Here is a 56,294-nt window from a genome sequence, read left to right on the forward strand (position 1 = left end):
CGTACGACGCGACGGACCAGATCTCCTTCAACGCCCCGGTAGGCGACGGCAAGAAGGCCGATCCGGACAAGCCCCTGGAGATCACCGCCGAGGACTCCGACGGACGCATCACCGACGTGACGGCCACGGACGCCGCCGGGCGGTACGTGGCGGGCGAACTCTCCGCGGACGGCTCCCGCTGGCACAGCACCTCACCGCTCGCCGCGGGCGCCCGCTACACGGTGCGGGTGAGCACGGAGGACGAGGACGGGGCGCCCGGCCGCAAGGTCCTCGCCTTCGACACCGGCAGGCCCACCACGAAGAAGCGCCTGGGTGTCACGTTCGGCCCCAAAGCGGGTACGTACGGGGTCGGCCAGCCCGTCACGGCGGAACTCAGCATCCCCCTCAAGGACAAGGCTGCCCGCAAGGTCGTCGAGCGCGCCCTCAAGGTCGTCTCAGAGCCCGCCGTGCAGGGCGCCTGGCACTGGGTGGACAACAAGACCCTGCACTACCGCCCAAGGGAGTACTGGCCCGCCCACGCCACCATCCGCGCGTCCAGCAACCTCGCGGGCATAAAGGTCGCCGAACGGCTCTGGGGCGGCAAGGCCAAGCCCCTGAAGCTCACCACGGGCGACCGCGTCGAGGCCGTCACGGACGCCGCCGCGCACTCGATGGCGGTCTACCGGAACGGCAAGGAGATCAAGCAGATCCCCGTCACCACCGGCAAGCCCGGCTTCGAGACCCGTAACGGTGTCAAGGTCGTGCTCGGCAAGGAGTACTTCGTACGGATGCGCGGCACCAGCATCGGCATTGCCGAGGGCAGCGCGGAGAATTACGACCTGCCCGTGTACTACGCCACGCGCGTCACCTGGAGCGGCGAGTACGTCCACGCCGCCCCCTGGTCCACCGGCTCCCAGGGCTCCGCCAACGTCAGCCACGGATGCACCGGCATGAGCACCGAGAACGCCGCCTGGTTCTTCAAGACCGTCCGCCCCGGCGACCTGGTCAAGGTCGTCAACTCGGACGGCGACATGATGGCCCCCTTCGGCAACGGCTTCGGCGAGTGGAATCTCACCTGGCAGGACTGGCAGAAGGGCAGCGCACTGGTAGAGGGCCCAAGCCCCCAGGACAGGGCACGCCTGAGCCCGGTATCGGCGTGACCACTGGACCGAGCTCTCAGGCGCTCAAAGCCTTCTGCCGCAACAGAGAGGCCAACGCCGACGCGAAGTCAACAGGCTCCACCGGCAGGATTGCCGTGGCGTCCGCCCGGGACCACGTGGCCAGCCACGCATCCTGAGGCCGCCCGATCAGCAACAGCACCGGCGGGCAGTTGAACACCTCGTCCTTGATCTGGCGGCACATCCCCATGCCGCCCATGGGCACGGCCTCACCGTCCAGCACACAGACATCGATCCCACCCCGGTCCAGCTCTTTCAGAACCGCCGCAGGAGTCGCACATTCGATGAACTCGACCTGAGGAACATCACTCGCCGGCCGGCGCCCCGTGGCGAGCCGCACCTGCTCCCGCGTATTGGAGTCGTCGCTGTAGACCAGCACCGTGGCGGTCGCCTGCATTGTTCCTCCGTGACTTCGGGACTCGCGTCGTAAGGACGTCGTACGGACATGGGTCTACGGTCATGGACCGATGCGCGGATGCTACTCCCTTGGGCACCTGCTACACACCGGTCCGTAGCCCCTTCCCTGACCCATCCGAGCAGCGCACACCGGGCAGACACTCCGAACGGCACCCCCCGGGGTGAGGGCGGGATAAGCGACCGACATAATGTCGGTCGTGGCGACAGCAACGACAGTAGAAACCGGGCACGCGCACCCGTCGGTCAATCGGCCGAACCTCACCAGCGTCGGAACCATCATCTGGCTGAGTTCCGAGCTGATGTTCTTCGCGGCCCTCTTCGCGATGTACTTCACCCTGCGATCGGTGACCGGTCCGGATCACTGGAAGGAGATGGCGGACACCCTCAACTTCCCGTTCTCGGCGGCCAACACCACGATCCTGGTGCTCTCCTCCCTCACCTGCCAGCTCGGCGTTTTCGCCGCCGAGCGCGGGGATGTGAAGAAGCTCCGGATGTGGTTCATCGTCACCTTCATCATGGGTGCGATCTTCATCGGCGGTCAGGTCTTCGAGTACACGGAGCTGGTCAAGCACGAGGGCCTCTCGCTCTCGTCGGACCCGTACGGCTCGGTGTTCTACCTGACGACCGGCTTCCATGGCCTGCACGTGACGGGTGGTCTCATCGCCTTCCTGCTGGTCCTGGGGCGTACGTACGCGGCCCACAGGTTCACGCACGAGCAGGCGACCGCCGCCATCGTCGTGTCCTACTACTGGCACTTCGTCGATGTCGTCTGGATCGGCCTCTTCGCCACGATCTACATGATCAAGTAGCCGGGCCCGCTCCCGAGCGCCCCACAGGCGCACATCCCAGAAGCATCGACGCAGAAGATCCTGACACCGGGGTAATCCGTGAAAAAGCTCTCCGCACGACGACGCCATCCGCTGGCGGCGGTCGTCGTCCTACTCATCGCGCTGGCGGCCACCGGGGGGATCTACACCCTGGTCGCGCCCCCGGACAAGGCCGTGGCCGATGAGACCGCCCAGACCCTCACCATCGAGGAGGGCCAGAAGCTCTACGCCGTCGGCTGCGCCAGTTGCCACGGCACCGGCGGTAAGGGCACCACCGACGGTCCGAGCCTGGTGGGTGTGGGCGCCGCTGCCGTGGACTTCCAGGTCGCGACCGGCCGTATGCCGGCGCAGCAGCCCGGCGCTCAGGTGCCGCAGAAGAAGAACATCTACTCGCAGGCCGAGATCGACCAGCTCGCGGCGTACATCGCCTCGCTGGGTGCCGGTCCCTCCGTGCCGACCGAGAACCAGTACAACCCGGAGGGCGCGGACATCGCCAAGGGCGGTGAGCTCTTCCGTACCAACTGCGCGCAGTGCCACAACTTCACCGGCAAGGGCGGCGCGTTGACTAACGGCAAGTACGCCCCGACGCTGGAAGACGTCGATCCGAAGCACATCTACGAGGCCATGCAGACCGGCCCGCAGAACATGCCGTCCTTCCCCGACACCACGCTGACGGAGAAGAACAAGAAGGACATCATCGCGTACCTGGACGAGGTCAACAGCGACAAGTCGGAGAGCCCCGGCGGACTGGAGCTGGGCGGCCTCGGGCCGGTCAGCGAGGGCCTGTTCGGCTGGGTCTTCGGTCTCGGTGGACTGATCGCCGTCGCCGTGTGGGTCGCCGCCCGGACCGCAAAGGCCAAGAAGTCATGAGTAGCCAAGAAACTCCAGAAGAGAACCTGCCCGCTGAGCAGGCCGCCGACAACGGCGGGGTAGCCGTCGCCGACGAGAAGCACCCGTTTGCGGATCCGGGGCTGCCGCCCCACGAGCACCGCATCCAGGACATCGACGAGCGGGCCGCCAAGCGGTCCGAGCGTACGGTCGCCCTCCTGTTCACGCTGTCGATGCTGTCCACCGTCGCCTTCATCGCCGCGTTCGTGGCGATCCCGGTGGACAAGTCGATCTACGTCTGGCCGCTCGGCCACATCAGCGCGCTGAACTTCGCGCTGGGCATGACCCTCGGCAGCGCGCTGTTCTGCATCGGTGCGGGCGCGGTCCACTGGGCCCGCACGCTGATGTCCGACGTGGAACTCGTCGACGAGCGGCACGCGATCGAGGCCACGCCCGAGGTCAAGGCCAAGGTCATGGAGGACTTCCGGCAGGGTGCCAAGGACTCCGGGCTCGGCCGCCGCAAGCTGATCCGCAACACGATGCTCGGCGCGCTGACCCTGTTCCCGCTGTCCGCCATCGTCCTGCTGCGCGACCTCGGTCCGCTGCCGGAGGACAAGCTGCGGCACACGCTGTGGGCCAAGGGCAAGCTGCTCGTCAACATGAACACGAACGAGCCGCTGCGTCCCTCCGACGTCGCGGTCGGTTCACTGACCTTCGCCAAGCCCGAGGGCCTGGAGGAGCACGACCACGATTTCCAGACCGAGATCGCCAAGGCGGCCCTGATGATCGTCCGGCTGCAGCCGGACGACATCAAGGACAAGCGCGAGCTCGAGTGGTCCCACGAGGGCATCGTGGCGTACTCGAAGATCTGCACCCACGTCGGCTGCCCGATCTCCCTGTACGAGCAGCAGACGCACCACGTCCTCTGCCCCTGTCACCAGTCCACCTTCGACCTCTCCGACGGTGCCCGAGTGATCTTCGGCCCCGCTGGTCACGCCCTTCCGCAGCTGCGGATCGCCGTGAACGACGAGGGCTACCTCGAGGCGCTCGGCGACTTCGAAGAGCCCGTCGGTCCTGCTTTCTGGGAGCGCGGATGAGCACTTCAAATGACGAGCGCCGCAAGGCACCCGCGGGCGAGCGGGTCGCCGACTGGGCTGATGGCCGCCTCGGCATCTACGGCCTGGCCAAGGCCAACATGCGCAAGATCTTCCCGGACCACTGGTCCTTCATGCTGGGTGAGATCTGCCTCTACAGCTTCATCATCATCATCCTCACGGGTGTGTATCTGACGCTGTTCTTCCACCCGTCGATGAACGAGATCGAGTACCACGGCAGTTATGTGCCGATGCAGGGCCAGCTGATGTCGGAGGCGTACGCCTCCACGCTGGACATCAGCTTCGACGTCCGCGGCGGTCTGCTGATCCGGCAGATCCACCACTGGGCGGCGATCGTCTTCCTGGCCGGCATGTTCGTGCACATGATGCGCGTCTTCTTCACCGGCGCCTTCCGCAAGCCGCGTGAGATCAACTGGATGTTCGGCTTCCTGCTGTTCGTACTGGGCATGTTCACCGGTTTCACCGGCTACTCGCTCCCGGACGACCTGCTCTCCGGCACCGGTGTCCGCTTCACGCAGGGCGCGATCCTGGCCACGCCGATCGTGGGCACGTACATCTCGATGTTCCTGTTCGGCGGGGAGTTCCCGGGCGGCGACTTCGTCGCGCGGTTCTACTCGATCCACATCCTGCTGTTGCCCGGCATCATGCTCGGGCTCGTGGTCGGCCACCTGATCCTGGTCTTCTACCACAAGCACACGCAGTTCGCGGGCGCCGGCCGCTCCGACAAGAACGTCGTCGGCATGCCGCTGCTGCCGGTCTACATGGCCAAGGCCGGAGGCTTCTTCTTCCTGGTCTTCGGGTTCATCTCCGCCCTCGCCGCGGTCGCGACCATCAACCCGATCTGGGTGCTGGGGCCGTATCGCGCGGACCAGGTGTCCACGGGCGCCCAGCCCGACTGGTACATGGGCTTCGCCGAGGGACTGATCCGCGCCATGCCCGGCTGGGAGATCAATTTCGCCGGCCATACGCTCGTCCTGGGCGTGTTCATCCCGCTGGTGATCTTCGGTCTCTTCCTCGGGATCATCGCGCTCTATCCGTTCATCGAGTCCTGGGTCACCGGGGACAAACGCGAGCACCACATCCTGGACCGGCCGCGCAACGCGCCGACCCGGACGGCCTTCGGTGTCGCGTGGATCACCGCGTACATGGTCATGCTGATCGGTGGTGGCAACGACATCGTCGCCACGCACTTCCATCTGTCGATCAACGCGGTCACCTGGTTCGTCCGCATCGGGTTCTTCGCCGGGCCGGTCATCGCGTTCATCGTCACCAAGCGGATCTGTCTCGGCCTCCAGCGCCGCGACAAGGACAAGGTGCTGCACGGCCGCGAGTCGGGCATCATCAAGCGCCTGCCGCACGGTGAGTTCATCGAGGTCCACGAGCCCCTCAGCCAGGAGCAGCTGCATGTGCTCACCGCGCACGAGCAGTACAAGCCGGCCGAGATCGGCCCGACGGTCGACGAGAACGGCGTCGAGCGCAAGGTGAAGGCTCCGCAGAAGCTGCGGTCCAAGCTGAGCAACGCGTACTACGGCGAGGACAGCCAGATTCCCAAGCCGACCGCCGACGAGTACCGGGAGATCACGAGCGGCCACGGCCACCACTGATCTCCGGTCGTTCGCCACGGTAAGAGCCCCGTCCATTGCCTGGACGGGGCTCTTTGCCGTCCCCGGGGCTGGATAGGGTGGGTGCCAACCTTTCGGGACGTACGACGACCAGGAGCGGCTGATGAACGCTGTGACCCCCGCTGGAGGCGACACCGCGGCGGGCCGTTCCTGGCCCGCGCTGCTGAACGGACTGCTGGACGGGCGTGATCTGAGCGCGGACGACACTGCCTGGGCGATGGACCTGATCATGCGCGGCGAGGCGACCGACGCCCAGATCGCCGGGTTCGCGGTGGCGCTGCGGGCCAAGGGGGAGACCGTCGGCGAGATCACCGGGTGCGTCCGGGCGATGTACGAGCACGCGAACGTGATCCAGGTGCCGGGGGAGACCGTCGACATCGTCGGTACCGGTGGGGACGGGGCCCGTACGGTCAACATCTCCACCATGTCCGCGATCGTCATCGCCGGGACCGGCGCGAAGGTCGTCAAGCACGGCAACCGAGCGGCGTCGTCGGCCTCCGGGGCCTCGGACGTACTGGAGAAGCTGGGCGTCAATCTGGAGCTGACGCCGAAGCGGGTCGCGGAGGTGGCCGAGGAAGCCGGGATCACTTTTTGTTTCGCCGCGAAGTTCCATCCGGCGATGCGGCACGTGGGCGCCGCGCGGGGGCAGCTGGGTATCCGGACGATCTTCAACTTCCTCGGGCCGCTGACGAATCCCGCCCGGGTGAAGGCGCAGGCCGTCGGAGTCGCCGACGCGCGGATGGCACCCATCATGGCCGGCGTGTTCGCCGAGCGTGGCAACTCGTCCCTGGTCTTCCGCGGCGACGACGGTCTCGACGAGCTGACGACCACGTCCACGTCGCGCGTCTGGGTGGTACAGGACGGAAAGGTCCACGAGGAGACGTTCGATCCGCGGGATGTGGGCATCGAGTTGGTGCCGGTGGAGGCGTTGCGAGGTGCTGACGCTTCGTACAACGCCGACGTGGCGCTGCGCTTGCTGAACGGGGAGACCGGGCCTGTGCGGGACGCTGTGCTGCTGAACTCGGCGGCGGCGCTGGTGGCGCTGACGCCGGGTTCCGGTCCGCTCGCGGACCAGCTTCGGGAGGGGATGGCCAAGGCGGGGGAGGCCATTGACTCCGGGGCGGCGAAGACGACGTTGGATCGGTGGGTGGCGGTCAGCAACGGGTAGCGCGCCTGGAGGGGTGGTGCGTTGGGGTTCGCGGGCGGCTGCGGGTTGAGTGTGGCTGGTCGCGCCCCGCGGCGGAGCCGCTGATGTCACAGCCCCGCGCCCCTGGGTTCGTTGGGGGTCGGGGCCGTGGGCCGGTGCGTCAGCCCGTCGCAGGGTGGGCATACGGCCCTTCGGCTTCCACAGGGTGCGGGTTTCCTGAGACAGAACCTACGCGACGGGCATACGACGCACCGGCCCACGTCCCCTCCCGCCGGTGGGCAAGTGCGGGCACGTCGGGGGCTGGTGAGCATGATGGCTGACGGCTCCGGGCGCGCCCCTTTTAGGGGCGCGGGGAACTGCGCGACCAGCCCCGAGGCACCCGCAGCCGCGACACAACTGTCACCCCCACCCCCTGGCGGGGGCCCGGGGCGCAGCCCCAGGGATGGGACGGGTAGGGGCGGCGGGGGCGAGAAACCCCGGTCCGGGCCCCCGGTCCGGGATCCGGACCCGAGTTGCGGGCGGACGATCAGACTGCGTATGTTCGTTGGCAGGTCATGAGTGACAGCCAAAAGGCCCCGGCCGGCTGTCCGGCAACCCTCCGTCCGTGGCGGGGTGCCCCGGGTGAAGACCAGGTCGTGGGCAGCAAGGCCTGCGACAAGCGCGGACCCCTCGCACAGACCAGGGGTCCTGGTCTTGAGGGAGTGTCATGTCTGTCTCCACCGCTGTCGCCGAGCAGTCCGTCGCCGAGCCGTTGCCCGTTCTGGGACGGGACGTCACCGTCCCGCTCGTCACCGGCGGCGAGGTCACGTACGCCGCACTCGACTACGCCGCCAGCGCCCCGGCCCTCCAGCGGGTCTGGGACGACGTGGCCGCGTACGCGCCGTACTACGGGAGCGTGCACCGCGGGGCCGGGTACCTGTCCCAGCTGTCCACCGACCTGTTCGAGAACGCCCGGAAGACCGTCGCCGAGTTCCTCGACTGCCGGGACGAGGACCAGGTCGTGTTCACCCGGTCCACCACCGACTCGCTGAACCTGCTCGCCGCCGCCCTCCCCGCCGACTGCCAGGTCTACGTCTTCGAGACCGAGCACCACGCCTCGCTGCTGCCATGGCGGGAGGCCCGCGTCACGTACCTCGACGCGCCCCGCACGCCCGCCCAGGCCGTCGCCACCCTGGAGCGCGCCCTCGCCGAACGCGACCCCGCAGGGCCGGCCCTCGTCTGCGTCACCGGTGCCTCGAACGTCACCGGCGAGCTGTGGCCCGTACGCGAACTGGCCGCCGCCGCGCATGCGCACGGTGCGCGGATCGTGCTCGACGCCGCGCAGTTGGCGCCCCATCACCCCGTCTCCGTACGGGAGTCGGACGTCGACTGGGTCGCCTTCTCGGGGCACAAGCTGTACGCGCCGTTCGGGGCGGGCGTGCTCGCCGGGCGTTCCGACTGGCTGCGCACGGCCGAGCCGTACCTCGCGGGTGGCGGTGCGAGCCGGAAGGTGTCGCGGCGCAGCGACGGGGGCGTGGACGTCGAGTGGCACGACAGCGCCGCGCGGCACGAGGCCGGGTCGCCCAACGTCATCGGCGCCTACGCCGTCGCCTCCGCCTGCAAGGCTCTCACCGAGGCGGGGTTCGACGCGCTTGTGGCCCGGGAGCAGTACCTGATCGACACTGTCCGGGCCGGGCTCGCCGAGGTTCCGGAGGTCCGCGTCCTGTCCCTCTTCGGGGACGACGCGGCCCGCGTCGGCGTCATCTCCTTCGTCGTCGAGGGGTGGAACAGCTCCCACTTCGCCGCCGCGCTCTCCGCCGAGTACGGCATCGGCGTGCGCGACGGGCTCTTCTGCGCCCACCCCCTCCTCCGTACCCTCCTCGGCAGCGATCCGCAGAGCCAGGGCGAGTGCGGCGCCCCCGAGGCCGCGCCCGGCGAGAAGTCCCTCAACGCCATTCGGGTCAGCTTTGGGGCGGGCACGCCCGACGAGCACGTGGAGCGGTTCGTCCGCGCCGTGAAGGAGCTCGTGAGCGAGGGCGCGCGCTGGAACTACCGCACGGTGGACGGGCGTTGCGTCCCGGCGGTGTGACCCCGCAGCGGGTGTCCCGCGCGTCCGTCCGGCCACTGCCCTGACGCGTATCCGGCGTATACGCTCCTTTTGGACGGCCGTTCGGATCGCACGACCGGACAGGGGGAGCACAGGGTGCTGCAGGTGTTGCGCGAGACGGATCCACGGCGGATCGGGCCGTACGAGGTCCTTGGCAGACTCGGTGCGGGTGGCATGGGCGAGGTCTATCTCGCCGAGTCGCCCGCCGGTCCGCGGCTGGCCGTGAAGGTGGTGCGCGGCGAGCACGCCGAGGACCGCATCTTCCGCGCCCGGTTCCGCCATGAGGTGCGGGCCGCGCAGACCGTCGGCGGGGCAGGGACGTACACCGCCCGGGTCGTCGACGCCGACACCGAGGGCGAACGGCCCTGGATGGCAACGGAGTTCGTCGACGGGCCGAACCTGCGCGACGCCGTCCTCGACCACGGTCCGCTGCCCGAGGAGGCGGTGCGGGTGCTGGCGGCGGCCCTTGGCGAGGCGCTCGTGGCGATCCATGCGCAGGGCATGGTCCACCGGGACCTCAAGCCGTCCAACATCCTTTTGGCGGCGGACGGTCCGCGGGTCATCGACTTCGGGATCGTACGAGCGCTGGAGGCGACCGCGCTGACCCGGACCGGAGTCGTCGTCGGCTCGGTCGGGTACGTCTCGCCCGAGCAGATCCGCACCGGTGGGCAAGTGGGGCCGCCGAGCGACGTGTTCTCGCTGGGCGCGGTCCTCGCGCACGCGTCGGCGGGGCGTGAGCCCTTCGGCGAGGGCAAGGACGCGGTGATCCTGATGCGCATCCTGAACCGGGACATCGACCTGTCCGGGGTGCCGGAGGGGATCCGGACGCTGATCGAGGCCTGTCTCTCAGAGACCCCGGAGGACCGGCCGACTCCGGCCGAGGTGGTCGCGGCCACGGGGTACACGGCACAGTCCCTGCGCGAGAGGTTACGGCCGGGCTGGTTCACCGCCGCCGGCCCGGTCGGGGGAGACGAGCGGTGGCTTCCGGAGAGGGGATCGGGTGAGGGTGAGAGCCGGGTCGAGTACGTGGCTCCCCTGACGGTCCAGGACGTTCCGGTCGCCGCGCCGGCGGCGCCGTCACGGCGACGCCTGCTGCAGGGGCTCGCGGCCGGAGGGCTGGTCGCCGCCGGGGCCGGCACCGGCGGATGGCTGTTGCTGCAGGACCGGGATGCCGGGGGCGACGCCGTGCGGGGCAAGAGCACCGCCAGCGCCTCGCCGTCGAAGCGGTCTGTGGCCACGCCGCAGCCCGCGCTCATTGCTTGGGCCTTCGGCAGCATCGAGACCCACAGAGACGGCGGCCCCGCCGTCGCGTTGTCGCCCGACGGCGACCTGGTGTACTTCGGAGGTATGGACGGCAGACTGCGCGCGGTCTCTCCGGACGGTGAGGGCCAATGGGAGACGAGGCTGGGAGAACCGCCCCTGTGGGCAGGGTTGGTGGGATCGTCCGTCGTCACGACCGACGGTGCCTACTGTCTGCATAACGACGGCCCTGTGAAGCTGTGCGCGGTGGACCCGAAAGGGGATGTGCGCTGGCAGCGTGGGCTCGACGAGGCGAGGTTCGTGAGGTTCCCTGTGAAGGTCGGCGATCTGGTGCTCGTGACCACTGACTTGACCGAGGACAAGGGCATGGTGCGCGCGTTCCGGCCCGACGGAAGTGTGGCCTGGAACGCACGGACGCAGGATCCGATCGTCACCACGCCCATGGTGGCGGACGGCGTGGTCTATGTGAGCACCTACAAGTCGCTGATCGCCGTGGACGGCCAGGACGGGAGAACGCTGTGGACGTCCGACGTGGGCACCCAGGCCGGACGTCCCGCACTCGTCGGCAGCACCCTCGTGTTGGGATCCGAGGGCTCGGATTCCGTGCTGGGACTGAGCGTGACGCGCGGCAAGGCGCTGTGGAATGCCAGTAACGACGACGTCGTCGGGGACACGTTGCGCGAGAGCGTGTACATCCCCTTCGGGGACCTGGCCGTCACCACGACCCCGGATCTGCTCGTGGCTGTCGACCCCGCCGACGGATCCACGGTATGGACGGTGCGGGGCAAGCGTCACGCGGAGTACTCGCATTACTACAGCGACCCGACCGTCCACGAGGACCACGTCTACGCCCTACTCGGCCAGACGCTGTACGTCGTGAACCGCAAGGGCGAGCAGAGGTGGGCGCTGACCTTCTCCGACCCGTCGGTCCCGGCCTTCCAGCCGGTGGTCAGTGCCCACCCCGAGCGCGGGATGCGCGTGTACGTGGGCACCCGCAACGGCATCGCCGCCGTCGACGTGCCGGGCTAGGCGTCACACCCTCACCCCCCTCGGCAACCCCGCCCCCAGCAGGATCATCCGCAGGGCCCGCTCGGTCGCGTCCGTGAGGAGTTCGCTGCCGCGGACCAGTGCCTCGGCGAGGGCCATCGGGGCGGGCAGGATGCCGGTGAAGGCGTCCACGCCCGGCACGGTGTGCGCGCCTTCGCCGAGCGTGCCCGCCAGGGCGAGGACCGGGCGGCCGTGCAGTTTGGCGCGGCGGGCCACCTCCGCGGGTACCTTGCCGCGCGGTGTCTGGCGGTCCAGGGCGCCCTCGGCGGTGAGGACCAGGTCGGCGCGGGCGAGGCGGGCGTCCAGGTCGAGGTGGTCGAGGAGCACCTCGAAGCGGGGCAGGAGGCGGGCGCCGAGGGAGGCCAGGCCCGCGCCCAGGCCTCCTGAGGCGCCGGTTCCAGGGCCGCCGCACAGGTCGGAGGTGACCGCGAGGTCCCGCTTGAGGACGTACGCCCAGTTCTCCAGGGCCGCCGACAGCTCCTCGACCTGCGCGGGGGTCGCGCCCTTCTGCGGGCCGAATACCCGCGCGACGCCGCGCTCGCCGCACAGCACGTTGTACGGGTTGCAGGCGACGAGCAGCTCCACCTGGGAGAGCCGGGGGTCGAGTCCGGAAGGGTCGATCCGGTGCAGGCGGTTCAACTCCCGCCCACCATGCGGCAGTTCGAAGCCGTCCGCGTCGAGCAGCCGGGCGCCGAGTGCCTGGAGCACACCGGCGCCCCCGTCCGACGTGCCCGAATCGCCGCAGCCCACCAGGATCCGTCGTACGCCTGTGTCGAGGGCGGCGCGGATCAGTTCGCCGACGCCGTACGTGGTCGTGGCGCCCGGGTCGCGCAGGCCGTGCGGGACGAGGGAGAGGCCCGCGACCGCCGCCATCTCCACCACCGCCGTGTCCCGCGAACCGAGAAGCGCGAAGTGGGTGCCGACGAGTTCCCCTACCGGCCCTGTGGCGGGCAGCGCGACCAGCCGGCCCCCGGTCGAGGCGGCAAGGGCGGCGGCCGTGCCCTCGCCGCCGTCGACCAGGGGGATGAGGTCGACCTCGGCGTCCGGGACGACACGGCGTACACCGGCCGCGATGGCGTCGGCGGCGGCCCGGGCGGACAAGGACTCTTTGAAGCCGCTGGGGGCCACGGCGAAACGGGTCAGCATGGGGGTACTCCTTCAGGGGTGGGGGCGGGCTGTTCAGGGCTTGAGCACCGGTACGCCCAGCAGCGGCCACACCGCGAGCGCGAAGAGCAGGACGAGTGCGACGGTCAGCGGGGCCAGTACGCCGGACAGGCGCAGCAGGTCGCGTGGGGTGTAGGTCGGCGTGCCGGGGATCTCAGCGAAGAGCGTGACCGGTTTCGCGGAGGCCGGGAGCGTGTGGCAGAAGCCCGCCGCCGCGGTGGACGCCAGCGCGGCGGCCACGGGGTTGACCCCGGCGCCCACGGCCGCCGCGACGACCAGCGGGACGAGGACGGACGAGCGGGCCGAGCGGGACTGGAGTATGAGGTGTGCCGCCGTGCTGACCGCGACGACGAGCGCGAGGAAGAGCCATGGCTCCACGTCGACCGGAAGGCCGGCGACCAGCCACTTCGCCGCCCCCGAGTTCGCGAGCGCGACCCCCATCGCCATCGTCGCGGCCATGAAGAGGAGCAGCGACCAGGGCACGGTCTTGAGGGCGTCCTTGAGATGGACGGTCCCGAGCGCGGGCGAGGACGCGACGACCGCGCCGATCAGGGCGACTACCGCGGGGGGTACCTGGTGGAGCGGTTCGCTGCACCACAGGGCCACCACGGTGGCGAGCAGCAGCAGACAGCGCGACTCGGCGGACGACCAGGGGCCGGTGACCGGCTGCTCGCTGTGCCGCTGGATGTCATCGGCCGTGATCCGTACGGGACCTCGGCGGTCCGCGCGCCTGGTGGTCGTCAACAGCACTACTTCCGCGGCCAGATGGGAGGAGGCCACTGCCAACGGCAGGCCGAGCAGCAGCCATTGTGTGAAGCCGACCCGGTTGCCGGTCGCCTCCCACAGCACCGACACCGTGATCAGATGCGCTCCCGCGCCGATCAGGGTCGCCACCGCGGACAGAAGGATCACGGTCGGGAACAGCAGCGCCAGCATCACGACCAGTCGCTTCCGGTCGGCCAGCACCTTGGCGAGCGCGAGGAACACCGGCAGCGCGAGCGCCGCCCGGCCGGAGGTGGCGGGCACTGCGAAGGCCGTCACGACCAGCGCCGCCGTGGTCAGATGGGCCAACTGACGAACGCTGCGCGCCCCGCTCACCAGGAACGCCGCCGCCCGCCCCGCGAGTCCGGTCCGGGCCACCGCGGCGGCGAGTACGAAGGCGCAGATCAGCAGCCACACGGTCGGGTCTCCGAGGGTGCCGAAGAGCGTGTTGCTGCTGATCACCCCGGTCACCGTGAGGGCGAGTCCGGCGCCCAGGGCGATGTACGTGTCGTCGATGGGCGTACCGATCCAGGCGCAGGTCGCCAGGACGAAGACGGCGAGCGTCAGTCTGGCGTCACCGCCGAGCCCGGGGAAGTTGCCGGGCACGACCAGCAGGGCGCAGATGCTGAGGGCCACGCAGAGGGCGGCGGCTTGGCGTATTTGTGGGGAAGTCAGGCTCACGACATCCAGAGTTCACGCGCGCGGTGAGCCCTCAATGAGCCGTAGATGAAAGGAAGTTCACGCGGACGGGTCCGGCGTCACCCCGGCAGCCGGTACCCCATCCCGCGTACCGTCTCCACGCTTTGCGCCCCCAGCTTCTTGCGCAGCGCACGGACGTAGACGTCCACGATGTTGGACCCGGGGTCGAAGTCGTACCCCCACACATGGGACAGGATCTGCTCGCGCGAGAGCACCTGCCCGGGGTGCCGCAGGAACAGCTCGAGCAGCACGAACTCCCGTGCCGTCAGATCGACCGTCCGCTCTCCCGCGCGGGCCCTGCGGGTGCGCAGGTCCAGCGTGAGATCCCCGCCGCGCAGCATGGTCACCTCGGGCGCCCTGACCGCCGTACGCAGCCGCAGCCGCACCCGGGCGAGGAGTTCCTCGAAGCGGAACGGCTTGGTCATCCAGTCGTCGGCGCCGCCCTCCAGGCCGGCCACCGTGTCACGTACGGAGTCCCGGGCGGTCAGCACGATCACCGGGACCGTCACCCGGGCCTCGCGCAGTTCCCGCAGCACCGTGAAGCCGTCCCGTCCGGGCAGCCCGATGTCGAGGATCACCAGGTCGAATCCGCCGGTCAGCGCATACTCGTAGGCCGCGTCTCCGTCGCCGACGACGGTCGTGGTGAAACCGCCCGCGCGCAGGCCTTTCTCGACGAAGGAGGCGATGCGCTCCTCGTCCTCGACGATCAGGATGCGGTTCATCCGCGACACCCCGTCATGTGCGTTCCTCTTCCAGTACGAGTACGAAGGTGGCCCCGCCGCCCTCGGTGTCCCGGAGCTCCACCTGCCCGCGATGCCCCTCCGCGATGGCCCGGACGATCGACAGGCCGAGGCCGGCGCCGGAGCCGCGGGCGCCGCGCCGTGCGGTGCCACGGCGGAACCGTTCGAAGATCAGCTCGGTGTCCTGCGGCTGAACCCCGGGCCCCGAGTCGGCGACGTACAGCTCGATACGGGAGCCGTCGAGGCGCGAGCCGATGCGGACGGACTGGCCGGGAGCCGTGTGCTGTACGGCGTTCTGCGCGAGCTGGACCATCGCCTGGGTGATGCGCTGCGGGTCGAGGCGGACCTCCCCGTCGGCGACTTCGGCCAGCTCCCAGCGGCGCTCGCCGAGCGTGCGGGCCTTGACGAAGACGTCGGCGGTGAGTTCGCCGAGCTGCACGGGCTCGGGCGTGACGAAGTCGGGGCGCTCGGCCTTGGCGAGCAGCAGCAGGTCCTCGACGATGCGGCTCATCCGGTCCAGCTCGTCGGTGACCAGGCGTATGGTCTCCTCGCGCTCGGCCGGATCGTCGCCCATCAGCTCCAGGTGGCCGCGCACGATCGTGATCGGGGTGCGCAGCTCGTGGCCCGCGTCGTCGACGAACTCCCGCTGGGCGGCGAAGGCCCGCTCAAGCCGGTCCAGCATCGCGTTGAACGTCTCGGCGAGCGCCGCCACGTCGTCCCGGCCATGGACCGGAATACGCCGGGTGAGGTCCTGCTCGGTGAGTTGCGCGGCGGCGGTACGGACCAGGCGTACGGGCTTGAGGATACGCCCGGCCACCACCCAGCCGATGCCCGTCGTCATCACCAGCGCGACCCCGGAGATGGCCAGCAGGATACGGAAGACCTCGTTGGCGCGGGCCTGCTCGCGCCCGGGGTGGAAGGCGACGACGAAGGCGGCCTCGGGCTCGCCGCCGGGTCGGGCGACGGCGACCTTGGCCCAGCGGATCTCTCCGGAGGCGCGGTGCAGCGTACCGGTGGAGTCCGGGGAGTCGAAGATGCGGCGGCGGGCTTCCCGGTCGTCATGCAGGGGCCGGGGGACGTCGATCTCACGTGGCTGGGTGCGCTGTGCGGGGCCCTGGTCCGGCCGTCCGATCAGGCCGATCAGCTCCTCGTCGGGATCGGCGTACTGCCGCTCCAGGAAGACCTCCAGCAGCCGCTCGGGGTCGGTGAAGGGGCGACCGGTCTCCGGGTCCTTGCCCCGGGTCTCGAAGTTGGCGAACTCGCCGGTCTCCTGCGCGAGCAGTCGGCTGACCCGGTTGTCGACGTCGCGCAGCAGGATCGAGCGGGTGGTCATGGCCACCGCCGCGAAGGCGACCGCCGTCACGAGCAGCAGCCAGAGCAGGATGCGGACCCGGGCCGTGATCCACCGGCGTACGGGAACGGGCTCAGCCGTCGTCGCCGGCGCCGCCGTCGTCGTCGACGGGCCCGTCGTCGACGGGCCCGTCGTCATCTGCCGCGCCACCTGATCCGCCGCCACTCGTCCTGCTACCCGCTCCGTCGTCCGTCCTGCCCCCTGCTCCGCCGTCGTCGCTGTTGTCGTCGTCGGTCACCGGAGGCCGGGAGACGACCTCGTCACTGGGTGCCGGTTTCTTGGAGGGAGTCCGAGACGGCGAATCGCCCTTGTCGAGCTCCACCTTGGCGGGCACCTTGGGGGACTCCGGGCTGTCGGTCAGGGCGTAACTGGTCGCGGCGATCCCGAGCGGAATGGCCACGACGGCCGTGAGGGCTGCGATGCGATGAGAGAAGCTCATGGCTCAGATCCTGCGGGCGGAACCCGTCACCGAGGATGAGTCCAAGATGAGGAACTCTTCATCCAGCGGCCGGCAGACCCTCAGCTGTCCAGGCCGATGGCGAACGCGGCCTCCAGGTCATGCTGGGAGTACGTACGGAACGCCACATGCGTGTCCGTGGCCTCCACGCCCGGAATCTTGCTGATCTGCCCGGGGATGATGTCCGCCAGATCGTCATGGGCCTTCACCCGGACCATGGCGATCAGATCGTACGTACCGGTCACGGAGAAGACCTCACTGACGGAGTCCAGCGCCGCGATGGACTCGGCGATCTCAGGAATCCGGTCCACGCTGGTCTTGATGAGCACGATCGCGGTGATCACGGCTGGTTTTCTCCCTCGGTGGCCGTCGCTGGGGATTTCACTGTAGCCGTCCAGCGGTAGCGCACCCACGCGTAGCCGAAGCCGAACGAGAAGCCCAGGAGGTGGGCCAGATAGGCGACCCCCGGACCCCGTGTCTCACGGGTCGCCGCCAGCCACTGGAGGGACACCCAGAACGGCAGGACCACCCAGGCCGGGAACCGCAGCGGCAGGAAGAACAAGAACGGGAAGAGACTGGTCACCCGGGCTTTGGGGAACAGGTAAAGGAACGCGCCGAGGACCGCGGAGATCGCCCCGGAGGCGCCGACCAGGGTCTGTCCGGAGTCGGCGTGGGCGGCCGCGTAGCCGAGCAGGGCAAGGCAGCCGCAGCCCAGGTAGAAGAGGGCGTACGCAAGGTGGCCCATCCGCTCCTCGGCCATCGCACCGAAGACGAAGAGGAAGAGCATGTTGCCGAGGAGATGCAGCCAGCTGCCGTGCACGAAGAGCGCCGTGGCCGGGGTGAGGGCCGCGCGCGGTGCCCCGCTGAACAGCTCTACGGGCACTACACCCCAGCGCTCGAAATAGGCCCGCTGTGCGGAGAGGAGCTCGTCACCGGTGCCGTACACCGGGTTGAGCCCCGAGGCCGGGCCGACCAGGAAGATCAGACAGCACAGGGTGATCAGTGAGTGAGTCACCGGTGCGGACTGATTCCGGGCCGCCCGGACGAGGGTCGCACCCCAGTTGCCGATCATGACCAGATCATGACGTAACCGGACCAGACGGCACAGAGTGCCTCGCCGTTGCCCGGTGACGGGCGTCGACTACACGCCAGGCCGTAGGGTTACGAGCCAACAAGCTCCGGGGCTGCCCGGCGCGGCACGAAAACTTGAGGAAAGCGAGCGACTGCGACGATGACGGTTCCCCTGCCGACCGCCGAGACCCGGTGGCGCTGCACGCTCTGCGGCAATCTCACGCGCTTCGACGTGACCCGTTCGTCGAAGGTCGTGGAGTACGTGCACCTCGATCTGGCCGGTGAGCCGAAGGTCGAGGAGCGGGAGGTGGTCAGTGAGACCATCGAGTCGGTGCGCTGCCGCTGGTGCAATGCGGTGGATCAGGTGGAACTGGTGGACAGGCCGGGCGCCGGCTCCTGAGGGAGCGGGCCCCGTCGACGTATTGGGGTGACCGATGGTGGAGACCACAGGCGGGGAGCCGGTCGACGGCGCCGCTGAGGTGCTCGACCGTCCGATGCCCGACGGAGTGCGCCGCAGGGTTGTACAGATCGTCTCCGACGGCTTCGGCGGGCTGACGGTCGCCGAGCTGCCCGCTCAGCTGCGGCAGTACGCCCGCTTCACCCCGACCCGCCGCGCCAAGTTCGCGGGGAACGCCATGGCGGCGGCCCTGGAGACAGATCCGCTCTTCAGGCAGCGGATCAGCGAGCGGCTCAGAGAGGCCCAGCCGGAGCTCGCCGGCGCCCTCGACTCGGGCTCGCCGCCCCCGGCCGCGGATCCGCTCGATGTGGCGGCCGCGGCCTATGTGCTCCGGCCCACGGGCTGGGTGAAGCTGGTGACCGCCGCGGGTGAGGAGGCCCAGCGGGCGGACGCCGAGCGCGCCGACGAGGAGAACCGTGCCGAGCTGGAGCGGCTGCGCCAGGAACTCGCCGAGGCCCGCGGCCAGACCCGGGCCGAGACCGAACGGCTGCGCACGGAGCTGGAGTCGGCGAAGAAAGAGGCCGAATCGCTGCATCGCAAGCTGCGCTCGGCCCTCAGCGACGTCAAGCGTGGCGAGGCCGCCCTGCGGAAGGTGCGGGGCGAGATCGAGTCCGTACGGACCGAGGGGCAGGCCCAGGTGTCGGCCGCCGAGAGCGAGAGCCGGCGGCTCAAGGCGCGGCTCGGGGAGACCGAGGCCGCCCTGGAGGCCGCCCGCAGAGCGGCGCGGGAGGGCCGCAGCGTCGAGGACATGCGCGTACGGCTGCTGCTCGACACCGTGCTCGACGCGGCACAGGGGCTGAGGCGCGAGCTGGCTCTGCCGCCCGTGTCGGTGCGGCCCGCGGAGACGGTGGACGCCGTCGAACCGGGACGGATGACCCCGAAGGACATCGCGGCCCGCGCACTGTCCGAAAACGATCCCGCCATCCTCGACCAGCTGCTCGCGCTGCCGCAGGCGCATCTGGTCGTCGACGGCTACAACGTCACCAAGACCGGCTATCCCCAAATGCCCCTGGAGAAGCAGCGGTTGCGCCTCCTCGGCCAGCTCTCGCAGCTCGCCGCACAGACCGGCGCCGAGGTCACCTGCGTCTTCGACGGGGCCGAACTGGCCGCGCCGGTGCTGCTCGCGCCGCCGCGCGGTGTGCGGGTGCTGTTCTCCAAAGCGGGCGTCACCGCCGATGAGTTGATCCGCCAGCTGGTGCGTGCAGAGCCTCCCGGGCGGCCCGTCATCGTCGCCTCGACCGACCGCGAAGTGGCCGACGGAGTGGCCAAGGCGGGCGCGCGGCCGGTGGCTTCCGCGGTGCTCCTCAAGCGATTTTCGCGGGGTTGAGCCGGGCCCGTTCGGGGAAGGCGACCCGGCCGTCTCCAGCGCGGCAGAGCTTCTGGGGCGTACGCCCCATGAGGACCATAGATCCCAACCGCAACCTCTGTGCTGCTTGCCCGAATTGGCATGGTCTTCACGCAACGTAGTGTCAAGCGCGCATTACCGCATGTGAGTTCGGAGTAAAGAAAACGCTCGGTAGCCGAGATTTTTCCTGCAAGGATTTGATCTGATCACAGGAGGATCACTAGGGTCTGGCCTCGAACCCCCACTCGGGCGATCACTCATTGGGAGTGACGGTGGAGGGGCACCGCCAACCGGTGTTCTCGGTGGCGGCTGAGGTAATGAAGGAGCTCGCCCACGTGGCGTCCCACCGTCGACCTAAGCAGCCGAGCCGCACCCGCGTGACCGTGCTCACCACCGCTGCCGCTGCTGCCGTGGCCCTCACTTCGCAGGCGGCCAACGCCGCGCCCGGCGAGAAGCCGAGCAAGGACGAAGTCAAGTCCAAGGTCGACAAGCTCTACCACGACTCGGAGCTGGCCACCGACAAGTACAACGGGGCCAAGGAGAAGCAGGACAAGCTCGAGAAGGAGATCAGCGATCTCCAGGACCAGGTCGCACGCGGCCAGGGCGATCTCAACGAACTCCGGGACGGCCTCGGCCTGATGGCCAGCTCCCAGTACCGCTCGGGCGGCATCGACCCCTCCGTGCAGCTGTTCCTCTCCTCCGACCCGGACGACTACCTCGACAAGGCGTCCACGATGGACCAGCTGAGCTCTCAGCAGGTCGAGACGCTGAAGAAGGTCCAGGAGAAGCAGCGCACGCTCGCCCAGCAGCGCAAGGAAGCCGCCGAGAAGCTCAAGGACCTCGCCGACACCCGCAAGACCCTGGGCGAGAAGAAGAAGGAAATCCAGGGCAAGCTCGCCGACGCCCAGAAGCTCCTCAACACCCTGACCGCCCAGGAAAAGGCGGCTCTGGCCGCCGAGGAGCAGCGCGCCAGCCGCTCCGCCGGGGACCGCGTCGACCTCGGCAACGAGAAGCCGGCCTCCGGCCGCGGTGCCGCCGCCCTCGCCGCCGCCGAGACCCAGCTCGGCAAGCCGTACGTCTCCGGTGGCAGCGGCCCCAACTCCTACGACTGCTCCGGGCTGACCCAGTGGGCCTACGCCCAGGCGGGGGTGTCGATCACCCGGACCACGTACACGCAGGAGAACGACGGCACAAAGATCGGTCGCGGCGAGCTTGCGCCCGGCGACCTGGTCTTCTTCAACAACCTCGGGCACGTCGGCCTGTACGCGGGCAACGGCACGATCATTCACGCCCCGAAGCCGGGCGCCGTCGTCCGCTTCGAGTCGATGAGCACCATCGGCACCTTCCAGTTCGGCGTACGCGTCTGATTCTCTCGGGCGATACTGGGCCGCATGCGGATACTGGGCGCGGCCCGTATCGCCGCAGGGCTGGCACTGGCCCTGGTGGCGGCGGTCGGCTGCACCGGAAGCGATGACGGCGACGACGCCGGGCGTACGAATCCACCGGCGTCGTCCAGCGCGGCGAGCAAGGCCCCCAGCGCGACGCCCAGTCCGAGCCCTTCGCCGGCGAACCCCGTGTCGATCCCGGGGCTGATCGCGCGCAAGCACTCGGGCTCGGACCTGCGACTCGGCGCTGTGCGTGCACGGACCGATGCCTACACCAGCTACACGGTCACATACGAGGCGAACGGGCTCACCATCTCGGGCCTGATGAACATCCCCCGAGGCAAGGGACCGTTCCCGGCGCTGGTACTGGCCCACGGCTACATCGACCCGGCCGTCTACACCACTGGGCGCGGCCTCGCGCGGGAACAGGACCTGCTGGCCCGTAACGGCTACGTGGTCCTGCACACCGACTACCGCAACCACGCGGGCTCCGACAAGGACGCCGACAACGACGTGAACCTCCGCCTCGGCTACACCGAGGACGTCATCGGTGCCGTCATGGCGCTGCGCTCGTCCGGCCGGGCGGAGATCGACCCGGAGCGGATCGGCCTGCTCGGACGGTCGATGGGCGGCGGCGTCGTCTACAACACGCTGGTGGTGGCACCCGGCCTGGTCGACGCCGCGGTGGTCTTCGCGCCCGTGAGCTCACGTCCGGCCGAGAACCTCGACCACTTCCAGCGCCGTAACGGCGATCCGATCGTCGCCGAGATCGAGACGAAGCACGGCACCCCCAAGGAGAACCCGGAATTCTGGGAGCAGGTCTCGCCGCTCACCTACGTCGACCGGGTGACCGAGCCGCTGCTGCTGCACCACGGCACCGCCGACGACACCTGCCCGATCGCCTGGTCGGAGCGGACGGTGGCCGACTTCGAGGCGGCGGGCAAGAGCGTCGAGTTCGTGAAGTACGCCGGTGAAGGGCACACGTTCGCGCCCCGGTGGCCGGACTCGATGGACCGGACGATGGCGTTCTTCGAGCGGCACCTGCGCTGAGCGAGCGGCTCCTGAGCTGGGGCGCCACCCGTCCGAACGGGGGAATTCCGCTGCCTCCCACCGACCGCACGTCCCGCCGATGACCTGCGTCTGAGGCGGGCCGTCACGGTGCGTGCACGCCGAGGGCTTTGTTCGTTGTGTAGTCGCGCGGCTACTGTCTGGCGCGCTTCCCCCAACTCAGGGGGTTCCGTCAGCGGAAGGGAGAGCGGCTTCCCGTGGGGTCACATCGCCGTCCCGCACCATCCGGTCTCGACCGGGGCGCCCGCAGCGCCACCCTTTGCGTACTGTCCGCCGCGGCAGCGGCCGTCGGCCTCGTTCCCGCCGGCGCCGCACCGTCCGCACCGTCCGCGCCACAGGACGACGCACGCGCCGAGGTGGACCGGCTGTACGCGGAGGCCGAGCGGGCCACCGAAGCGCACAACAAGGCCGGCGAGCGCGCGGAGACCCTGCGCGAGAAGGTGACCACGGCCCAGGACCGCCTGGCCCGCCAGCAGGACCGCATCAACACCATGCGGGACGCGCTCGGCTCGCTCGCCGGGGCCCAGTACCGCTCGGGCGGCCTCGACCCCACCCTGGCGCTGATGTTCTCCGGCGACCCCGACGACTACCTCGACAAGGCAGCCGTACTCGACCGCATCGGCGCCCGCCAGGCCGGAGCGCTCAGGGACCTCCGCGGCGCCATGAGGCAGCTCTCCCAGGAACGCCAGGAAGCCACCCACGACCTCGCCGAGCTGGAGAAGAGCCGCGCGGCCGTGGCCCGCCACAAACGCACCGTCGAGCAGAAGCTCGCCAAAGCGCGGCGGCTCCTCAACGCGCTGCCGGACGAGGAGCGCGCCGCCTACGACCGGGCCTCCCGCTCCGGCCGCGTCCCCGACCTCGGCGGCGTCGTCCCGCCTTCCGCACGCGCGGCAGCCGCCGTCGCCGCGGCCAGCTCGGCCGTCGGCCGCCCGTACGTCTGGGGCGCCAACGGGCCCACCGGCTTCGACTGTTCGGGCCTCATGCAGTGGTCGTACGCGCAGGCCGGCGTCGGTCTGCCGCGCACCTCACAGGCCCAGGCGAACGCCGGACGCCAGGTGCCGCTCTCGCAGGCGCAGCCCGGCGACCTGGTCGCGTACCGCAGCGACGCCAGCCATATCGGGATGTACATGGGCAACGGACAGGTGGTCCACGCGCCCTACCCGGGCGCTCCCGTGCGCTACGACCCCGTCGGCATGATGCCGATCTCGTCCGTGACGCGCCCCTGACCACGCGCCGCCGGGCCCGTACGATCAGGACTTGTGGCTGGTCGTGGGCGTGCGCCGTGGTGGATGATCGGGCTGTTGCTGGCCGGTCTGGTGGCCTGCGGCTCCACGGACTCCGACCCCGCTGCCCCGGACGTCCAGCGGCTGCTCGACCGGCGGGCGAGGGCGGTGCTCGACGGCAACGGGAGCGCGTACGTCACGACGTGGGCGCCGAGCGGTCAACGGGCCGCCGCCCGCACCGAGTTCGAGCGGCTGCGAGCCCTGCCGCTGGAGTCCTGGTCCTACCGCGTGACCGGCTTCCACCGCTCCGGCGACCGCGCCACGGCCGAAGCGGACCTCCGCTACCGCATAGCCGGCTACGACAGGGCGCCCCTGGTGGCCGCCCGCACCCTGAGCCTGAGACGCGCCGACGGCCACTGGTACGTCGCCTCCGACCGACCCGCCGAGGACGCCAGCGAGCAGCTGTGGGAGCAGGGGGCCGTCGAGGTCGTACGCGGGACACACAGCCTCGTCCTCGGCGTGGGGCAGACGGCCGAAGCCCTGCGCGGTTACACCGAACTGGCCGACCGCGCGGTGCCCGCGGTGCGCGAGGCGTGGGGCGAGGAATGGTCGGGGCGGGTCGTCGTCCTCGTACCGAAGTCGCTGGAGGAGATGGCGGAGCTGCTCGGGGCGCCCGCGTCCGGATACCGGGGGATAGCGGCGGTCACCACCGGCGAGGCGGGCGGGGCGGAGAAGGCGCCCGCGGACCGGATCGTGGTCAACCCCGACGCGTACGCCGTCCTCGGCGCCTTCGGCCGGCAGGTCGTCCTCACCCATGAGACCACCCATGTCGCGACCCGCGCACAGACCACGGCGGCCACCCCCCTGTGGCTCTCGGAGGGCTACGCGGACTGGGTCGGCTACCGCGGTACCGGCCGCACCCCGGCACAGGTCGCCCCCGAACTGCGCAGCGCGGTGCACGAGGGGCGGATCCCCGGCGGGCTCCCGGCCGACAGGGACTTCGAGTTCGGCGGGGAGGCGGGCGAGCTGGCGCAGGCGTACGAGGCCGGCTGGATGGCCTGCCGGCTGATCGCCGAACGGTGGGGCGAGGTCCGCCTCGGCGAGTTCTACCGTGCGGTGGGCGCGCACGGGACGCGCGAGGGTGCGGTGGAGGCCGCGATGCGGGACGCGCTGGATACGACCCCGGAGAAGTTCACCGAGCAGTGGCGGGCGTACCTCAACTCTCAACTCGGCTGAATCAGCTGCCCGGTACGGGGCGGGGGCGCCTGGCCGGGCTCCGGAGCCGGCGGCGGGTACGAGACCGTATCGCGCCAGAGGCGTACCGCCGCGACGGCCGTCGCGGCGAGCAGCAGGCCGTTGCGTGCGAAGAGGAGGGTGATGCCGAGGGCGTCGCTGGCCACGACGTTGCCGAACCAGAGGGGGAACTCCAGCACCGTCGCGAAGGCCGCCGCAAGGAGCAGGACGGTCGGCAGCGTCATCCGGCTGTCGCGGAAGACCAGGCAGACGGCGGCGAGGCCGATCAGCCACACCAGGTACTGGGGACTGATCACCCGGCTGGTGACCGTGAACAGGAGCACGGCCACGAACGCGGCGTCCGCGAGAGTGTGCGGTGCGAATCGCCTGGCGCGAAGCCGCCACAGCAGGAGCCAGCCGAAGGCGAGCACGGTCAGCATGAGAGCCGCGGTGCTCACGACGCCGACGTACGGGCCGACGAACTCCACGGAGCCGTAGTTGAGCAGCACCTCGCCCTCCCAGCCGAAGTGCCGGGCGACGTGGAAGACGAGGGCACCGAGGGACTCGACCTCGGTGCCCCGGTCGCGCTGTGCGGTCAGGAACGCGAACGCGCCGGGCATCGTCACGGTGAACACCAGCACGATCGCCACGGCCGTCACCGCCGCGGCGGCCCAGGGCTTGCGCTTCGTGGTGCCCACCAGCAGCAGCACCGGCCACACCTTCAGGAGCGCGCCAAAGGCCGCGAGCGCCCCCAACAGCCGCGGCCGCCGCAGCCCGGCGACCAACGCCGCCACGGCGACGGCCGTCACCATCACGTCATAGCGGGCGTACACCGTCGGACCGAGCAGCGGGACACCCAGCGTCCACACCCAGGCGCCGCGCGGGCTCTGGCCGGGACGCCGGCCCGCGTATTGGAGCAGAGCGAGGACGCACAGGTCGGCGAGGCAGACGAGGACGAAGAACGCCGAGGGGTAGTCGAGGAAGGGCAGCAACGCGGGGGAGAGGATCGGGAGCGCGGCGGCGGGTGGATACTGCCAGGCCACGTCGCTCAGCGGGAAGGTGCCGTCGCGCAGGGTGTGATACCAGCCCTGGTAGATCCCCGAAACGTCGCTGGTGACGTCCGGACCCGGGAACACGACCACCTTGAAGACGAAGAGGAGCAGCAGGATTCTGGTCAGGGCCCAGACTGCGAGCAGCCCGTACGTCCCCGTCGCCCTCGCGCGCGCCATGGCCACCCAGTTCTCTTCGTGCGGATCCCGTGCATGGCCATGATGACGCGTTTTCGGCGGCGGGTACGCGGGGGCTGGGTGGGAGGGGTCCTTTCCCCAGGCCCGCCCCTTCCCGAAACTGGGGCTGCGCCCCAGGCCCCCGCCAGGGGGTGGGGGTGACGGTCGTGTCGCGGCTGCGGGTTCGTTGTGGCTTGTCGCGCAGTTCCCCGCGCCCCTGAAGGGGCGCTCCTGGAGCCGTCAGTCATCATGCTCACCAGCCCCGACGTGCCCGCGCTTGCCCACCGGCGGGAGGGGACGTGGGCCGGTGCGTCGTATGCCCGTCGCGTAGGTTCTGTCTCAGGAAACCCGCGCCCTGTGTGAGCCGGAGGGCCGTATGCCCACCCTGCGACGGGCTGACGCACCGGCCCGCGGCCCCGACCCACAGACCACCCAGGGGCGCGGGGCTGTGACATCAGCGGCTCCGCCGCGGGGCGCGAGCAACCACAACGCACCGGCAGTCGCCCATGAACCGAACCCACCACCCCCGCAGGCGCCCCGCCCAACCGCCGGAGGCAACCCGCTACTGTCGGTCCCGATGCACAAGACCCTCATCGTGACCAACGACTTCCCGCCCAGACCCGGCGGCATCCAGGCCTTCCTGCACAACATGGCCCTGCGCCTGGACCCCGACCAGCTCGTCGTCTACGCGTCCACGTGGAAACGCGGACGCGACGGCATCGAGGCAACCGCCGCCTTCGACGCCGAGCAGCCCTTCACCGTCGTACGCGACCGCACGACGATGCTGCTGCCGACGCCGGCCGTCACCCGGCGGGCCGCAGGGCTGCTGCGGGGACACGGCTGCACGTCGGTGTGGTTCGGCGCAGCGGCTCCGCTCGGCCTGATGGCGCCCGCACTCCGCAAGGCCGGTGCCGAGCGCCTTGTGGCCACCACGCACGGCCACGAGGCCGGCTGGGCACAGCTGCCCGCCTCGCGCCAACTCCTGCGCCGTATAGGCGAGTCCACGGACACGATCACCTATCTCGGCGAGTACACCCGTTCACGGATCGCCACCGCGCTGACGCCCGAGGCAGCAGGCCGTATGGTCCAACTGCCGCCCGGCGTCGACGAGAAGACCTTCCACCCGGATTCGGGCGGAGACGCCGTACGGGCCAGCCTCGGCCTCACCGACCGCCCGGTCGTCGTCTGCGTCTCGCGACTCGTCCCGCGCAAGGGCCAGGACACGCTCATCCTCGCGATGCCGCGCATCCTCGCGAGCGAGCCCGAGGCGGTCCTGCTGATCGTCGGCGGCGGACCGTACGAGAGGGAGCTGCGCAAGCTCGCGTACGAGACCGGGGTCGCCGACGCCGTGCACTTCACCGGCGCCGTGCCCTGGTCCGAACTCCCCGCCCACTACGGCGCGGGCGACGTCTTCGCCATGCCCTGCCGGACCCGCCGGGGCGGGCTCGACGTGGAGGGCCTGGGCATCGTCTACCTGGAGGCCTCCGCGACGGGCCTGCCGGTCGTCGCCGGCGACTCCGGCGGCGCGCCGGACGCGGTGCTGGACGGCGAAACGGGCTGGGTGGTCCGGGGCGGCTCCCCCGAGGCGGCAGCCGACCGCATCGTGACGCTCCTCGGCGACGCGGAACTCCGTCGCCGGATGGGGGAGCGGGGGCGGCAGTGGATCGAGGAGACGTGGCGCTGGGATCTGCTGGCGGAGAAATTGAGGACGTTGCTGTAGCGAGAGCCCTAGGCGGAACCGGAAAATCCGCACATGCTGCGCACATGACAGTAAAACTGATGCAGCATCAGCTGACAAGACGTCAGATCTTAGGGATGGTGGCCCTCCAGACCGCCGCCGCGTCCGGTCTCACCCGCATCGGTCTGCAGGCGGCGTCGGCCGCCGAACCGGCCGCCGTCGACCACGCTCCCGCCATCGTGATCGGCTCGGGCTACGGCGGTGCCGTCGCCGCCCTCCGCCTCGGTCAGGCAGGCATCCGCACGATCGTCCTCGAGATGGGCCGGCTGTGGAACACGCCGGGCTCCGACGGCAAGGTCTTCTGCTCCACGGCCGCCCCCGACCAGCGTTCCATGTGGTTCCGCACGCGCACCGAGGCGCCGCTCGCCACCTTCCTGTGGCTGGACCTCGTCAACAGGGACATCAGCCGGTACCCCGGGGTCCTGGACCGGGTGCGCTTCGCCAACATGTCCGTGTTCGCAGGCCGGGGCGTCGGGGGCGGTTCGCTCGTCAACGGCGGCATGGCGGTCACCCCGCTCCAGTCGTACTTCGCCGAGCAGTTCCCCACCGTGGACGTGAACGAGATGTACGGCACGTACTTCCCGCGCGCCCGGTCCGTGCTCGGCGTCAACAACGTCGACCCCGCCTGGTTCGAGTCGACCGAGTGGTACCAGTTCACGCGTGTGTCCCGCAAGCACGCTCAGAACACCGGCCTGCGGACCAGGTTCGTGCCGAACGTCTACGACTTCGGCTACATGCAGCGCGAGGCGGCCGGTACGGCGACCAGGTCGGCGCTCGCCCAGGAGGTGATCTACGGCAACAACCACGGCAAGCGCAGCCTGGACAAGACGTATCTGGCATCGGCGCTGGGGACGGGGAACGTGACCATCCACACGCTGGAGAAGGTGCGCCGGATCGACCGGGCCGCCGACGGCTCGTACGTCCTGACCGCCGACCGCATCGACGCCACCGGCACGGTCGTCGAGACCAAGCAGTACAGCTGCACGTACCTCTTCCTCGGCGGCGGCAGCCTCGGCACCACCGAACTCCTCGTCCGTGCACGGGAGACAGGGACGCTTCCCGCCCTGGACGCGAGCGTCGGCAGCGGCTGGGGGACCAACGGGAACGTGATGCTCGGGCGGGCCAACCATCTGTGGGACACCGTCGGGGCCAAACAGTCCACCATGCCCGTCATGGGCATCGACGACTGGGCCAACACCGCAAACCCCGTCTTCGCCGAGATCGCCCCGCTGCCCACCGGCCTCGAGCACTGGGTCAGCCTCTATCTGGCGATCACCAAGAACCCGCAGCGGGCGTCGTTCTCGTACGACAGCGGCACAGGCGGGGTGAGGCTGGGCTGGACGGCCGCCCAGAGCGCGGTCTCCGTCTCCATGGCCAAGAAGCTGTTCGACCGGATCAACTCCGCGAACTCGACGATCTACCGGTACGACCTGTTCGGCTCGTCCAACAAGGTCTTCGCCGACGACTTCACGTACCACCCGCTCGGCGGCTGTGTGCTGGGCAGGGCGACCGACAACTACGGCCGGGTGAAGGGGTACTCGAAGCTGTACGTCACCGACGGCTCGCTCGTTCCCGGGTCGATCGGAGTGAACCCGTTCGTGACGATCACCGCGCTCGCCGAACGGACCATGGCGCGGGTCCTCGCCGAGGACACCGCGCCATGAGTCCGGACACCGGGTGCTACTTCTGGTAGATCGCCTCGATCTCGTCCGCGTAGTCCTTCGCCACCACGTTCCGCTTGAGCTTCAGGGACGGCGTCAGGTGGCCCGAATCCTCCGTGAACTGGGAGGACAGAATGCGGAACTTCCGCACCGATTCCGCCTTCGACACCGCGGCGTTGCCGTCGTCGACCGCCGACTGGATGGTGGCCAGCAGGTCCGCGTCCTCGTGCAGTGACGCCGCGGTGGAACCCGCCGGCTTGCCGTGCTCGTCGGCCCAGCGGCCCAGGAACTCCTCGTCCAGGGTGATCAGCGCGCCCACGAACGGCCGCCCGTCGCCCACCACCATGCACTCCGCGACCAGCGCATGCGCACGGATACGGTCCTCGATCACGGCCGGAGCGACGTTCTTGCCGCCCGCGGTGACGATGATCTCCTTCTTGCGGCCGGTGATCCTCAGGTACCCGTCCTCGTCGAGCGTGCCTATGTCACCGGTGTGGAACCAGCCGTCGGTCAGCGCCTCTTCACTCGCGCCCGGGTTGTTCCAGTACTCCTTGAACAGGTGCTCGCCGTGCAGCAGCACCTCACCGTCGTCCGCGATGCGGATCACGGAGCCGGGCAGCGGCTGACCGACCGTACCGATCTTCTGCCGGTCCCAGGGGTTGAAGGCCGTGGCCGCGCAGGACTCGGTCAGTCCGTACCCCTCCAGGACCGTGAAGCCGATGCCGCGGAAGAAGTGTCCTAGCCGTTCGCCCAGCGGGGCGCCGCCGGAGATCGCGTACTCGCCCTTGCCGCCGAGCACCGCGCGCAGCTTGCTGTAGACGAGCTTGTCGAACGTCCTGTGCTTGATCTTCAGACCGAGCGACGGGCCCGACGGGGTGTCCAGGGCTTTGCTGTACGCGATCGCGGTGTCAGCCGCCTTGTCGAAGATCTTGCCCTTGCCGTCCGCCTGCGCCTTGGCCCGCGCCGAGTTGTAGACCTTCTCGAAGACCCGCGGCACACCGAGGATCAGCGTCGGCCGGAACGAGGCCAGTTCGTCCGTGAGGTTCTTGATGTCCGGGACGGTGCCCAGCTTGATCGGCGCCATCATCGGCGCGACCTGCACGAGCCGCCCGAAGACATGGGCGAGCGGCAGGAAGAGGAGGACCGAGCACTCGCCCGTACGGAACAGGGGCCGCAGCCGCTCCACGATGTTGCCGCACTCCGCGAAGAAACTGCGGTGGGTGAGCACACAGCCCTTGGGGCGGCCGGTGGTTCCGGAGGTGTAGACAATCGTCGCAGGGTCGTCCGCCTTGGCGCGCGAACTGCGCTCCTCGACCGTCTCGTCGGCGACGGCCTTGCCCGCGCGGCCCAACTCCTCGATGCCGCCCGCCTCGATCTGCCAGACGTGCTTCAGTTCGGGCAGCCGGTCGCGCACCGACTCGACGGACGCGGCGTGGGTGTCCAGCTCCACGATGCAGGCGGTCGCGCCCGAGTCACCGAGGATCCACTGCACCTGCTCCGGCGAACTCGTCTCGTACACCGGCACGGTGACCGCGCCCGCGCTCCAGATCGCGAAGTCCAGCAGCGTCCACTCGTAGCGCGTACGGGACATCAGGCCGACCCGGTCGCCGGGCTGCACCCCCGACGCGATCAGGCCCTTGGCGGCGGCCTGCACCTCGGCGAGGAACACGGTCGCGGTGACATCCGTCCAACTGCCGCCCACCTTGCGGGCGATGACCGCGACATCCGGATGCTGCGCGGCGTTTCTGCGGACGATGTCGGTCAGATTGCCGTCCGCAGGGACCTCGTACAAAGCCGGAAGGCTGAACTCGCGCAAGACTGCTGCTCCTCATAGGGCGCCGACGCCACGACCTCGTGTGTTGCGACGGAGCGGTCCAAGGCTCGGGCGGGTACTCGGGGAATCAGTTGTTGAAACCCTGAGCACACTGGACTGCCCGGACGTTACCCGCCAGTACCACTTCTACGACAGGGGGGTCCGGGGAGATGTTCCCTGCATCACAACGGCGTCACGCGTTCGGACGTTCTTCGACGAGCGTAGTCCAGTCTGCGGCCGATCCACGAAGTCACCGCAGGTCCGACCACGTCTACACACGTTTGCTCCACACGCTTACGCTTGATCGCCATGGCAGGCACACAGGGCGGCACCCCCAGGACGCGGATCCACGTCGTCAGCGACGTCCATGGAAACGCCCGTGACCTGGCAAGAGCCGGCACGGGCGCGGACGCCCTGATCTGTCTCGGGGACCTCGTGCTGTTCCTCGACTACGCCGACCACTCGCGCGGCATCTTCCCCGACCTGTTCGGCGCCGAGAACGCGGACCGCATCGTCGAGTTGCGCACCGCCCGCCGCTACGAGGAGGCGCGGGAGTTCGGAAACCGGCTCTGGGCCGGCGTCGACCGCGGCTCGGCCATCGAGAAGGCCGTACGCAAGCAGTACGCCGAGTTGTTCGCCGCGTTCCCCACGCCGACGTACGCCACGTACGGCAATGTCGACATGCCGGCCCTGTGGCCCGAGTACGCCGGACCCGGCACGACCGTGCTCGACGGCCAGCGCATCGAGATCGGCGGCTGGACCTTCGGCTTCGTCGGCGGCGGCCTTCGCTCGCCGATGCGGACGCCGTACGAGATCAGCGACGAGGAGTACGCGGCCAAGATCGAGGCCCTCGGCGAGGTCGACGTCCTCTGCACGCACATCCCGCCGGAGGTCCCCGAGCTCGTCTACGACACGGTGGCGCGGCGCTTCGAACGGGGCAGCCGGGCGCTGCTGGACGCGATCCGGCGGACCCGGCCGCGGTACTCCCTCTTCGGGCACGTTCACCAGCCGCTGGTGCGGCGGATGCGGCTCGGGGCGACCGAGTGCGTCAACGTCGGGCACTTCGCGGGATCGGGGAAGCCGTGGGTTCTGGAGTGGTGAGGGCTCCCGGCGACGGGTGGCCTGCTGTCACGCGGTAGCCTTCACGCTGCATACGCAGGTAAGCACCTAAAAAGCACCAAGAAGCACCCCTCTTGTCCGGACCGCAACTGGAGGAGCCACAGCGATGGCGGAACACACCAGCTCGAGTATCACGATCGAGGCGGCACCGGCCGACGTCATGGGGGTGATCGCCGACTTCGCACGCTATCCGGACTGGACCGGTGAGGTGAAGGAGGCGGAGGTGCTCGCCAGCGACGAGCAGGGCCGTGCCGAGCAGGTACGCCTCGTCATGGACGCCGGCGCCATCAAGGACGACCAGGTCCTGGCCTACACCTGGGCCGGTCCCCACGAGGTCTCCTGGACCCTCGTCAAGTCCCAGATGCTGAGGTCCCTCGACGGCTCGTACATCCTGAAGCCGGCCGGCTCGGGCGCCACCGAGGTCACGTACAAACTGACGGTGGACGTCAAGATCCCCATGCTCGGCATGATCAAGCGCAAGGCAGAAAAGGTCATCATCGACAGGGCACTGGCGGGCCTGAAGAAGAGGGTGGAAACGGGTAAGTAGGCCGACTGTGGGCAATCGTTCCGCAGGGCGGAACGGGTGGGCACAGCCCACAAGTACCGGGTGCGGCCATAAGCAAGGCCGTACACCAAGCACCCCCGAGCGGAGCGCATGCGCACAGTCCTGATCACCGGCCCCGGCGGCTCCGGCCGCACAACGGTCGCCGCAGCCACGGCACTGCAAGCCGCCCGCCAGGGCACAAGAACCGTTCTCCTGAGCGCAGACCGCACAGACACCCCCGGCGCCGCCCTGGGCAAACCCACCGGCCCAACCCCCGCGGACGCGGAACCGTCCCTGACTACCTGGCGCCCCGACGCCGGCGAGGACTTCCGCGACGACCTCCTCGCCTTCCAGGAACGGGCCGCCTCCGCCCTGGACCTGCTGGGCGCCACCCGCCTGGAAGCGGAGGAACTCACCCCGCTCCCCGGCGCCGAGGAACTCGCCCTCCTGCGCGCCCTGCGCGACGCGGCGACGGCAGACACGTACGACCTGCTGATCGTCGACATGCCGCCCACCCCGAACGCACTCGCCCTCCTCGCGCTCCCGGAGCAACTGCGCCGCTACCTCAGCCGCCTGCTCCCCGCGGAGCGTCAGGCGGCGCGCGCCCTGCGCCCCGTACTCGGCCGTCTCGCCGGCGTCCCGATGCCCACGGACCGGCTGTACGACACGGCCGCCCGCTGGGACATCGAACTCGCGGCCGTGGAGGCGGTGTTGGCGGACCGGGCGACGACCGTACGCCTGGTCGCCGAGCCCGGCCCGGCCGGCACCGACGCCGTACGCACCGCCACCACCGGCCTCGCCCTGCGCGGACTGCGCCCCGACGCCCTGATCGCGAACCGCGTCCTGCCCGACGCGTCCCCCGATACCTGGCTGGCGGCCCTCGGAGCCCAGCAGCGCAAGGCGCTGGACGAGTGGCGGGGCACGTACGAGGTGTGTGAGGTGCCGCACCTCGGCCGTGATCCGCGCGGCACCGACGACCTCACGGCGCTGACCGTGCCCGCCGCGGGCCAGGCCCCGCGCCCGGTCGAGTGGACGATGACCGACAGCATCGCCGCCGACGGCGTGATCGTCTGGCACATCCCGCTGCCCGGTGCGGTACGGGACGACCTCGAGCTCATCCGGCGCGGCGACGAACTCGTCGTCACCGTCGGCCCGTTCCACCGCATCGTCCCGCTCCCGTCGGTCCTGCGCCGTTGCACCGTGCACGGTGCGGCCCTGCGCGCCGGCGAGCTGCGCATCCGTTTCGCACCGGACCCGGAGCTGTGGCCGCGGGGAACGTGACCGTGACCCCGGCACGTTGCTGAGTTGGCCGAGTACTTGCCCGTCCGGGATTCTGTGGCGCCGGACACGGTGAACGGCACATCCCCGTTCGGGTAACGTCGAGAGACACAGAGCCAATGCTTGGAGTCCGCCATGAGCGATGAGCGCCCCACGTCCGAGTCCGCGGAGGACGCGCTCGAAAAGCCGCACGGCAACGAGGTGCGAGCGACCGACGCCGACGCCTGGGCGACGGCGTGCGCGGAGGACCTGGCCGCGGAGAAGGCCCGCCGTCGCGCCCAGTACGGTTCGCCTCCGGGCTCGGCCGGCGAGGAGCTGCGCAAGTTCTTCGACACCGTCACCGACCGGCTGTCCGGACTGCAGTCGCCGCTGCTCGGTGCCGTGGCCGGCGGTGCCGCCCAGCAGATGGTGAACCAGGTCGTGCAGCAGGCCAAGGCCGCCGTCGAGCCGGTGATCGAGCGCAACCCCGACCTCTTCGACCACCTGGCAGCGGCCGGCAACGAGCTGCTCGCCGCGTACCGCTCCGCCGTCGAGTCGCAGGAGCGCCGCTGGACCCAGGACCGGCCCCCGAACCGGCCCGACGAGGACTCCGGTCCCGGGGAACACATCGACCTGGACTGAAGGCCCTCGGGTACGGTTGGCCGTAGCGGGGCTCGACCGAAACTGAGGGATTCATGGGACTCACCATCGGCGTCGACATCGGCGGCACGAAGATCGCGGCCGGCGTGGTCGACGAGGAAGGCAACATCCTCTCGACCCACAAGGTGCCGACTCCGGGCACGCCCGAGGCCATCGTGGACGCCATCGCCTCCGCCGTCGAGGGCGCCCGTGCCGGACACGAGATCGTCGGCGTGGGCATCGGCGCCGCAGGGTACGTCAACCGGCAGCGTTCCACGGTCTATTTCGCGCCGAACATCGACTGGCGCCAGGAGCCGCTGAAGGAGAAGGTCGAGGCACGCGTCAAGCTGCCGGTCGTCGTGGAGAACGACGCCAACGCGGCGGCCTGGGGCGAGTACAAGTTCGGCGCGGGCAAGGGCCATCGCAACGTCATCTGCATCACACTCGGCACCGGCCTGGGTGGCGGCATCATCATCGGCAACAAGCTCCGCCGCGGCCACTTCGGCGTCGCCGCCGAGTTCGGCCACATCCGGATGGTCCCCGACGGCATCCTCTGCGGCTGCGGCAGCCAGGGCTGCTGGGAGCAGTACGCCTCCGGCCGCGCCCTCGTCCGGTACGCGAAGCAGCGGGCCAACGCCACCCCCGAGAACGCGGAGATCCTCCTCTCGCTGGGCGACGGAACCCCCGAGGGAATCGAGGGCAAGCACATCTCGATGGCGGCAAGGCAAGGCGACCTGGTAGCCGTGGACTCCTACCGCGAACTGGCCCGCTGGGCAGGCGCAGGCCTGGCGGACCTCGCCTCACTCTTCGACCCCTCGGCCTTCATCGTGGGCGGCGGCCTCTCGGACGAGGGTGAGCTGGTCCTCGACCCCATCCGCAAGTCGTACAAGCGCTGGCTGGTAGGCGGAAACTGGCGCCCCGTGGCCGACGTAATCGCCGCAGAGCTCGGCAACAAGGCGGGTTTGGTGGGCGCGGCGGACCTGGCGAGGGAGCCGGACCCGATCATGTAGCACCCGCGTGCCCGCTCCGAAAGGGGCGTGGGGCTGTGTCGATATGCGGCGCCGCCGCGTGGGCGCGACAAGCCACGCACAGCTTGCACGCAAACCTAGAGCCCAGCCCCGCAAGGGGCGCGGGGAACTGCGCGACCAGCCACGAACAACCGTTAGTCGCCCACAATCCTCGCGCCCCGAGCTATTAGGCGCCCCCGACCCGCGGTCCCTACTTAAATTGACCGCATGACAACGCCGCTCCCAACCTCCCGTACCGAGCCGGACGGTTCGGCAGTCATCCGGGTGCTGAGCTACAACATCCGCTCCATGCGCGACGACACCGAGGCGTTGGCCCGAGTCATCCGCGCCTGCGCCCCCGACCTCGTACTGGTACAAGAAGCCCCCCGCTTCTTCCGCTGGCGCAAAAAGCTGGCCCGCCTTGCCGCCGCGTCGGGACAGGTGATCCTCTCCGGCGGGGCCACCGCTTCCGGCCCCGCCCTCCTCTCCTCGCTCCGAGCAACGGTGGAGCACACCGAGGACGTACTCCTGCCGCTCACACCCGGCCTTCACAGGCGGGGCTTCGCCACCGCGGTCGTACGGTTCGGGCGCGCCCGGCTGGGCGTGCTGAGCTGCCACCTCTCGCTGCAGAAGGACGAGCGGTACGAGCAGGGCGGCATGCTGCTCGACCGCCTGGCCGCGCCGGGGACGCCGTACGCGATCGCGGGCGGCGACCTGAACGAACGCCCGGGCGGCCGTACGTTCAAGCGTCTCGCCACCGAGTTCCAGGACTGCTGGGCGGTCGCTCCCTGGGGCGGCGAGTACACGTCCACGCCCGCCGAGCCGCATCAGCGGATCGACGCCCTCTTCGCCACCGAGGGCATCGAAGTCCTGGGCTGCGGCGTGCCCTTGGGGCTGCCGGGCATCACGGAAGCAGACTTGAGGGCGGCCACGGACCATCTGCCCGTACTGGCCGCCCTCAGAGTTCCCGCCGTCTAGGAGTGCGGGGCTGCGGGTCACACCACCGCGCCGCGCCCCGGATCCTCGTCGTCCTCGTCGTCCGGACGCATCCGCAGCACCAGCGTGCCGAAGCCGCCCACGAAGCCGCCGATGCCGAGCGTGGCCAGCCACCAGGTCATGTGCCAGCCGAGCAGAACGGCGAGCAGCAGCAGAAGCGGGCCGCCGAGCACGGCGAGCCAGGCGAACTTGGCCGTGGTGTCCGCGGCGGGCAGCGGGGGCGGCTCGGGCGGTACGAAGTGGCCCTCGTCGTCCGCGTCGAAGTCCTCCTCGGAGGGCTCCGGCGCCTTGTAGTCGCGCGGGCCGCCGACGCCGGGCGGGAAGGCGACGGAGCTGCCGAGCGGCTTCTCGGCGGCGGGCTTGTCGCCCACCTTCCTGTCGTCCCCCTTTTCGTCGGCCTTGTCGTCGGCCTTCTTGTCGGCCGCCGTATCGCCTTCGGAGCCCCTCGGCTTCTCCTTGGTGTCCCCGGGCCGCTCGGAGTCGGCTGTGTTCGCCTCGGTCGCGCCGTTCGTCTCCGACTCCAGGAGTGCCAGGTCCTCGACCGACTTGAAGGGCTTGGCGCCGGGCGGGTCCGGCGGTTCCTCGCCGTATCCGGCGACGATCGCAGCCCAGGCCGCGGCCTCGTCGAACGACGGGCCCTGCTCCTCGCCGGGCGGTGCGTCCTTCTCCTCGGGCTCGCGGTCCGCGTCGTGCTCAGCCACCAGTGGCCGTCCCTTCCTGCTGACCCACCTGACCTGCCTGACCTGTCTGGTCCATCCGAACCGCGTCGGTCTCCTTGCCGGCTTCGGGCGCCAGCCGCTCGACGAAGGCGAAGCTCTCCTCGAAAACACGGTCCGCGTCGTGGTCCAACGTCGCGACGTGGTAGCTCTGTTCCAGCACGATCTCCTGTACGTCCGTCGACGACACCCGGCTCAGCACACGCGCCGAGTCGGCCGGCGGGACCACATGGTCCTGGACGCTGTGCAGGAGCAGCAGAGGCTGCGTGACCTGCGGAAGCTCGCCGTCGACCAGCCGGAAGAAGTTCCGCAGCGAATGCGCCGCGTGCAGCGGGACCTTGTCGTAGCCGATCTCGACGCTGCCCTCCTTGGCGATGTCGCTGGCGATTCCCTTCGTCGTACGGACCACGTGGCGGGCCAGTGGAAGGGCGTACGCGGACAGCCCGTGCACCTTGTTCGCCGGGTTGACGACGACGATGCCGCTCACCGCGTCCCCGTGCTTCGCGGCCAGCCGCAGGGCCAGCGCGCCGCCCATGGAGAGGCCGCAGACGAAGACCCGGGAGCAGCGCACACGCAGGGCGCGCAGCTCACGGTCCACCTCCGCGTACCAGTCCTGCCAGCCGGTGAGCTGCATGTCCTCCCAGCGTGTGCCGTGGCCGGGCAACAGGGGCAGCGAGACGGTCAGACCGCGCTCGGCGAGATACTCCGCCCAGGGGCGCAGCGACTGCGGGGAACCCGTGAAGCCATGGCAGAGGAGGACACCGACCTCTCCGCCCTCGTGGCGGTACGGCTCGGCTCCAGGAAGGACCGGCACCTTCGGTCTCCTGTTCGTCTGAAGGGGTGTACAAAGGGACATACAAAGAGGCGTCTAAAAGGGGTGTTCATCCCACAGGGCGACAAGACGATCACCCTGGGACTTCGAGGTGTACTTCACCGTACGCGACGGCACTGACACCGACCAGGGCCGTCGGGTCCTTTGACGGTGCTCCGGGTTAGGGTCTGATCCACGGACACAGGAGGCACTCGGGTGATTTACGGCGCCATGAAGTTTTCCATCGGAGGGCCCCTGAAGCTCGCTTTCAGGCCCTGGGTGGAAGGCCTCGAGCACGTTCCGGCCGAAGGGCCCGCGATCCTGGCGAGTAATCACCTGTCGTTCTCCGACTCCTTCTTCCTGCCCGCCGTCCTCGACCGCAAGGTGACCTTCATCGCGAAGGCCGAGTACTTCACGACGCCCGGCATCAAGGGCCGTATGACAGCCGCCTTCTTCAAGGGCGTCGGCCAGCTCCCGGTGGACCGTTCCGGAGCCCGTGGCGCGGGCGAGGCGGCCATCAAGAGCGGCCTCGACGTGCTCGAGCGCGGCGAGCTGTTCGGCATCTATCCCGAGGGCACGCGCTCGCCCGACGGCCGCCTCTACCGGGGCAAGCCCGGCGGCCTCGCGCGCGTGGCGCTCGCCAGCGGGGCACCGGTCATTCCGGTCGCCATGATCGACACCGAGAAGATCCAGCCGCCCGGCAAGGTCGTCCCGAAGCTGATGCGCCCGGGGATCCGCATCGGGAAGCCGCTGGACTTCAGCCGGTACCAGGGCATGGAACACGACCGGTTCGTGCTGCGTGCCCTGACCGACGAGGTCATGTACGAAATCATGAAGCTCTCCGGCCAGGAGTACGTCGACATCTACGCGACCGCCGCCAAACGGCAGCTCGCGGAGGCGGCGAAAGCGGAGAAACAGGCGCAGAAGCAGGCCGACCAGGCGCGCAGAGAAGCCGAGAAGGCGGCCGAACGGGAAGCGGCCGAACGGGAAGCGGAGAAGGCGGCCGGGAAGGAACGATCCGGCCCCTAGGAGCGTCCGTCTGGGGTGGGGTGATCGTCAAACGTGGGGGCGGGGGACATGGCCAAGCGCGAGAGAGTCATGACGATGTCGGTCGAGCAGCCGCTGTGGCGCGCGCTCTCGGCCTACCGCGTACTGACGATGTGCTACGCGATCGGGCTCTTCGTCACCGCGTACGACGAGTTCCCCCGGCCGGAGGTGGCCATCGCCTTCCTCTCCGTGCTCTTCGTGTGGACGCTGGTGACGCTGCCCAAGGTGGCCGGCGAGGCAAGCTGCACCAAGCGGTTCCTGGCCGCCGACCTGACCGTCGCGCTCACCGGCATCCTGCTCACGCCGGTCGCGGACTCCCATGACCGGATCGTGGCCGGCGGGCCGACACTGCCGTCGATATGGACCGCGGGCGCCGTCCTGGCGTTCGCGGTCAAGGGCGGCTGGCGCTGGGCGGCCTTCGCGTCGACGCTCGTCGGCATCGCGAACGTCATCCAGCGCGGAACGCTCAGCCAGGACACGCTCCACAACGTACTGCTCGTCTGGGTCGCCTCCATCGCCATCGGATACGTCGTGGAGGTCGCCCGCGCCTCCGAGCGCACCCTCGCGCGGGCCCTGGAGATCGAGGCCACGACGCGGGAGCGTGAGCGGCTGGCCCGCGACATCCACGACAGCGTCCTCCAGGTCCTCGCGATGGTGCAACGCCGCGGCTCCACGCTCGGCGGCGAGGCTGCGGAACTGGGCCGTATGGCGGGCGAGCAGGAGGTCGCACTGCGCACGCTGGTCTCGGGCGGCCTGCCGGCGTCCCGAGTCTCGGAGGACGCGAGGCAGGGAGCCCTGGTGCGCGCGGTGGAAGTACCCGACGAGAACGACGGTTCCGGCGAGGACGACCCCCGCGACCTCCGCGCGCTGCTCACCCAGTACGCCACCGCGAAGGTCACTTTCTCCGAGCCCGGCGCCCCCGTCCTCCTGGCCCCCTCCGCGGCGAAGGAACTGGCAGCCGCCGTAGGCGCCGCCCTGGACAACGTCCACCGCCACGCAGGCGAGAACGCCCGAGCCTGGATCCTCGTCGAGGACGAACCGGACGCGGTGATCGTCACCGTCCGAGACGACGGCCCCGGCATCCCCGAGGGCCGCCTGGCCCAGGCCGAGGGCGAGGGCCGCATGGGCGTGGCCCTCTCGATCCGAGGCCGCCTGCGCGACATAGGCGGCACGGCAGAGGTGATCTCGATCGCGGGCCAGGGCACGGAGGTAGAGCTGAGGGTGCCGAAGGCGGGTCGGAGATGACGGAGTCCCGCAGGAGGCGCCCCTTTAGGGGCGCGGGGCTGTATCAATTTGCGGCTCCGCCGCGCGGGCGCGACCAGCCACAACGAACCCGCACCCGAGATGCGACCCAATGGGGGCCTGGGGGCGACCGCCTCCAGTTTCGGGAAGGGGCGGGGCTGGGGGAAAAGCAAGAACCACGGCGAAGCTGGAGCGGCGATGAGTGAGCAGCAGGACCCGATCAAGGTCATGGTCGTCGACGACCACCCCATGTGGCGGGACGCCGTCGCCCGCGACCTGGCCGAGGCCGGCCTCGACGTGATCGCCACGGCAGGCGACGGCGACCAGGCGGTACGCCGTGCCCACGCCACAGCCCCCGACGTGCTCGTACTCGACCTGAATCTCCCCGCCAAACCGGGCGTACAGGTCTGCAAGGAGCTGGTCGGGGCCAACCCGGCCCTGCGCGTCCTGGTCCTGTCCGCAAGCGGCGAACACGCCGACGTCCTGGAGGCGGTCAAGTCCGGAGCCACCGGCTACCTCCTGAAGTCGGCCTCCACGGAGGAGCTGATCGACGCGGTGCGCCGCACGGCCGTGGGCGACCCCGTCTTCACGCCCGGCCTCGCGGGCCTGGTCCTCGGCGAGTACCGCAGACTCGCCTCCGAGCCCGCCCCCGCCCCGGGCGCCGACGGACCCAAGGCCCCGCAGCTCACCGACCGCGAGACCGAGGTCCTGCGCCTGGTGGCCAAGGGCCTGAGCTACAAGCAGATCGCCGAACGCCTCGTCATCTCCCACCGCACCGTCCAGAACCACGTCCAGAACACCCTGGGCAAGCTCCAGCTCCACAACCGTGTGGAACTCGTCCGCTACGCGATAGAGCGCGGCCTCGACGACGAGTAGCCCGCAACCAACCGGAACCGAGTCAATCCAACAGTCGGCGACCCACCTTCGAGTGAATCCCGGTGATCAAGGTCCCCGCAATTCACCGGAATTGACCGTTCGCACCATGCCTAAGTGACCTGGATCACTATTAGCGTGACCTTCATCAGGCAACCGCGGCGAAGGGACATTTCCAATGCGGGTCGGAGTACTGACCGGAGGCGGCGACTGCCCCGGGCTCAACGCCGTCATCCGGGGCATCGTCCGTAAGGGCGTGCAGGAGTACGGCTACGACTTCACCGGCTTCAGGGACGGCTGGCGCGGTCCGCTGGAAGGCGACACCATTCAGCTCGACATCCCCGCCGTACGCGGCATCCTGCCCCGTGGCGGCACCATTCTCGGCTCCTCGCGCACCAACCCCCTCAAGGTGGACAACGGCATCCGCCGGATCAAGGAGAACCTCGAAAAGGAGGAGGTCGACGCCCTGATCGCGATCGGCGGAGAGGACACCCTCGGCGTCGCCGCGACCCTCTCCGACGACTACGGCATCCCCTGCGTCGGCGTACCCAAGACCATCGACAACGACCTCTCGGCCACCGACTACACCTTCGGCTTCGACACGGCCGTCAATATCGCCACGGAGGCCATCGACCGCCTCCACACCACAGCCGAGTCGCATATGCGTGTCCTCGTCGTCGAGGTCATGGGCCGGCATGCGGGCTGGATCGCCATCCATTCCGGACTGGCCGGCGGAGCCAACGTCATCCTCATCCCCGAGCAGCCCTTCGACGTCGACCAGGTCTGCGCCTGGGTCACCTCCCGCTTCAAGGCCTCGTACGCCCCGATCGTCGTCGTCTCCGAGGGTGCGAAGCCCAAGGACGGCGACATGGTGCTCAAGGACGGTTCGCTGGACGAGTTCGGGCATGTCCGGCTCTCCGGCGTCGGCGAATGGCTCTCCAAGGAGATCGAGAGGCGCACCGGCAAGGAGGCCCGTACGACGGTCCTCGGCCATGTCCAGCGCGGCGGCACCCCCAGCGCCTTCGACCGCTGGCTCGCCACCCGCTTCGGCCTGCACGCCATCGACGCGGTCCGCGAGGGCGACTTCGGCAAGATGGTCGCCCTGCGCGGCACCGACATCGTTCGCGTCCCGATCGCTCAGGCCACGGCCCAGCTGAAGACGGTGGACCCGAAGCTGTACAAGGAGGTCGGCGTGTTCTTCGGCTGAGGCCGCGTAACCGCACGTAAGCGACCTAAACAGCGGGGCGCCGCTCGGAGACCGTGCCGGTGCCCCGCAGCTGACTGATCAACTCCCGTACGACAGCGGTGCCGTTGAGCGACAGCACCGACTCCGGGTGGAACTGCACCCCGGCGAACCCTCTCGCGCGCAGCCCGTGCACCTCCCCGGTGTCGCTCCGGCTCACCTCGACACCGTGCGCGGCCAGCTCCGCCGCACGCTCGTCGTCGCAGTGCGCCACGAAGCTGTTGTAGAAGCCGACGGTCTCCGTCCGCCCGAAGAGGTCGATCTCCGTCTGCGCCCCCTGGTACGGGACTTCCTTCCGTACGATCTCCAGACCCAGCTCCGCCGCGATCAGCTCATGCCCGAGACAGACACCGAGCACACCGTGCCGGTGACCGGCGATCACCTCGGCGGTGAGCCCGCGCAGGAACGCCATCTTGGGGTCGGCGGTGTCCGAGGGGTCGCCCGGTCCGGGGCCCAGGACCAGCGGCCCCTCGTGCGCCAGAACCGCCTCCCGCAGGCCCGGCTCGTCGTACCGCCGCACGGACACCTCGAGCCCCGACGAACGCAGCAGATGCGCGAGCATCGCCGTGAAGGTGTCCTCCCCGTCGACGACCAGCGCATGGCCCTCCAAGTCAGCCGAACGCTCCTGCATCCGCAGCCAGAACGGCGCCAGTGAGGACCGCCGCCCGTCGAGCGCGGCCCGCACCCGCGGGTCCTCGGCCAGCCCCGGCCGTACCCGCTCCTCCGGCCGCCTTCCGGGACGTACCCCCAGCGCGGCCAGCACCCCCGCCGCCTTCGCATGCGTCTCGGCTACCTCGCTCGCCGGATCGGAGCCGCGTACGAGCGTGGCCCCGACCGGCACCCGCAGCTGTCCCCCCGCGTCGATGTCCGCGGTTCGGATCAGGATGGGGGAGTCGAGGATCTGGGCGCCGCCGGAATCACGGCCGACGAGCGCCAACGCCCCGGCGTAGTACCCGCGGCCACCCACCTCGTGCCGCTCGATCACCCGGCAGGCGTTCTGCACCGGCGACCCGGTGACGGTCGCCGCGAACATGGTCTCGCGCAGGACGTCGCGCACATCGAGCGACGACCGGCCCCGCAACTCGTACTCCGTGTGAGCGAGATGGGCCATCTCCTTCAGCCGCGGCCCGATGACGACCCCGCCCATGTCGCCGACCGTGCACATCATCTTGAGCTCCTCGTCGACGACCATCGACAGTTCCTCGATCTCCTTGCCGTCGGCGAGGAAGTCCAGGAGATCCTCGGGGGTCGGCCCTTCGGCCGGATAGCGATACGTCCCGCTGATCGGGTTCATCACGACGGTCCCGCCCGCCCGTCTCCCACCACCGCCCTCAACCGAGAGCGCTTCGCGCTCGCCCCTTCCACCTGACATGCGGACGTGCACCTCGGGACTCGCCCCGACAAGCGTCCGCTCCCCGGTGTGCACGACGAACGTCCAGTACGCACCCCGCTCACCCTCCAGCAGCCGCCGGAACAGCGCGAGCGCGTCGGCCCTGCCGAAGCCGGGGATCTGCCCCTCGTACGTACGCCGGATGACGAAGTTCGCGCCCTCGCCCCGCCCGATCTCCTCCCGCAGCACGCGCCCGACGATCTCCGCGTACTCCTCGTCGCCGACGTCGAAGCCACCGCCCGTCACCTTCACCTCGTGTGCGGGCAGCTGCGACAGGGCCTGGTCCAGGGGGAGTTCGTACGCCTCCTCGGGGGTCAGCACCGCGAGCGGCGTACCGTCGTCGCGGACGTCGAACCCGCGCTCGCGGATCTGGCGGAAGGGGATGAGGGCCAGGCCCACGTCGGGGATGTCGGCGAGCCGGTCGTACGTGGCGACCGGGCCGAGCAGGACTTCTACGGTGTCGTGGTCGATTCCGGGGGTACGGCGCCGCAGCAGTGCGAAAGGGCGGTCGTCGTGCAGGAGCCGGGCCAGGTGCATGGGTTCCTCTTCCCTCGTGATCGCCGGCGATCGATGCCGGTGACCGATGTCGTGATCGGGAGGAACGGCCCTGGTCGTGGAAACACTGAAGGCCGCCCCTCGGGCGGCCTTCGCGAAGTCTTGCGTACGCGCAGTCAGTGGGCCGCCGGGTGAGCGGTCCACCACCAGTTCTGGTTCTGGGTCTTGGTCGAGTGCGCGAACATGTGCGGCACCTTATCCCATACGGATCCCATGCCGGGGCCCGGTCGCGGGGCGCACGCCGTTCCGTCGTCGCTTTTGTCTCACCAGTCGAACCGGACGAAAATCGCTCGACACGACCCCGTAATGTTGACGAGGTGACCGTGAACGCTGATACCCAAGCCGTCGCCACCAAGGCGACCTGGCGAGACCTGCCCGCGGCGCAGCAGCCCGACTACCCCGATGCCGAGGCCCTGCGCGAAGTGATCGCCGAGCTGGCGAGCTATCCGCCCCTCGTCTTCGCGGGCGAGTGCGACCAGCTGCGCGCCCGGATGGGAGCTGTTGCCAGGGGCGAGGCCTTCCTGCTTCAGGGCGGCGACTGCGCCGAGGCCTTCGACGCGGTGTCGGCCGACCACATCCGCAACAAGTTGAAGACGTTGCTTCAGATGGGCGCCGTCCTCACGTACGCGGCCTCTGTGCCGGTCGTGAAGGTGGGCCGCATCGCCGGCCAGTACTCCAAGCCGCGCTCCAAGCCGACCGAGACCCGCGACGGCGTGACCCTGCCGACCTACCGCGGCGACTCGGTCAACGGCTTCGAGTTCACCGAGGCCGCCCGCATCCCGGACCCCGAGCGCCTGAAGCGGATGTACCACGCCTCCGCCTCCACACTGAACCTGGTCCGCGCCTTCACCACCGGCGGCTACGCCGACCTGCGCCAGGTGCACGCCTGGAACCAGGACTTCGTGAAGTCGTCCCCGTCCGGGCAGCGCTATGAGCAGCTGGCGCGCGAGATCGACCAGGCGCTGAACTTCATGCACGCCTGCGGGACCGACCCGGAGGAGTTCAAGACCGTCGAGTTCTACTCCTCGCACGAGGCACTGCTGCTCGACTACGAATCGGCGCTGACCAGGGTCGATTCACGTACGGGGCATCTGTACGACGTCTCCGGGCACATGGTGTGGATCGGTGAGCGCACCCGTCAGCTGGACGGCGCGCACATCGAGTTCGCCTCGAAGATCCGCAACCCGCTCGGGATCAAGCTGGGCCCGACGACGACGGCCGAGGACGCGCTGCAGTACATCGAGCGTCTCGACCCCGAGCGTGAGCCGGGCCGGCTGACCTTCATCGTCCGCATGGGCGCCGACAAGGTCCGCGACAAGCTGCCCGAGCTGGTCGAGAAGGTCACCGCCTCCGGCGCGACCGTCGCCTGGATCACCGACCCGATGCACGGCAACACCTACGAGGCGGCCTCCGGTCACAAGACCCGACGCTTCGACGACGTGCTGGACGAGGTCAAGGGCTTCTTCGAGGTCCACAAGGAGCTGGGCACGCACCCGGGCGGCATCCACGTGGAGCTCACCGGTGACGATGTCACCGAGTGCGTGGGCGGTGGCGACGAGATCTTCGTCGACGATCTGCACCAGCGTTACGAGACGGCCTGCGACCCGCGCCTGAACCGTAGCCAGTCCCTGGATCTGGCGTTCCTGGTGGCGGAGATGTACCGCGACCAGTAGCGGTTCGGTTGGTGCACAGACATGCGGTGGGGCGCGGATCACATACGATCCGCGCCCCACCGCACTTTTACGACGCGCGCCGGACGGGTAAGGTTAGGTTTGCCTCACCGATCAATCGGGATGGCGACCTGTCTATCCCGCTTCTGTCCCGTCGGGTGGTGAACCGCGTGTACGTCTGTAACTGCTTCGGGGTCACCGAGGCGCAGGTGAGGAAGCACGCGGAAGCGGGTGCGTGCACGCCACGCCAGATCGCCTCGGCCTGCAAGGCGGGCACCGACTGCGGTTCGTGTGTACGACGGATTCAGGCACTGTTGGGCCGAGGTGCGTGCCGTACTGAGGTGGCCGACCAGGCGCCGTCCGTGCTCGCCGAGCTGGCAGAGCTGGACGAAGCCGCTTAGGTGTGAAGCTGCGTAGGTGTGAAGCCGCTCAGCTGTCCGGCTGCTCGATGAGCTGGGCGATGTAGAGCGCCTCGCCGAGTTTCTCCACCAGTTCCAGCTGGGTGTCCAGGTAGTCGATGTGGTGCTCCTCGTCCGCGAGGATCGACTCGAAGATGTTCGCCGACGTGATGTCGCCCTTGTTCCGCATCACCTCGATGCCGCGCCTGAGGCGGTCGATCGCCTCGACCTCGACCTGCCGGTCCGCCTTGAACATCTCGGTGACCGTCTGCCCGACCCGGACATGGAACAGCCGCTGGTAGTTCGGCAGGCCCTCCAGGAAGAGGATCCGGTCGGTGAGCACCTCTGCGTGCTTCATCTCGTCGAACGACTCGGCCCGGGTGTACTTCGCGAGCTTTGTCCAGCCGAAGTTCTCCTGCATCTTCGCGTGCAGGAAGTACTGGTTGATCGCGGTCAGCTCGGCGGTCAACTGCTCGTTGAGGAATTCGATGACCTCGGGGTCGCCCTGCATTGCAGAGGCTCCTTCCGCGCGGGGGGACAGGCAGGATGCGCCGCATGATTCCACCGGCATCTGGGGCCGTCCAGTAAGTGCAGGCTTAGTAGCAGATGCCCGAATCGGGACAGGCCTGGTCATCTGCACCGTCTTTGGTCTGTCAGGATGGAGACATGGGTCAGCCGGTGGAGCGTGAATCTGGAGAAGCAGCGCAGTCGGAGCTTCCGCCGGGGCAGCGACTGCAGCGCGGCTGGCCGGTCACGCATTACGGGCCCGTCCCCAAGTTCCGGCCTGAGCGCTGGGAGTTCAGGGTTTTCGGAGCCACTGCCGACGGCGAGAAGCACTGCTGGAACCACGAGGAGTTCTCGGCTCTGCCATATACCACGGTCGTGGCCGATCTGCACTGCGTGACGAAGTTCAGCATGCTCGGCGCCGAATGGGGCGGCGTCCCGGCTCGTACGCTCCTGGAGATCGCCCCGCCCGCGCCCAGCGTCACGCATGTGATGGTCTGGGCGGAGTACGGCTTCAGCTCGAATCTCCGCCTCACCGACTTCGCCTCCGAGCGCACGATCTTCGCCACTCACAAGGACGGCGAACTCCTCACCGCGGAACACGGCTTCCCCCTGCGCCTGGTGGTGCCCCACCTGTACGCCTGGAAGGGCCCCAAGTGGGTCCGCGGCATCGAGTACATGACCGCCGACCGCCGCGGCTTCTGGGAGGAACGCGGCTACCACAACGTCGGCGACCCCTGGCGTGAACAGCGCTACTCGTACCAGGAGGAGCCGGGGGACGGCCCCGAGCTCTGAGTCTCCGAAATCTGAGTCTTCGAGCTCTGAGACCCCGAGCTCTGAGACTCAGCCGTCCCGGAGTTTCTTCAGTCGCTCCACGTCTGCCGCGTGGCCCTCCTTGCCGCCGGGCGTCTCGATGATCAGGGGTACGTCAGCGGTGGCGGGGTGGGTCATCAGGGCGCGGAAGGGGTCCTCGCCTATGTGGCCGGCGCCGATGTTGGCGTGGCGGTCCTTGTGGGCGCCTGCGATGTCCTGGGAGTCGTTGGCGTGGATCAGTTTCAGGCGGCCCTCGCCGATCGTGTCCACCAGCAGGTCGAGGGTCTGGTGCGTTCCGGTGGGGCCGGTGAGGTCGTGGCCCGCCGCGAAGATGTGGCAGGTGTCGAGGCAGACGCCGAGCTTCGGGTGGGCGTCGAGTGCCTCGAAGTACGGCCCGAAGTCCCAGGTCCTGGAGCACAGGGATGCGCCCTGGCCCGCGGTCGACTCGATCAGCAGGTCCGGGTCGTCGTCGTGGGTCAACTCGTCGAGCAGCGGCAGCAGATGATCGCGTACCTGCTTCAGCGCGACCGCACGTGTCCGACCGCCGGTCGCCGAACCGGTGTGTACGACGACTCCCCGCGCCCCGATCGCGCGCCCCCGCCGCAGTGAGTGCCGCAGCGACTCCACGGACCGCTCCAAGGTCACCTCGGTGTGCGAGCCGAGGTTGATCAGATAGGGCGCGTGGACGTAAGCGGGGATCGACCCCGCGGCGCAGGCCGCGCGGAACTCCTCGTCCTGCCGCGGATTCCCCGGTGGTGTCGCCCAGCCGCGCGGGTTGGCGACGAAGACCTGGACGGTCTCGGCGCCCAGATCACGTGCGTACGACAGGCCTACGGAGGCAAGGCCGCCGGACACGGGAACATGGCTGCCGACGGGGTTGCGGGACTGCGGAGTGCTCACCCACTCAGGGTGCCATGGGGGCCCGCGCGCCCCGTCGGCGCATGCCGATCAGCCCTGCCGACCTGCCGTCACTCGATCTCGATGGTGATCGTCGAGCCCTTCGGCGCCGTGTCTCCACCGGCCACCGACTGGCCCTTGACCGTGTCCCCGAAGAGCCCGAGGAAGCCGCGGTCCTCCTCGACCTTGAAGCCGGCGGCCTCCAGCTCCCCCTTGGCGTCGTCGACCTTGTCGCCCACCACGTCCGGGACCTCGATCTGCGGCGGGCCCTTGGAGATCGTCAGGGTGACGGTGTCGCCCTCGCTCAGCTGCCGGTCGGGGGACGGCGACTGCTCGGCGACCTGGCCGGCGTCGAACTCGGAGTTGATCTGCTGGGGTGCGATCTCGACCTTCAGACCCGCGTCCTGGAGCTCCTGCTGCGCGTCGGCGAGCTCGTCGCCCACGACCTCCGGCACATCCACCGGGCTGCCCTTGCTGACGGTGAGCGCGATCGCGGAGTCCGCGCGGCGTGTGGTGCCCGCACCCGGCTCCGTACGGATCACGAAGCCGAAGGGGACCTCCTCGCTGAAGTCCCTGGTGATCATGCCCGCCTTCAGGCCCTCGTCCTCCAGCCGCGCCTTGGCCTTGCCCAGCTTGAAGCCCTCCACATTCGGCACACGTACGGTCTCCGGACCCCTGGAGATCGTCAGCGACACCGGGTCGTTGTCACGGATCCGGGCGCCCGCCTCGGGATCGCTGCTGATGACCGTGCCGCGCTCGACGGTGTCGCTGTACTCGCGCTCGACCTTCCCCACATCGAGCCCGGCGCTCTCGAGCCGATCCGTGGCTTTCGCCTCGGTCATCGCGAGCAGCGGTGGGACCTTGGTGAACTGGCCGGAGTTGATGTACCAGACGCCCGCGCCGAGGCCGAGGGCCAGCAGCACGGCGGCGACGATCGCGAGTACGCCGCGCCGGGGGAGTGGGGTGCGGGTGCGGCGGCGCGATGGTGCGTTCGGAGGCGGGGTCGCCAGGATGCTCGTGTGCTGGAACCCGCGATCGCCGCCGTCCTCGTTCACGGGGAGCGGCCGCGGCATGGACAGCGAGCGCGGGATCACGCTCGTACGGTCCGCGCCGATGTCGTGGCCCTCGGTGAGCGCCTGCGGCGGCACCGCGTCCAGCTGCTCGGCGGTCAGCCCGCTGCGTGCGTCCCGGACCTGCGCGAGCAGGGCCACCGCGTCGTGCGGACGTACATCCGCGGTGCGCGCGGTCGCCGCCGCGACCAGTTCGTCGAGTTCGTAGGCCAGGCCCGGCACTTCCGCCGACGGCGGCGGGACGTCCTCGTGGAGGTGTTTGTAGAGCACCGCCGCGGGCGAGTCCGCGAGGTGCGGCCGGTCGCCGGTCAGCATCTCGTAGAGGACGATTCCGCAGGCGTACACGTCGACCCGTGGATCGGCCGTGCCGTGTTCTATCTGCTCCGGGGCCAGGTACGACACCGTGCCGAGCACGGACCCTGTCGTGTTCGTGACCGTGTCAACAGCCCGTACGAGGCCGAAATCGGCCACCTTGACCCGGCCGTCGTCCCCTATCAGGACGTTCTCCGGCTTCATGTCGCGGTGCACGAACCCGGCGCGGTGCGCGCCGCCGAGCGCGGCGAGCACCGGCTCCAGGATGTCGAGCGCCGCCCGCGGCTGCAGGGCCCCGCGCTCGCGCAGTACGTCCCTCAGGGTGCACCCGGCGACGTACTCCATGGCGAGATAGACGTACGGCCCGTCGGTCCCCTGGTCGAAAACCTGCACCACATTGGGGTGCGCAAGGCGGGCCACCGACTTGGCCTCGCGGATGAACCGCTCGACGAACGTGGCGTCCGCGGCCAGCGTCGGATGCATCACCTTGAGCGCGAGCACGCGGTCCAGGCGGGTGTCCACGGCCCTGTAGACCGTGGCCATCCCGCCGACCGCGATACGTGCGTCGATGCGGTAGCGGCCGTCGAGCACCTGACCGACCAACGGGTCCTGAAGGGTCGTATCCACGCAGGTGAGTCTACGAGCCGAGGCTGTCAACGCCGCGTGATCGGTGGAGATTCGGAGCCGGACTGCAGCCGAGCTGTGACGAGATCGCAGGTCAGACCGGGATCTACACCGAGAGGGGGCCATTGTCTCAGAGGCCGGTGATCGCGAGGGGAGCACTGCCTCTGGGGCCGGTGGCTGGATCGCGTCGCGTCTCCGCACGGGGCTGAGCCCCGTAAGGGAGCGAGGCTGTGACATTTGCGGCTCCGCGCGTGGCTCGACAAGCCACGGCGGGCCCGCAGCCGAGTTGCAACCCGGGGGTCTGGGGGCGCAGCCCCCAGTTTCGGGAAGGGGCGGGCTTGGGGAAAGAAACCCCCACTCGTTCAGAAAGCAGGCCGCTCCGGATCCAGCCGAGCCATCCCCTCCACAGGAGACGACGCCTCAGCGAAGTGCCGCCGAGGGATCCGCCCCGCAAGCCGAGCCAACCGCCCCGCCTCCACCGCATGCTTCATGGCCTCGGCCATCAAGACCGGCTCCTGAGCCCGAGTGACGGCAGACGCAAGCATCACACCGGCACACCCCAACTCCATGGCAAGGGCTGCATCGGACGCCGTACCGGCCCCCGCGTCCAAAATGACCGGCACGCGCGCGTGCTCCACGATCAACTGGAAGTTGTGCGGATTCCGAATCCCCAGTCCGGACCCGATCGGGGAGCCGAGCGGCATGATCGCCGCGCACCCCACATCCTCCAGCTTCCGAGCGAGAACGGGATCGTCGTTCGTATAGGGCAACACCGTGAACCCGTCATCGACGAGAGTCTCGGCCGCGTCGAGCAACTCGATCGGATCCGGCAGCAACGTGCGCTCGTCAGCGATGACCTCCAGCTTCACCAGCGAGGTGCCGAGCGCTTCGCGAGCGAGCCGAGCCGTCAGCACAGCCTCCCCGGCGGTGTAGCAGCCCGCCGTGTTCGGCAGCACACGAATACCGAGCCGATCGAGCACGGACAGCACCGAACCATGCACGGAAGCGTTTACGCGACGCATGGCGACCGTCGTCAGCTCCGTGCCGGACGCGACGAGCGAGCGCTCCAGCACATCGAGGCTGGGCGCCCCGCCGGTGCCCATGATGAGGCGGGACGCGAAGGACGTACCGCCGATGAGAAACGGGTCGTCGGCCATGGGTCAGCCTCCTTGGACGGCGGTGAGGACCTCGATGCGGTCTCCCTCGGAGAGGCGTGTGCTCGGCCACTGCGCGCGCGGGACGACGGTTTCGTTGAGCGCGGCGGCGACCCCGGAGGGCGCCGCGGTGAGGGTGGCGACCAGCGTGTCGAGGGCGGTGCCGGCGGCGATCTCCTGTCGCTCACCGTTGACGAAGACGTTCATGACGAAGACGTTCATACGGGCTGCTCCGTGCGGGCCGTACTGAAGCGCCTGGGTGTGAACGGGCGGGCCTCCTCCGGGAGTTCACCGGTGGTCAGCAGGTGCGCCATGGCGTCGCCCGTGACGGGGGTGAGCAGGACGCCGTTGCGGTAGTGACCGGTGGCCAGGAGCAGGCCGTCCAGTTCTGTGGGGCCGAGCAGGGGCGCGTTGTCCGGGGAGCCGGGGCGCAGTCCCGCGCGGGTCTCGGTGAGCGGGAGTTCGGTGATGCCGGGGACCAGCTCGTGGGCGTCGCGCAGCAGTTCGTACACCCCGCCCGCAGTCACCGTCGTGTCCCAGCCCAGCTCCTCACTCGTCGCGCCGACGACCAGCTCACCGTTCTCGCGCGGCACCAGGTACACATGGCTGCCCCGGACGACGGCCCGCACGGTGCGGCTCAGGAACGGCGCGTACCGCTTCGGCACGGTCAGCCGCAGCACCTGGCCCTTCACCGGCCGTACGGGAGGCAGTACGGCGTCGGGAACGCCCGCGAGCCGCCCGCTGAGGCTGCCCCCGGCGAGGACGACCTGGCCCGCGGCCAGCTCGGTGCCGTCGGTGGTGACGACTCCGGCGGCCCGGTCCCGTACGACGCTGAGCCGCTCCGCCCAGACCCGGTGGAAGACCACTCCGGCCCGCTCGCACGCCGCGACCAGCGCCTTGGCGAGCCGCCGTGGATCGATCTGGTGGTCGCCGTCGACCCTGAGCCCTCCGCGCACGCCCGGCGCGAGCATCGGCTCCAGGCGCCGACACTCGCGCCCGCTCAGCCACTCCGACTCCAGGCCCGACTGGGTTTGCAGGGCGTGCAGTTCGCGCAGATGGGCGCGGTCGTCGGCGTCCAGCGCGACGGCCAGCGCGCCGCACTCGCGGTAGCCGAGGTCCAGGCCCGTCGCCTCGGTGAGCTCGGCGGCGAACTCCGGGTAGCGCCGGGCGGACGCCAGATTGAGGCCGAGCAGGGTCTGCTCGCCGTAGTGGAGCTCGGTGACGGCGGCCAGCATTCCGGCGGCCACCTGGGCCGCTCCGCCGCCGGGGTCGGGGTCCACGAGTGCGGTGGCGAAGCCGCGCTGCGCGGCACGCCAGGCGGTCACCAGGCCGATGATCCCGCCCCCGACGATCAGGACGTCGGATGTGTCGGATGTGCTTGACGACGCGTGCGATGCGAGCGATGTGCGCGACATGGGCGTCCAGCCCCTCCCTTCGCCGGCATGACCCGGATCAGGTTCGTACGGTCGGAGGCCGTCCCAGCCTCCCTCTCAGTCCGGTGCGTCCGGACTCCCGCGAGTGCTCTAGGTTGGCCACCCTAACTCTTCGTGTCACACCTCAGTAAGGGAGCCGCACGGCATGGCCGGTTCGCTCGACGGTCTCGTCCTCGCCCCCGTCGCGGACCAAGCCCCAGGTCAGGTCGGTACGCGCACCCGCTTCTCGTACCACGAGAAGGACGGCGAGATCTGGGCCGAGTACGCGGGCGGCGACGTCGTACGCGGCCACCTGGTGGGTACACGTGAGGGTGACCGCCTCGACTTCCGGTACGTGCAGCTGAAGCGGGACGGCAGCACCTCCTCGGGACACTGTCTGTCCCGAGTGGTCGAGCTTGCCGACGGGCGCGTACGCCTGGAGGAGACCTGGGAGTGGGAGTCGCAGACGGGCAGCGGGACGAGCGTGGTGGAACAGCTCGCCGACGACCGCTGACGACCGCTGACGGCCGTGCAAGACGTCATGACGGCTGTGCAGGACGTCACTGATCTCTCCCGCTGACTGACACAACGTCAGTTGACTATGGTGATCGCGTGAACGAGCAGACGCGGGAACGGAGCCGGGCAGCGCGACGACGTGTCGTGATCGTCGGCGCGGGCATGGCCGGCGTGCAGACCGCGGTCGCCCTGCGGGAACAGGGTTTCACCGGCACCGTGACGCTGATCGGCGCGGAGCCGCACCAGCCGTACGACCGCCCGCCGCTCTCCAAAGCAGTCCTGCTCGGCACGGCCGAGGGCTCCGCCTTCGACGTCGACTTCGAGGCCCTGGGCATCGAGCTGCGCCTGGGGCTCGAGGTGACCGGCGTACGTCCTATTGATCATGAACTCGACACGGCCATGGGGTCCGTTCCGTACGACGTCCTGGTCGTCGCCACGGGTGCGGAGCCCATGCGGTTGCCGGGCGCGGAGGGCGTACCGGGGGTGCATCTGCTGCGCACCCTGGACGACGCCGAGCGGTTGCGGCCCGTGCTCGCCCGGCAGCACGACATCGTGGTCGTCGGCGCGGGCTGGATCGGCGCCGAGTTCGCCACGGCGGCGCGCGAGGCCGGGTGCGCGGTGACCGTCGTCGAGGCCGCCGACCGGCCGCTCGCCGGCGCACTGCCCGCCGAGGTGGCCGCTCCCATGACCGCCTGGTACGCGGACAGCGGCGCATCGCTGCGCACCCACGCGCGCGTGGAGCACGTCGAACCCGGGGCGGTCGTGCTGGACGACGGCTCGCGGCTGCCCGCGGGGGCCGTCGTCGTGGGCATCGGGGCGCGGCCCGCCACCGCCTGGCTGACCGGTTCCGGGATCGAGCTGGGCGCCCATCGCGAGGTGGTCGCGGACGACCACCTGCGCACATCCGTCCCGGACGTGTACGCGGTCGGGGACTGCGCCTCCTTCCCTTCGCGCAGGTACGGCGAGCGTCTTCTGGTCCACCACTGGGACAACGCCCTCCAGGGCCCCCGTACGGTCGCGGCGAACATCATCGGCGAGACGCCCGCCGCCTACGACCCCGTGCCGTACTTCTGGTCCGAGCAGTTCGGCCGCTTCGTCCAGTACGCGGGGCACCACGCGCGCGCGGACGCCACGATATGGCGCGGCGACCCGACGGGCCCGGCCTGGTCGGTGTGCTGGCTCCGGGAGAACCGGCTGGTCGCCGTGCTCGCGGTGGGACGGCCCCGGGACCTGGCGCAGGGCCGCAAGCTGATCGAAGCCGGTGTCCCGATGAATCCGGAACTGTTGTCGGACCCCTCCCGGCCCTTGAAATCGGCGAAATCGGCGACCGCGTAGGGCGACAGGACGGGCCGCCGGGGTCCGGCGAACGGCCCAGGCGGGGCGGCCACGACTTCCGACTGTCAGTCCGGGATGGCACGCTTAATCCCGTGACCGAGATTGACGCAAAAATCGATGCTCTCGTCCCCGCCTGGCTCACCCTCCCCGACATCGCCGAACAGCTCGGCGTCGAGGTGACCCGTGTGCGGCAGCTGGTCAAGGAGGGCCAGCTCATCGCCGTACGCCGTGGTGAGAACCGAGCGCTGCACGTCCCCGCCGCCTTCATCGACGGGGACAAGGTCGTCAAGGGCCTGTCCGGAACCCTGACGCTCCTGAGGGACGACGGCTTCACGGACGAAGAGATGCTGGAGTGGCTCTTCACCCCCGACCCGAGCCTGCCCGGCACCCCCGCGCAGGCCCTCAGTGAGAACCGAGGTACGGAGGTGAAGCGCCGAGCCCAGGCGCTCGCCGTCTGACCTGAACACACCGTCGGCGTACGGGCCGTGCCCCGCACGGCAGGGTCCGTACGCCACCGACAACGGGGGATTTACGCATGCCCGAAACCATCGCACGCGCACAGCTCGCCGACGCCCGGGTCTACCTCTGCACGGACGCCCGAAAGCGCCAGGGCGACCTCGCCGGGTTCCTGGACGCGGTCCTCGCCGGCGGTGTCGACATCGTGCAGCTGCGCGACAAGGGCATGGAGGCCGCCGAGGAACTGGAGCACCTCCAGGTGTTCGCCGAGGCCTGCGCGCGGCACGGCAAGCTGCTCGCGGTGAACGACCGCGCGGACGTCGCCCATGCGGCGGACGCCGACGTGCTGCACCTGGGCCAGGGCGACCTGCCCGTCCCCGCCGCCCGCGCGATCCTCGGCGACAAGATCCTGATCGGCCGCTCCACACACGCCGATGCGGAGGCCGCATCCGCCGCCGTCGAGGACGGAGTGGACTACTTCTGTACGGGCCCCTGCTGGCCGACGCCCACCAAGCCGGGCCGCCATGCGCCGGGCCTGGACCTCGTTCGGTACACGGCCGCGCTCGGCACCGACCGTCCCTGGTTCGCCATCGGCGGCATCGACCTCGGCAACCTCGACGAGGTCCTCGAAGCGGGTGCCCGTCGCGTCGTCGTCGTACGGGCGATCACGGAGGCCGATGATCCGGGCGCGGCGGCCCGGGAGTTCGCGAAACGATTGCGTCACGGTTAGTTGTCCGAAGGGTGGACAAGTGGCCGACAAACCGGGCAATTTCCATCGTCCGGTTGGGGGACCGC

53 protein-coding genes and 2 riboswitches (1 of these 55 only partly in view) are annotated in these 56,294 nt (G+C 69.8%); of the genes, 33 read left to right on the forward strand and 20 right to left on the reverse strand.

All coding sequences use genetic code 11. The annotated features are described in order from the left end of the window. Window positions 1-1,139, forward strand: partial view of an Ig-like domain-containing protein gene (locus ACGFNK_RS11655; RefSeq protein ID WP_393414554.1) — the 3' portion only. It extends 154 nt beyond the left edge of the window; 1,139 of the gene's 1,293 nt are visible here — the last part of the coding sequence; the start codon falls outside the window, past its left edge; it ends in the stop codon at window positions 1,137-1,139. Window positions 1,140-1,155: 16 nt separating this feature from the next. On the opposite strand, the gene ACGFNK_RS11660 is transcribed toward ACGFNK_RS11655, so the two are convergent. Further along, on the reverse strand, window positions 1,156-1,554 hold the full coding sequence (locus tag ACGFNK_RS11660; RefSeq protein ID WP_344392396.1) for a hypothetical protein: 399 nt from the start codon (window positions 1,552-1,554) through the stop codon (window positions 1,156-1,158). A 208-nt stretch (window positions 1,555-1,762) separates the two neighbouring features. Between ACGFNK_RS11660 and ACGFNK_RS11665 the strand changes: the two genes are divergently transcribed. From ACGFNK_RS11665 to ACGFNK_RS11695, 7 genes are all read left to right on the forward strand, one after another. Then, on the forward strand, window positions 1,763-2,383 hold the full coding sequence (locus tag ACGFNK_RS11665; protein WP_386346018.1) for a heme-copper oxidase subunit III: 621 nt from the start codon (window positions 1,763-1,765) through the stop codon (window positions 2,381-2,383). A 78-nt stretch (window positions 2,384-2,461) separates the two neighbouring features. Further along, complete coding sequence (locus tag ACGFNK_RS11670; RefSeq protein WP_393414558.1) at window positions 2,462-3,271, forward strand: c-type cytochrome; 810 nt, start codon at window positions 2,462-2,464, stop codon at window positions 3,269-3,271. Further along, window positions 3,268-4,326 (forward strand): Rieske 2Fe-2S domain-containing protein, encoded by a 1,059-nt coding sequence (locus tag ACGFNK_RS11675; protein ID WP_386346016.1) that lies wholly within the window; start codon window positions 3,268-3,270, stop codon window positions 4,324-4,326. Before ACGFNK_RS11670 ends, ACGFNK_RS11675 begins: the two co-directional genes overlap by 4 nt. Then, the gene (locus ACGFNK_RS11680; protein ID WP_393414562.1) at window positions 4,323-5,948 is read left to right on the forward strand and encodes a cytochrome bc complex cytochrome b subunit; all 1,626 of its coding nucleotides are present in this window, start codon (window positions 4,323-4,325) and stop codon (window positions 5,946-5,948) included. Before ACGFNK_RS11675 ends, ACGFNK_RS11680 begins: the two co-directional genes overlap by 4 nt. 121 nt (window positions 5,949-6,069) lie before the next feature. Beyond that, window positions 6,070-7,134 (forward strand): anthranilate phosphoribosyltransferase, encoded by a 1,065-nt coding sequence (gene trpD, locus ACGFNK_RS11685; protein WP_393414565.1) that lies wholly within the window; start codon window positions 6,070-6,072, stop codon window positions 7,132-7,134. Window positions 7,135-7,663: 529 nt separating this feature from the next. Continuing rightward, window positions 7,664-7,780, forward strand: a riboswitch (SAM riboswitch). Window positions 7,781-7,819: 39 nt separating this feature from the next. Next, the gene (locus ACGFNK_RS11690) at window positions 7,820-9,181 is read left to right on the forward strand and encodes an aminotransferase class V-fold PLP-dependent enzyme (protein ID WP_393414567.1); all 1,362 of its coding nucleotides are present in this window, start codon (window positions 7,820-7,822) and stop codon (window positions 9,179-9,181) included. A gap of 114 nt (window positions 9,182-9,295) precedes the next feature. Then, window positions 9,296-11,488, forward strand: coding sequence for a PQQ-binding-like beta-propeller repeat protein (locus tag ACGFNK_RS11695; RefSeq protein ID WP_393414570.1), 2,193 nt, complete (start codon window positions 9,296-9,298; stop codon window positions 11,486-11,488). A 3-nt stretch (window positions 11,489-11,491) separates the two neighbouring features. On the opposite strand, the gene ACGFNK_RS11700 is transcribed toward ACGFNK_RS11695, so the two are convergent. From ACGFNK_RS11700 to ACGFNK_RS11730, 7 genes are all read right to left on the reverse strand, one after another. Continuing rightward, a complete protein-coding gene (locus ACGFNK_RS11700) occupies window positions 11,492-12,652 on the reverse strand; it encodes a glycerate kinase (protein WP_393414572.1) in 1,161 nt (386 codons plus the stop codon). 33 nt (window positions 12,653-12,685) lie between these two features. After that, window positions 12,686-14,107: an SLC13 family permease gene (locus ACGFNK_RS11705; RefSeq protein ID WP_393415544.1), complete on the reverse strand. Its 1,422-nt coding sequence runs from the start codon at window positions 14,105-14,107 to the stop codon at window positions 12,686-12,688. An 83-nt stretch (window positions 14,108-14,190) separates the two neighbouring features. Beyond that, on the reverse strand, window positions 14,191-14,853 hold the full coding sequence (locus ACGFNK_RS11710) for a response regulator transcription factor (protein ID WP_165340769.1): 663 nt from the start codon (window positions 14,851-14,853) through the stop codon (window positions 14,191-14,193). Between the two features lie 13 nt (window positions 14,854-14,866). Continuing rightward, on the reverse strand, window positions 14,867-16,360 hold the full coding sequence (locus ACGFNK_RS11715) for an ATP-binding protein (RefSeq protein WP_393414575.1): 1,494 nt from the start codon (window positions 16,358-16,360) through the stop codon (window positions 14,867-14,869). Next, on the reverse strand, window positions 16,296-16,661 hold the full coding sequence (locus ACGFNK_RS11720; protein ID WP_393414578.1) for a small secreted hydrophilic protein: 366 nt from the start codon (window positions 16,659-16,661) through the stop codon (window positions 16,296-16,298). The genes ACGFNK_RS11715 and ACGFNK_RS11720 overlap by 65 nt, the downstream gene beginning before the upstream one ends. Before the next feature lie 80 nt (window positions 16,662-16,741). Next, window positions 16,742-17,023, reverse strand: coding sequence for an Lrp/AsnC family transcriptional regulator (locus tag ACGFNK_RS11725; RefSeq protein ID WP_386346004.1), 282 nt, complete (start codon window positions 17,021-17,023; stop codon window positions 16,742-16,744). Beyond that, window positions 17,020-17,751 (reverse strand): rhomboid family intramembrane serine protease, encoded by a 732-nt coding sequence (locus tag ACGFNK_RS11730; protein ID WP_386346002.1) that lies wholly within the window; start codon window positions 17,749-17,751, stop codon window positions 17,020-17,022. Before ACGFNK_RS11730 ends, ACGFNK_RS11725 begins: the two co-directional genes overlap by 4 nt. Window positions 17,752-17,910: 159 nt before the next feature. Between ACGFNK_RS11730 and ACGFNK_RS11735 the strand changes: the two genes are divergently transcribed. From ACGFNK_RS11735 to ACGFNK_RS11760, 6 genes are all read left to right on the forward strand, one after another. Further along, window positions 17,911-18,150, forward strand: a complete 240-nt coding sequence (locus tag ACGFNK_RS11735; RefSeq protein ID WP_033327390.1) for a hypothetical protein — start codon at window positions 17,911-17,913, stop codon at window positions 18,148-18,150. A 34-nt stretch (window positions 18,151-18,184) separates the two neighbouring features. Next, window positions 18,185-19,534 carry an NYN domain-containing protein gene (locus ACGFNK_RS11740; protein WP_393414583.1) on the forward strand — a complete coding sequence of 450 codons (1,350 nt, stop codon included), beginning with the start codon at window positions 18,185-18,187 and terminating at the stop codon, window positions 19,532-19,534. A 353-nt stretch (window positions 19,535-19,887) separates the two neighbouring features. Continuing rightward, the gene (locus ACGFNK_RS11745; RefSeq protein ID WP_393414586.1) at window positions 19,888-20,919 is read left to right on the forward strand and encodes an NlpC/P60 family protein; all 1,032 of its coding nucleotides are present in this window, start codon (window positions 19,888-19,890) and stop codon (window positions 20,917-20,919) included. A gap of 24 nt (window positions 20,920-20,943) precedes the next feature. Next, window positions 20,944-21,987, forward strand: a complete 1,044-nt coding sequence (locus tag ACGFNK_RS11750) for an alpha/beta hydrolase family protein (RefSeq protein WP_393414589.1) — start codon at window positions 20,944-20,946, stop codon at window positions 21,985-21,987. A gap of 215 nt (window positions 21,988-22,202) precedes the next feature. After that, the gene (locus ACGFNK_RS11755; protein WP_393414592.1) at window positions 22,203-23,231 is read left to right on the forward strand and encodes an NlpC/P60 family protein; all 1,029 of its coding nucleotides are present in this window, start codon (window positions 22,203-22,205) and stop codon (window positions 23,229-23,231) included. 63 nt (window positions 23,232-23,294) lie between these two features. Beyond that, entirely contained in the window at window positions 23,295-24,464 is a 1,170-nt protein-coding gene (locus tag ACGFNK_RS11760; RefSeq protein ID WP_393415546.1) for a hypothetical protein, read from the forward strand. On the opposite strand, the gene ACGFNK_RS11765 is transcribed toward ACGFNK_RS11760, so the two are convergent. Next, the gene (locus ACGFNK_RS11765) at window positions 24,452-25,690 is read right to left on the reverse strand and encodes a glycosyltransferase 87 family protein (protein WP_393414595.1); all 1,239 of its coding nucleotides are present in this window, start codon (window positions 25,688-25,690) and stop codon (window positions 24,452-24,454) included. The genes ACGFNK_RS11760 and ACGFNK_RS11765 overlap by 13 nt on opposite strands. 574 nt (window positions 25,691-26,264) lie before the next feature. On the opposite strand from ACGFNK_RS11765, the gene ACGFNK_RS11770 reads away from it, so the two are divergent. Both ACGFNK_RS11770 and ACGFNK_RS11775 read left to right on the forward strand, forming a co-directional pair. Next, complete coding sequence (locus ACGFNK_RS11770; protein ID WP_393414598.1) at window positions 26,265-27,407, forward strand: glycosyltransferase family 4 protein; 1,143 nt, start codon at window positions 26,265-26,267, stop codon at window positions 27,405-27,407. Window positions 27,408-27,502: 95 nt separating this feature from the next. Further along, window positions 27,503-29,089, forward strand: coding sequence for a GMC oxidoreductase (locus ACGFNK_RS11775; RefSeq protein ID WP_393415548.1), 1,587 nt, complete (start codon window positions 27,503-27,505; stop codon window positions 29,087-29,089). A gap of 16 nt (window positions 29,090-29,105) precedes the next feature. Here ACGFNK_RS11775 and ACGFNK_RS11780 read toward each other — a convergent pair whose 3' ends face one another. Continuing rightward, complete coding sequence (locus ACGFNK_RS11780; protein WP_393414601.1) at window positions 29,106-30,902, reverse strand: AMP-dependent synthetase/ligase; 1,797 nt, start codon at window positions 30,900-30,902, stop codon at window positions 29,106-29,108. A 306-nt stretch (window positions 30,903-31,208) separates the two neighbouring features. On the opposite strand from ACGFNK_RS11780, the gene ACGFNK_RS11785 reads away from it, so the two are divergent. The 6 genes from ACGFNK_RS11785 to ACGFNK_RS11810 all read left to right on the forward strand — a co-directional run bounded on the left by ACGFNK_RS11785 (window position 31,209) and on the right by ACGFNK_RS11810 (window position 36,443). Beyond that, window positions 31,209-32,000 (forward strand): metallophosphoesterase, encoded by a 792-nt coding sequence (locus ACGFNK_RS11785; protein WP_393414604.1) that lies wholly within the window; start codon window positions 31,209-31,211, stop codon window positions 31,998-32,000. A 124-nt stretch (window positions 32,001-32,124) separates the two neighbouring features. Beyond that, window positions 32,125-32,565: an SRPBCC family protein gene (locus tag ACGFNK_RS11790; RefSeq protein ID WP_393414607.1), complete on the forward strand. Its 441-nt coding sequence runs from the start codon at window positions 32,125-32,127 to the stop codon at window positions 32,563-32,565. A 108-nt stretch (window positions 32,566-32,673) separates the two neighbouring features. Then, a complete protein-coding gene (locus ACGFNK_RS11795) occupies window positions 32,674-33,843 on the forward strand; it encodes an ArsA family ATPase (RefSeq protein ID WP_393414610.1) in 1,170 nt (389 codons plus the stop codon). Window positions 33,844-33,975: 132 nt separating this feature from the next. After that, window positions 33,976-34,461, forward strand: coding sequence for a DUF5304 domain-containing protein (locus tag ACGFNK_RS11800; RefSeq protein ID WP_386345983.1), 486 nt, complete (start codon window positions 33,976-33,978; stop codon window positions 34,459-34,461). 53 nt (window positions 34,462-34,514) lie between these two features. Continuing rightward, complete coding sequence (locus ACGFNK_RS11805) at window positions 34,515-35,468, forward strand: ROK family glucokinase (RefSeq protein ID WP_393414614.1); 954 nt, start codon at window positions 34,515-34,517, stop codon at window positions 35,466-35,468. Window positions 35,469-35,693: 225 nt separating this feature from the next. Continuing rightward, window positions 35,694-36,443 carry an endonuclease/exonuclease/phosphatase family protein gene (locus tag ACGFNK_RS11810; protein ID WP_393414616.1) on the forward strand — a complete coding sequence of 250 codons (750 nt, stop codon included), beginning with the start codon at window positions 35,694-35,696 and terminating at the stop codon, window positions 36,441-36,443. Between the two features lie 17 nt (window positions 36,444-36,460). Here ACGFNK_RS11810 and ACGFNK_RS11815 read toward each other — a convergent pair whose 3' ends face one another. Together ACGFNK_RS11815 and ACGFNK_RS11820 are read right to left on the reverse strand one after the other, a co-directional pair. Then, on the reverse strand, window positions 36,461-37,162 hold the full coding sequence (locus tag ACGFNK_RS11815) for a hypothetical protein (RefSeq protein ID WP_393414619.1): 702 nt from the start codon (window positions 37,160-37,162) through the stop codon (window positions 36,461-36,463). Further along, window positions 37,155-37,991: an alpha/beta hydrolase gene (locus ACGFNK_RS11820; protein ID WP_393414622.1), complete on the reverse strand. Its 837-nt coding sequence runs from the start codon at window positions 37,989-37,991 to the stop codon at window positions 37,155-37,157. Before ACGFNK_RS11820 ends, ACGFNK_RS11815 begins: the two co-directional genes overlap by 8 nt. A 228-nt stretch (window positions 37,992-38,219) precedes the next feature. Here ACGFNK_RS11820 and ACGFNK_RS11825 point away from each other — a divergent pair, with 228 nt between their 5' ends. The 4 genes from ACGFNK_RS11825 to ACGFNK_RS11840 all read left to right on the forward strand — a co-directional run bounded on the left by ACGFNK_RS11825 (window position 38,220) and on the right by ACGFNK_RS11840 (window position 42,357). Then, window positions 38,220-39,017 (forward strand): lysophospholipid acyltransferase family protein, encoded by a 798-nt coding sequence (locus ACGFNK_RS11825; RefSeq protein ID WP_393414625.1) that lies wholly within the window; start codon window positions 38,220-38,222, stop codon window positions 39,015-39,017. Window positions 39,018-39,065: 48 nt separating this feature from the next. After that, window positions 39,066-40,280, forward strand: a complete 1,215-nt coding sequence (gene macS, locus ACGFNK_RS11830; RefSeq protein ID WP_393414628.1) for a MacS family sensor histidine kinase — start codon at window positions 39,066-39,068, stop codon at window positions 40,278-40,280. A gap of 195 nt (window positions 40,281-40,475) precedes the next feature. Further along, window positions 40,476-41,153 (forward strand): response regulator, encoded by a 678-nt coding sequence (locus ACGFNK_RS11835; protein WP_386345973.1) that lies wholly within the window; start codon window positions 40,476-40,478, stop codon window positions 41,151-41,153. 175 nt (window positions 41,154-41,328) lie between these two features. After that, window positions 41,329-42,357: a 6-phosphofructokinase gene (locus ACGFNK_RS11840; protein ID WP_386345971.1), complete on the forward strand. Its 1,029-nt coding sequence runs from the start codon at window positions 41,329-41,331 to the stop codon at window positions 42,355-42,357. Between the two features lie 25 nt (window positions 42,358-42,382). Here the strand turns inward: ACGFNK_RS11840 and ACGFNK_RS11845 are convergent, their stop codons facing one another. Both ACGFNK_RS11845 and ACGFNK_RS11850 read right to left on the reverse strand, forming a co-directional pair. Next, window positions 42,383-44,320, reverse strand: coding sequence for an anthranilate synthase family protein (locus ACGFNK_RS11845; protein WP_393414632.1), 1,938 nt, complete (start codon window positions 44,318-44,320; stop codon window positions 42,383-42,385). Window positions 44,321-44,454: 134 nt separating this feature from the next. Beyond that, the gene (locus ACGFNK_RS11850) at window positions 44,455-44,553 is read right to left on the reverse strand and encodes a trp operon leader peptide (protein WP_393414635.1); all 99 of its coding nucleotides are present in this window, start codon (window positions 44,551-44,553) and stop codon (window positions 44,455-44,457) included. A 102-nt stretch (window positions 44,554-44,655) separates the two neighbouring features. Between ACGFNK_RS11850 and ACGFNK_RS11855 the strand changes: the two genes are divergently transcribed. Together ACGFNK_RS11855 and ACGFNK_RS11860 are read left to right on the forward strand one after the other, a co-directional pair. Then, window positions 44,656-46,011: a class II 3-deoxy-7-phosphoheptulonate synthase gene (locus tag ACGFNK_RS11855; protein ID WP_386345967.1), complete on the forward strand. Its 1,356-nt coding sequence runs from the start codon at window positions 44,656-44,658 to the stop codon at window positions 46,009-46,011. Between the two features lie 158 nt (window positions 46,012-46,169). Beyond that, entirely contained in the window at window positions 46,170-46,409 is a 240-nt protein-coding gene (locus ACGFNK_RS11860; protein ID WP_386345965.1) for a bacterioferritin-associated ferredoxin, read from the forward strand. Between the two features lie 28 nt (window positions 46,410-46,437). Here the strand turns inward: ACGFNK_RS11860 and bfr are convergent, their stop codons facing one another. Then, complete coding sequence (bfr, locus tag ACGFNK_RS11865; RefSeq protein WP_033327421.1) at window positions 46,438-46,917, reverse strand: bacterioferritin; 480 nt, start codon at window positions 46,915-46,917, stop codon at window positions 46,438-46,440. A 155-nt stretch (window positions 46,918-47,072) separates the two neighbouring features. On the opposite strand from bfr, the gene ACGFNK_RS11870 reads away from it, so the two are divergent. Beyond that, window positions 47,073-47,705, forward strand: a complete 633-nt coding sequence (locus tag ACGFNK_RS11870; protein WP_386345963.1) for a sulfite oxidase-like oxidoreductase — start codon at window positions 47,073-47,075, stop codon at window positions 47,703-47,705. Window positions 47,706-47,753: 48 nt separating this feature from the next. On the opposite strand, the gene ACGFNK_RS11875 is transcribed toward ACGFNK_RS11870, so the two are convergent. From ACGFNK_RS11875 to thiO, 5 genes are all read right to left on the reverse strand, one after another. Beyond that, a complete protein-coding gene (locus ACGFNK_RS11875; protein ID WP_393414640.1) occupies window positions 47,754-48,623 on the reverse strand; it encodes a deoxyribonuclease IV in 870 nt (289 codons plus the stop codon). Window positions 48,624-48,691: 68 nt separating this feature from the next. Beyond that, window positions 48,692-50,629, reverse strand: coding sequence for a Stk1 family PASTA domain-containing Ser/Thr kinase (pknB, locus tag ACGFNK_RS11880; RefSeq protein ID WP_393414643.1), 1,938 nt, complete (start codon window positions 50,627-50,629; stop codon window positions 48,692-48,694). Window positions 50,630-50,988: 359 nt separating this feature from the next. Further along, complete coding sequence (locus ACGFNK_RS11885) at window positions 50,989-51,783, reverse strand: thiazole synthase (RefSeq protein WP_393414646.1); 795 nt, start codon at window positions 51,781-51,783, stop codon at window positions 50,989-50,991. A 3-nt stretch (window positions 51,784-51,786) separates the two neighbouring features. Beyond that, window positions 51,787-51,987 carry a sulfur carrier protein ThiS gene (gene thiS, locus ACGFNK_RS11890; RefSeq protein WP_344392436.1) on the reverse strand — a complete coding sequence of 67 codons (201 nt, stop codon included), beginning with the start codon at window positions 51,985-51,987 and terminating at the stop codon, window positions 51,787-51,789. Between the two features lie 11 nt (window positions 51,988-51,998). Next, on the reverse strand, window positions 51,999-53,195 hold the full coding sequence (gene thiO / locus ACGFNK_RS11895; RefSeq protein WP_393414649.1) for a glycine oxidase ThiO: 1,197 nt from the start codon (window positions 53,193-53,195) through the stop codon (window positions 51,999-52,001). Beyond that, window positions 53,193-53,306: riboswitch (TPP riboswitch) on the reverse strand. Its footprint overlaps the gene before it by 3 nt. A gap of 52 nt (window positions 53,307-53,358) precedes the next feature. Here thiO and ACGFNK_RS11900 point away from each other — a divergent pair. The 4 genes from ACGFNK_RS11900 to thiE all read left to right on the forward strand — a co-directional run bounded on the left by ACGFNK_RS11900 (window position 53,359) and on the right by thiE (window position 56,229). After that, a complete protein-coding gene (locus ACGFNK_RS11900) occupies window positions 53,359-53,706 on the forward strand; it encodes a hypothetical protein (RefSeq protein ID WP_386345954.1) in 348 nt (115 codons plus the stop codon). A gap of 98 nt (window positions 53,707-53,804) precedes the next feature. Continuing rightward, a complete protein-coding gene (locus ACGFNK_RS11905; RefSeq protein ID WP_393414653.1) occupies window positions 53,805-55,043 on the forward strand; it encodes an NAD(P)/FAD-dependent oxidoreductase in 1,239 nt (412 codons plus the stop codon). Between the two features lie 92 nt (window positions 55,044-55,135). After that, window positions 55,136-55,501, forward strand: coding sequence for an Rv2175c family DNA-binding protein (locus ACGFNK_RS11910; RefSeq protein ID WP_053671919.1), 366 nt, complete (start codon window positions 55,136-55,138; stop codon window positions 55,499-55,501). 77 nt (window positions 55,502-55,578) lie between these two features. After that, entirely contained in the window at window positions 55,579-56,229 is a 651-nt protein-coding gene (thiE, locus tag ACGFNK_RS11915) for a thiamine phosphate synthase (protein ID WP_393414657.1), read from the forward strand. The last annotated feature ends 65 nt before the right edge of the window (window positions 56,230-56,294 follow it).

Source organism: Streptomyces sp. NPDC048825, assembly GCF_043198355.1.
GTDB classification, from domain to species: Bacteria; Actinomycetota; Actinomycetes; order Streptomycetales; family Streptomycetaceae; genus Streptomyces; species Streptomyces xiangluensis.

Coding starts and splice junctions, on each gene's coding strand:
- ACGFNK_RS11660 (WP_344392396.1), bottom strand. CDS start 1,554: ATGCAGGCGACCGCCACGGTGCTGGTCTACAGCGACGACTCCAATACG.
- ACGFNK_RS11665 (WP_386346018.1), top strand. CDS start 1,763: ATGTCGGTCGTGGCGACAGCAACGACAGTAGAAACCGGGCACGCGCAC.
- ACGFNK_RS11675 (WP_386346016.1), top strand. CDS start 3,268: ATGAGTAGCCAAGAAACTCCAGAAGAGAACCTGCCCGCTGAGCAGGCC.
- ACGFNK_RS11680 (WP_393414562.1), top strand. CDS start 4,323: ATGAGCACTTCAAATGACGAGCGCCGCAAGGCACCCGCGGGCGAGCGG.
- trpD (WP_393414565.1), top strand. CDS start 6,070: ATGAACGCTGTGACCCCCGCTGGAGGCGACACCGCGGCGGGCCGTTCC.
- ACGFNK_RS11690 (WP_393414567.1), top strand. CDS start 7,820: ATGTCTGTCTCCACCGCTGTCGCCGAGCAGTCCGTCGCCGAGCCGTTG.
- ACGFNK_RS11700 (WP_393414572.1), bottom strand. CDS start 12,652: ATGCTGACCCGTTTCGCCGTGGCCCCCAGCGGCTTCAAAGAGTCCTTG.
- ACGFNK_RS11710 (WP_165340769.1), bottom strand. CDS start 14,853: ATGAACCGCATCCTGATCGTCGAGGACGAGGAGCGCATCGCCTCCTTC.
- ACGFNK_RS11715 (WP_393414575.1), bottom strand. CDS start 16,360: ATGACGACGGGCCCGTCGACGACGGGCCCGTCGACGACGACGGCGGCG.
- ACGFNK_RS11720 (WP_393414578.1), bottom strand. CDS start 16,661: ATGAGCTTCTCTCATCGCATCGCAGCCCTCACGGCCGTCGTGGCCATT.
- ACGFNK_RS11730 (WP_386346002.1), bottom strand. CDS start 17,751: ATGATCGGCAACTGGGGTGCGACCCTCGTCCGGGCGGCCCGGAATCAG.
- ACGFNK_RS11735 (WP_033327390.1), top strand. CDS start 17,911: ATGACGGTTCCCCTGCCGACCGCCGAGACCCGGTGGCGCTGCACGCTC.
- ACGFNK_RS11740 (WP_393414583.1), top strand. CDS start 18,185: ATGGTGGAGACCACAGGCGGGGAGCCGGTCGACGGCGCCGCTGAGGTG.
- ACGFNK_RS11750 (WP_393414589.1), top strand. CDS start 20,944: ATGCGGATACTGGGCGCGGCCCGTATCGCCGCAGGGCTGGCACTGGCC.
- ACGFNK_RS11760 (WP_393415546.1), top strand. CDS start 23,295: ATGATCGGGCTGTTGCTGGCCGGTCTGGTGGCCTGCGGCTCCACGGAC.
- ACGFNK_RS11765 (WP_393414595.1), bottom strand. CDS start 25,690: ATGGCGCGCGCGAGGGCGACGGGGACGTACGGGCTGCTCGCAGTCTGG.
- ACGFNK_RS11770 (WP_393414598.1), top strand. CDS start 26,265: ATGCACAAGACCCTCATCGTGACCAACGACTTCCCGCCCAGACCCGGC.
- ACGFNK_RS11775 (WP_393415548.1), top strand. CDS start 27,503: ATGGTGGCCCTCCAGACCGCCGCCGCGTCCGGTCTCACCCGCATCGGT.
- ACGFNK_RS11785 (WP_393414604.1), top strand. CDS start 31,209: ATGGCAGGCACACAGGGCGGCACCCCCAGGACGCGGATCCACGTCGTC.
- ACGFNK_RS11790 (WP_393414607.1), top strand. CDS start 32,125: ATGGCGGAACACACCAGCTCGAGTATCACGATCGAGGCGGCACCGGCC.
- ACGFNK_RS11795 (WP_393414610.1), top strand. CDS start 32,674: ATGCGCACAGTCCTGATCACCGGCCCCGGCGGCTCCGGCCGCACAACG.
- ACGFNK_RS11800 (WP_386345983.1), top strand. CDS start 33,976: ATGAGCGATGAGCGCCCCACGTCCGAGTCCGCGGAGGACGCGCTCGAA.
- ACGFNK_RS11805 (WP_393414614.1), top strand. CDS start 34,515: ATGGGACTCACCATCGGCGTCGACATCGGCGGCACGAAGATCGCGGCC.
- ACGFNK_RS11810 (WP_393414616.1), top strand. CDS start 35,694: ATGACAACGCCGCTCCCAACCTCCCGTACCGAGCCGGACGGTTCGGCA.
- ACGFNK_RS11825 (WP_393414625.1), top strand. CDS start 38,220: ATGAAGTTTTCCATCGGAGGGCCCCTGAAGCTCGCTTTCAGGCCCTGG.
- macS (WP_393414628.1), top strand. CDS start 39,066: ATGGCCAAGCGCGAGAGAGTCATGACGATGTCGGTCGAGCAGCCGCTG.
- ACGFNK_RS11835 (WP_386345973.1), top strand. CDS start 40,476: ATGAGTGAGCAGCAGGACCCGATCAAGGTCATGGTCGTCGACGACCAC.
- ACGFNK_RS11840 (WP_386345971.1), top strand. CDS start 41,329: ATGCGGGTCGGAGTACTGACCGGAGGCGGCGACTGCCCCGGGCTCAAC.
- ACGFNK_RS11845 (WP_393414632.1), bottom strand. CDS start 44,320: ATGCACCTGGCCCGGCTCCTGCACGACGACCGCCCTTTCGCACTGCTG.
- ACGFNK_RS11850 (WP_393414635.1), bottom strand. CDS start 44,553: ATGGGATCCGTATGGGATAAGGTGCCGCACATGTTCGCGCACTCGACC.
- bfr (WP_033327421.1), bottom strand. CDS start 46,917: ATGCAGGGCGACCCCGAGGTCATCGAATTCCTCAACGAGCAGTTGACC.
- ACGFNK_RS11870 (WP_386345963.1), top strand. CDS start 47,073: ATGGGTCAGCCGGTGGAGCGTGAATCTGGAGAAGCAGCGCAGTCGGAG.
- ACGFNK_RS11885 (WP_393414646.1), bottom strand. CDS start 51,783: ATGGCCGACGACCCGTTTCTCATCGGCGGTACGTCCTTCGCGTCCCGC.
- thiS (WP_344392436.1), bottom strand. CDS start 51,987: ATGAACGTCTTCGTCAACGGTGAGCGACAGGAGATCGCCGCCGGCACC.
- thiO (WP_393414649.1), bottom strand. CDS start 53,195: ATGTCGCGCACATCGCTCGCATCGCACGCGTCGTCAAGCACATCCGAC.
- ACGFNK_RS11900 (WP_386345954.1), top strand. CDS start 53,359: ATGGCCGGTTCGCTCGACGGTCTCGTCCTCGCCCCCGTCGCGGACCAA.
- thiE (WP_393414657.1), top strand. CDS start 55,579: ATGCCCGAAACCATCGCACGCGCACAGCTCGCCGACGCCCGGGTCTAC.